This window comes from Paraburkholderia sp. 2C (assembly GCF_054589215.1).
Map to the genome: position 1 here is coordinate 202,813 of NZ_BAAILL010000017.1, position 47,532 is coordinate 250,344.

At 64.7% G+C, this 47,532-nt stretch carries 49 protein-coding genes and 1 pseudogene; 25 read left to right on the forward strand and 25 right to left on the reverse strand.

Annotated features, from left to right (window positions below):
- The first annotated feature begins 111 nt into the window (after positions 1-111).
- From ACYPXD_RS05490 to ACYPXD_RS05525, 8 genes are all read left to right on the forward strand, one after another.
- Positions 112-1,374 (forward strand): amidohydrolase/deacetylase family metallohydrolase, encoded by a 1,263-nt coding sequence (locus ACYPXD_RS05490; protein WP_459708331.1) that lies wholly within the window; start codon positions 112-114, stop codon positions 1,372-1,374.
- 49 nt (positions 1,375-1,423) lie between these two features.
- A complete protein-coding gene (locus ACYPXD_RS05495) occupies positions 1,424-3,832 on the forward strand; it encodes a xanthine dehydrogenase family protein molybdopterin-binding subunit (RefSeq protein ID WP_459708333.1) in 2,409 nt (802 codons plus the stop codon).
- Complete coding sequence (locus tag ACYPXD_RS05500) at positions 3,829-4,659, forward strand: FAD binding domain-containing protein (RefSeq protein WP_459708335.1); 831 nt, start codon at positions 3,829-3,831, stop codon at positions 4,657-4,659. Before ACYPXD_RS05495 ends, ACYPXD_RS05500 begins: the two co-directional genes overlap by 4 nt.
- On the forward strand, positions 4,656-5,180 hold the full coding sequence (locus ACYPXD_RS05505; protein WP_459708337.1) for a (2Fe-2S)-binding protein: 525 nt from the start codon (positions 4,656-4,658) through the stop codon (positions 5,178-5,180). Before ACYPXD_RS05500 ends, ACYPXD_RS05505 begins: the two co-directional genes overlap by 4 nt.
- 54 nt (positions 5,181-5,234) lie before the next feature.
- Positions 5,235-5,924: an SRPBCC family protein gene (locus tag ACYPXD_RS05510; protein WP_459708339.1), complete on the forward strand. Its 690-nt coding sequence runs from the start codon at positions 5,235-5,237 to the stop codon at positions 5,922-5,924.
- Complete coding sequence (locus ACYPXD_RS05515) at positions 5,921-7,189, forward strand: oxamate carbamoyltransferase subunit AllG family protein (protein ID WP_459708341.1); 1,269 nt, start codon at positions 5,921-5,923, stop codon at positions 7,187-7,189. The genes ACYPXD_RS05510 and ACYPXD_RS05515 overlap by 4 nt, the downstream gene beginning before the upstream one ends.
- Before the next feature lie 89 nt (positions 7,190-7,278).
- A complete protein-coding gene (hpxZ, locus tag ACYPXD_RS05520) occupies positions 7,279-7,656 on the forward strand; it encodes an oxalurate catabolism protein HpxZ (protein ID WP_459708343.1) in 378 nt (125 codons plus the stop codon).
- Entirely contained in the window at positions 7,653-8,918 is a 1,266-nt protein-coding gene (locus ACYPXD_RS05525; RefSeq protein WP_459708345.1) for an amidase, read from the forward strand. Before hpxZ ends, ACYPXD_RS05525 begins: the two co-directional genes overlap by 4 nt.
- 40 nt (positions 8,919-8,958) lie before the next feature.
- On the opposite strand, the gene ACYPXD_RS05530 is transcribed toward ACYPXD_RS05525, so the two are convergent.
- A complete protein-coding gene (locus ACYPXD_RS05530) occupies positions 8,959-9,546 on the reverse strand; it encodes a MarR family winged helix-turn-helix transcriptional regulator (protein ID WP_459708347.1) in 588 nt (195 codons plus the stop codon).
- Complete coding sequence (locus ACYPXD_RS05535; RefSeq protein WP_459708349.1) at positions 9,543-9,983, reverse strand: hypothetical protein; 441 nt, start codon at positions 9,981-9,983, stop codon at positions 9,543-9,545. Before ACYPXD_RS05535 ends, ACYPXD_RS05530 begins: the two co-directional genes overlap by 4 nt.
- Before the next feature lie 18 nt (positions 9,984-10,001).
- On the opposite strand from ACYPXD_RS05535, the gene ACYPXD_RS05540 reads away from it, so the two are divergent.
- The 4 genes from ACYPXD_RS05540 to ACYPXD_RS05555 all read left to right on the forward strand — a co-directional run bounded on the left by ACYPXD_RS05540 (position 10,002) and on the right by ACYPXD_RS05555 (position 13,071).
- Positions 10,002-10,910, forward strand: a complete 909-nt coding sequence (locus tag ACYPXD_RS05540; protein ID WP_459708351.1) for a transporter substrate-binding domain-containing protein — start codon at positions 10,002-10,004, stop codon at positions 10,908-10,910.
- A 21-nt stretch (positions 10,911-10,931) separates the two neighbouring features.
- Positions 10,932-11,576, forward strand: coding sequence for an amino acid ABC transporter permease (locus tag ACYPXD_RS05545; RefSeq protein WP_459708353.1), 645 nt, complete (start codon positions 10,932-10,934; stop codon positions 11,574-11,576).
- Positions 11,573-12,232, forward strand: a complete 660-nt coding sequence (locus ACYPXD_RS05550; RefSeq protein WP_459708355.1) for an amino acid ABC transporter permease — start codon at positions 11,573-11,575, stop codon at positions 12,230-12,232. The genes ACYPXD_RS05545 and ACYPXD_RS05550 overlap by 4 nt, the downstream gene beginning before the upstream one ends.
- A gap of 92 nt (positions 12,233-12,324) precedes the next feature.
- Positions 12,325-13,071, forward strand: a complete 747-nt coding sequence (locus tag ACYPXD_RS05555; protein ID WP_459708448.1) for an amino acid ABC transporter ATP-binding protein — start codon at positions 12,325-12,327, stop codon at positions 13,069-13,071.
- A 58-nt stretch (positions 13,072-13,129) separates the two neighbouring features.
- On the opposite strand, the gene ACYPXD_RS05560 is transcribed toward ACYPXD_RS05555, so the two are convergent.
- The 5 genes from ACYPXD_RS05560 to ACYPXD_RS05580 all read right to left on the reverse strand — a co-directional run bounded on the left by ACYPXD_RS05560 (position 13,130) and on the right by ACYPXD_RS05580 (position 16,679).
- Complete coding sequence (locus ACYPXD_RS05560; RefSeq protein WP_459708357.1) at positions 13,130-14,107, reverse strand: glycosyltransferase family 2 protein; 978 nt, start codon at positions 14,105-14,107, stop codon at positions 13,130-13,132.
- Between the two features lie 253 nt (positions 14,108-14,360).
- Positions 14,361-15,404, reverse strand: coding sequence for a sulfate ABC transporter substrate-binding protein (locus ACYPXD_RS05565; protein ID WP_459708359.1), 1,044 nt, complete (start codon positions 15,402-15,404; stop codon positions 14,361-14,363).
- Between the two features lie 106 nt (positions 15,405-15,510).
- The gene (locus ACYPXD_RS05570; protein WP_459708361.1) at positions 15,511-16,041 is read right to left on the reverse strand and encodes a cupin domain-containing protein; all 531 of its coding nucleotides are present in this window, start codon (positions 16,039-16,041) and stop codon (positions 15,511-15,513) included.
- Positions 16,042-16,119: 78 nt separating this feature from the next.
- On the reverse strand, positions 16,120-16,374 hold the full coding sequence (locus tag ACYPXD_RS05575; protein WP_459708364.1) for a hypothetical protein: 255 nt from the start codon (positions 16,372-16,374) through the stop codon (positions 16,120-16,122).
- A 149-nt stretch (positions 16,375-16,523) separates the two neighbouring features.
- Positions 16,524-16,679, reverse strand: coding sequence for a hypothetical protein (locus ACYPXD_RS05580; RefSeq protein ID WP_459708366.1), 156 nt, complete (start codon positions 16,677-16,679; stop codon positions 16,524-16,526).
- Positions 16,680-17,060: 381 nt separating this feature from the next.
- On the opposite strand from ACYPXD_RS05580, the gene ACYPXD_RS05585 reads away from it, so the two are divergent.
- Entirely contained in the window at positions 17,061-17,600 is a 540-nt protein-coding gene (locus ACYPXD_RS05585; protein ID WP_459708368.1) for a BspC domain-containing protein, read from the forward strand.
- Between the two features lie 151 nt (positions 17,601-17,751).
- Here the strand turns inward: ACYPXD_RS05585 and ACYPXD_RS05590 are convergent, their stop codons facing one another.
- The 3 genes from ACYPXD_RS05590 to ACYPXD_RS05600 are packed head-to-tail and all read right to left on the reverse strand — an operon-like array spanning position 17,752 to position 21,279.
- Complete coding sequence (locus ACYPXD_RS05590; RefSeq protein WP_459708371.1) at positions 17,752-18,489, reverse strand: MmgE/PrpD family protein; 738 nt, start codon at positions 18,487-18,489, stop codon at positions 17,752-17,754.
- The gene (locus ACYPXD_RS05595; RefSeq protein ID WP_459708373.1) at positions 18,482-19,837 is read right to left on the reverse strand and encodes an MmgE/PrpD family protein; all 1,356 of its coding nucleotides are present in this window, start codon (positions 19,835-19,837) and stop codon (positions 18,482-18,484) included. The genes ACYPXD_RS05590 and ACYPXD_RS05595 overlap by 8 nt, the downstream gene beginning before the upstream one ends.
- On the reverse strand, positions 19,834-21,279 hold the full coding sequence (locus ACYPXD_RS05600) for an MFS transporter (RefSeq protein ID WP_459708375.1): 1,446 nt from the start codon (positions 21,277-21,279) through the stop codon (positions 19,834-19,836). Before ACYPXD_RS05600 ends, ACYPXD_RS05595 begins: the two co-directional genes overlap by 4 nt.
- 245 nt (positions 21,280-21,524) lie before the next feature.
- On the opposite strand from ACYPXD_RS05600, the gene ACYPXD_RS05605 reads away from it, so the two are divergent.
- Together ACYPXD_RS05605 and ACYPXD_RS05610 are read left to right on the forward strand one after the other, a co-directional pair.
- Entirely contained in the window at positions 21,525-22,244 is a 720-nt protein-coding gene (locus tag ACYPXD_RS05605; protein ID WP_459708377.1) for a GntR family transcriptional regulator, read from the forward strand.
- 206 nt (positions 22,245-22,450) lie between these two features.
- Positions 22,451-23,428, forward strand: a complete 978-nt coding sequence (locus tag ACYPXD_RS05610) for a hotdog family protein (protein ID WP_459708379.1) — start codon at positions 22,451-22,453, stop codon at positions 23,426-23,428.
- 19 nt (positions 23,429-23,447) lie between these two features.
- Here the strand turns inward: ACYPXD_RS05610 and ACYPXD_RS05615 are convergent, their stop codons facing one another.
- Together ACYPXD_RS05615 and ACYPXD_RS05620 are read right to left on the reverse strand one after the other, a co-directional pair.
- Positions 23,448-23,864: a DUF302 domain-containing protein gene (locus ACYPXD_RS05615; protein ID WP_459708381.1), complete on the reverse strand. Its 417-nt coding sequence runs from the start codon at positions 23,862-23,864 to the stop codon at positions 23,448-23,450.
- 113 nt (positions 23,865-23,977) lie between these two features.
- Entirely contained in the window at positions 23,978-24,187 is a 210-nt protein-coding gene (locus tag ACYPXD_RS05620) for a TlpA family protein disulfide reductase (RefSeq protein ID WP_459708383.1), read from the reverse strand.
- 358 nt (positions 24,188-24,545) lie between these two features.
- Between ACYPXD_RS05620 and ACYPXD_RS05625 the strand changes: the two genes are divergently transcribed.
- Entirely contained in the window at positions 24,546-25,163 is a 618-nt protein-coding gene (locus ACYPXD_RS05625; protein ID WP_459708385.1) for a glutathione S-transferase family protein, read from the forward strand.
- A gap of 132 nt (positions 25,164-25,295) precedes the next feature.
- The gene (locus ACYPXD_RS05630) at positions 25,296-27,458 is read left to right on the forward strand and encodes a 2Fe-2S iron-sulfur cluster-binding protein (RefSeq protein WP_459708450.1); all 2,163 of its coding nucleotides are present in this window, start codon (positions 25,296-25,298) and stop codon (positions 27,456-27,458) included.
- An 86-nt stretch (positions 27,459-27,544) separates the two neighbouring features.
- Here ACYPXD_RS05630 and ACYPXD_RS05635 read toward each other — a convergent pair whose 3' ends face one another.
- The 3 genes from ACYPXD_RS05635 to ACYPXD_RS05645 all read right to left on the reverse strand — a co-directional run bounded on the left by ACYPXD_RS05635 (position 27,545) and on the right by ACYPXD_RS05645 (position 31,244).
- Positions 27,545-29,005, reverse strand: coding sequence for a mechanosensitive ion channel domain-containing protein (locus ACYPXD_RS05635; protein ID WP_459708388.1), 1,461 nt, complete (start codon positions 29,003-29,005; stop codon positions 27,545-27,547).
- A 331-nt stretch (positions 29,006-29,336) separates the two neighbouring features.
- Entirely contained in the window at positions 29,337-29,747 is a 411-nt protein-coding gene (locus tag ACYPXD_RS05640; RefSeq protein WP_459708390.1) for an FKBP-type peptidyl-prolyl cis-trans isomerase, read from the reverse strand.
- A 102-nt stretch (positions 29,748-29,849) separates the two neighbouring features.
- Entirely contained in the window at positions 29,850-31,244 is a 1,395-nt protein-coding gene (locus tag ACYPXD_RS05645; protein ID WP_459708392.1) for a mercuric reductase, read from the reverse strand.
- Positions 31,245-31,521: 277 nt separating this feature from the next.
- Between ACYPXD_RS05645 and ACYPXD_RS05650 the strand changes: the two genes are divergently transcribed.
- Positions 31,522-31,764, forward strand: a complete 243-nt coding sequence (locus ACYPXD_RS05650; protein WP_459708394.1) for a hypothetical protein — start codon at positions 31,522-31,524, stop codon at positions 31,762-31,764.
- Positions 31,765-31,789: 25 nt separating this feature from the next.
- On the opposite strand, the gene ACYPXD_RS05655 is transcribed toward ACYPXD_RS05650, so the two are convergent.
- Entirely contained in the window at positions 31,790-32,335 is a 546-nt protein-coding gene (locus tag ACYPXD_RS05655; RefSeq protein ID WP_459708396.1) for a DUF1003 domain-containing protein, read from the reverse strand.
- Positions 32,336-32,431: 96 nt separating this feature from the next.
- A complete protein-coding gene (locus ACYPXD_RS05660; protein WP_459708399.1) occupies positions 32,432-33,424 on the reverse strand; it encodes a LysR family transcriptional regulator in 993 nt (330 codons plus the stop codon).
- Between the two features lie 107 nt (positions 33,425-33,531).
- Here ACYPXD_RS05660 and ACYPXD_RS05665 point away from each other — a divergent pair, with 107 nt between their 5' ends.
- The 4 genes from ACYPXD_RS05665 (at position 33,532) to ACYPXD_RS05680 (ending at position 36,894) form a co-directional block, all read left to right on the forward strand.
- Positions 33,532-33,846, forward strand: coding sequence for an NIPSNAP family protein (locus ACYPXD_RS05665; RefSeq protein WP_459708401.1), 315 nt, complete (start codon positions 33,532-33,534; stop codon positions 33,844-33,846).
- Between the two features lie 30 nt (positions 33,847-33,876).
- Positions 33,877-34,863, forward strand: a complete 987-nt coding sequence (locus ACYPXD_RS05670) for a D-2-hydroxyacid dehydrogenase family protein (protein ID WP_459708452.1) — start codon at positions 33,877-33,879, stop codon at positions 34,861-34,863.
- Between the two features lie 131 nt (positions 34,864-34,994).
- Complete coding sequence (locus ACYPXD_RS05675; protein ID WP_459708403.1) at positions 34,995-36,314, forward strand: MFS transporter; 1,320 nt, start codon at positions 34,995-34,997, stop codon at positions 36,312-36,314.
- Between the two features lie 184 nt (positions 36,315-36,498).
- Positions 36,499-36,894 carry a hypothetical protein gene (locus ACYPXD_RS05680; RefSeq protein WP_459708405.1) on the forward strand — a complete coding sequence of 132 codons (396 nt, stop codon included), beginning with the start codon at positions 36,499-36,501 and terminating at the stop codon, positions 36,892-36,894.
- 73 nt (positions 36,895-36,967) lie between these two features.
- Here ACYPXD_RS05680 and ACYPXD_RS05685 read toward each other — a convergent pair whose 3' ends face one another.
- The 4 genes from ACYPXD_RS05685 to ACYPXD_RS05700 form a co-directional block, all read right to left on the reverse strand.
- Positions 36,968-37,582, reverse strand: a complete 615-nt coding sequence (locus tag ACYPXD_RS05685) for a hypothetical protein (RefSeq protein ID WP_459708407.1) — start codon at positions 37,580-37,582, stop codon at positions 36,968-36,970.
- Positions 37,579-38,445 (reverse strand): hypothetical protein, encoded by an 867-nt coding sequence (locus ACYPXD_RS05690; protein ID WP_459708409.1) that lies wholly within the window; start codon positions 38,443-38,445, stop codon positions 37,579-37,581. The genes ACYPXD_RS05685 and ACYPXD_RS05690 overlap by 4 nt, the downstream gene beginning before the upstream one ends.
- 520 nt (positions 38,446-38,965) lie before the next feature.
- Positions 38,966-39,394, reverse strand: a complete 429-nt coding sequence (locus ACYPXD_RS05695) for an ester cyclase (protein WP_459708411.1) — start codon at positions 39,392-39,394, stop codon at positions 38,966-38,968.
- Between the two features lie 62 nt (positions 39,395-39,456).
- Positions 39,457-39,765: a DUF4148 domain-containing protein gene (locus ACYPXD_RS05700; protein ID WP_459708414.1), complete on the reverse strand. Its 309-nt coding sequence runs from the start codon at positions 39,763-39,765 to the stop codon at positions 39,457-39,459.
- A 265-nt stretch (positions 39,766-40,030) separates the two neighbouring features.
- Here ACYPXD_RS05700 and ACYPXD_RS05705 point away from each other — a divergent pair, with 265 nt between their 5' ends.
- Positions 40,031-41,086 carry a LysR family transcriptional regulator gene (locus ACYPXD_RS05705; RefSeq protein WP_459708416.1) on the forward strand — a complete coding sequence of 352 codons (1,056 nt, stop codon included), beginning with the start codon at positions 40,031-40,033 and terminating at the stop codon, positions 41,084-41,086.
- 287 nt (positions 41,087-41,373) lie between these two features.
- Positions 41,374-42,108 carry a FadR/GntR family transcriptional regulator gene (locus tag ACYPXD_RS05710; protein ID WP_459708419.1) on the forward strand — a complete coding sequence of 245 codons (735 nt, stop codon included), beginning with the start codon at positions 41,374-41,376 and terminating at the stop codon, positions 42,106-42,108.
- Between the two features lie 76 nt (positions 42,109-42,184).
- Here ACYPXD_RS05710 and glcF read toward each other — a convergent pair whose 3' ends face one another.
- The 4 genes from glcF to ACYPXD_RS05730 form a co-directional block, all read right to left on the reverse strand.
- Positions 42,185-43,414 (reverse strand): glycolate oxidase subunit GlcF, encoded by a 1,230-nt coding sequence (glcF, locus tag ACYPXD_RS05715; RefSeq protein ID WP_459708421.1) that lies wholly within the window; start codon positions 43,412-43,414, stop codon positions 42,185-42,187.
- 90 nt (positions 43,415-43,504) lie between these two features.
- Positions 43,505-44,572 carry a glycolate oxidase subunit GlcE gene (glcE, locus tag ACYPXD_RS05720; RefSeq protein WP_459708423.1) on the reverse strand — a complete coding sequence of 356 codons (1,068 nt, stop codon included), beginning with the start codon at positions 44,570-44,572 and terminating at the stop codon, positions 43,505-43,507.
- On the reverse strand, positions 44,572-46,071 hold the full coding sequence (gene glcD, locus ACYPXD_RS05725) for a glycolate oxidase subunit GlcD (protein ID WP_459708425.1): 1,500 nt from the start codon (positions 46,069-46,071) through the stop codon (positions 44,572-44,574). The genes glcE and glcD overlap by 1 nt, the downstream gene beginning before the upstream one ends.
- A gap of 311 nt (positions 46,072-46,382) precedes the next feature.
- Positions 46,383-47,273: a LysR family transcriptional regulator gene (locus ACYPXD_RS05730; RefSeq protein WP_459708427.1), complete on the reverse strand. Its 891-nt coding sequence runs from the start codon at positions 47,271-47,273 to the stop codon at positions 46,383-46,385.
- Between the two features lie 162 nt (positions 47,274-47,435).
- Here ACYPXD_RS05730 and ACYPXD_RS05735 point away from each other — a divergent pair.
- Positions 47,436-47,532 (forward strand): annotated as a pseudogene (locus ACYPXD_RS05735) (electron transfer flavoprotein subunit beta/FixA family protein); the annotation flags it as partial.

Sequence of the window (47,532 nt, forward strand, 5' to 3'; positions counted from 1 at the left end):
ATGACGTCGCGGTGCTTCGCGCGCCGCGCCCGTCCGGCTGACAAACCGGCATGATATTTGCGGTACACCACGCATTTCCCCCCCATCCTGCCAACCAGCCCGATATCCGCTATGACCCAGGTTCTACTGAAAGGCGGCCGAGTGATCGATCCCGCAGCCGGTCTCGACGCGACGCTCGACATACTGGTCGAAGACAAGCGCATTGCCGCGATCGGCCCCAACCTTGCCGCGACCGCGCCGATTGCGGAAATCATCGACTGCAAAGACCGGCTCGTGCTGCCGGGCCTCATCGATACGCACGCGCACGTCTATCAGTACGTCACCGGCCGCTTCGGTCTGAACCCCGATATGTGCGGCGTGCGCTCGGGCGTGACGACGCTCGTCGATCAGGGCGGCCCGAGCTGCATCACGATTCCCGGCTTCCGCAGCTTTATCGCCGAACCGTCGAAGACGCGCGTGCTCGCATTCATTTCCGCGTATATCGTCGGCGGGCTCGAAGGCCACTACTATCCCGAGCTTTACCGCCCCGAATGTCTCGATGCGTCCGCCACCGTGAAAGCCGCGCACGCGAACGCAGACCTCGTGAAAGGCGTGAAGGCGCACGCCGAGATCGGCGGCTTCGCGCGCTGGGGTCTCGACGTGATGAAGATCGCGTCGCAGATCGGCCGCGACGCGCATCTGCCCGTCTATATCCATTTCGGGCAGTTGTGGCCGAAGCCCGAAAGCGGCGGCCTGCCCGTCAACCCGGACTCGATCTTCAATCAGGTTGTCGAAACGCTGAAGCCCGGCGATATCCTCGCGCACCCGTTCAGTCGGCATCCAGGCGGCTTCGTCGAGGAAAACGGCAAGCTGCATCCGCTCGTGCCCGAAGCGATCGCGCGCGGTTTGAAAGTGGACGTCGGCCACGGCTCGCACTTCAGCTTCAAGACGGCGCGCATCGTGCTCGATGCGGGCGTCGTGCCCGACACGCTCGGCGCCGATATGCACGGCTACAACACGCACCTGCCGGCGCCCGCCGGCACCCCCGATAGCCACCCGGACGAAGAGCACTCGTTCCTCGGCCGCACGCAGTTCAGCCTGGTCAGCGCGATGACCAGCATGCTCGCGCTCGGCCTGCCGCTCGATCACGTCGTGCGGATGGTCACGTCGAACGCGGCGCGCATGATCGGCATGGAAAGCGAACTGGGCGCATTGAAGGTGGGCGGCGTGGCCGACATCAGCGTGCTCGAGGACCGCCGCGGCCGCTGGGTGCTCGAAGACAACGAAGGCACGCAGGTCGTCACCGACCGGATGCTGACGCCCTTGCTTTGCGTGCGCGACGGCGTGCGCTACGACGCGAACTCGCCGAGCCTGCCGCTCGCGCGGGCCGCGTAAGCGCAAACGGGTTCTGCTCTCACACTTCACGCCGCGAGGAACACCACAGATGATCAAACGACCCGTCAGGCAACCGCCGGACCGCCCGCAAGGCATCGGCGCGTCGCTCGAGCGCAAGGAAGACGCGCGCTTCATGCACGGGCGCGGCGAATACGTCGGCAATATCCGGATGGTCGGCATGCTCGACGTCGCGTTCGTGCGCAGTCCGATCGCGCACGGCCATATTGTCGGCATCGAAAAGCCCGCGGGCTTCGAACACGCGGTTTACACGCACGCCGATCTCGACGGCGTGCTGCCGATCGTCGCCAACTCGGGGCTGCCGGGTTTCAAGCCGTCGGAACAGCCCGTTCTCGCGCGCGGCAAGGTTCGTCAGGTAGGCGAAATGATCGCGATGTGCGTCGCCGCCACGCGCGCCGAAGCCGAAGATATTGCCGCGCAGGTGTTCGTCGACTTCGAGGACCTGCCCGCCGTGGTCGATATGCTCGATGCGCGCAGCGCTAGCACTGCGCTCGTGCACGAGCACTGGGGCGACAACGTGTTCCTCGAAACCTTCGTCGACGCGAAGGCCGAGATCGACCTCGACGAGATCCGCCGCACCGCGCCGATCCGCGTCCAGCGCAAGCTGCGAACCTCGCGCCAGAGCATGGCGCCGATGGAAGGCCGCGGCGTCGTCGCGCACTGGGACAAGCGGCTCGCGCAACTGATCCTGCACACCTCGGCGCAGATGCCGCATATCACGCGCACGGGTCTCGCGCAGTGTCTCGGTCTCGACGAAGGCCAGGTGCGCGTGATCGCGCCCGATGTGGGCGGCGGCTTCGGCTACAAAGGCATTCTGCTGCCCGAGGAAGTGTGCTGCGGATGGCTCGCGATGCAGCTCGAGCGGCCGGTCCGCTGGCTCGAGGATCGCCGCGAGCAATTGACCGCGAACGCGAATTGCCGCGAACACGACTACGACATCACCGCCTACGCGCAGCGCGACGGGCGGCTGATCGCCGTCGAATGCGAAGCGACCGTCGATTCGGGTGCGTATTCGTCGTATCCGTTTTCGGCATGCCTCGAAGCGGCGCAAGTGGGCAGCATCCTGCCGGGCCCGTACAAGATGGATCGCTATCGCTGCCGCACGTGGTCGGTCGCGACCAACAAGCCGCCGATCCTGCCGTATCGCGGCGTCGCGCGCACGGGCGTCTGCTATGCGATCGAAACCATGATGGACGCGATCGCGGTGGCCGCCGGCCTCGAGCCGCATGAAGTGCGGCTGCGCAATCTCGTCGAGCCGCACGAAATGCCGTTCGACAACATCACGAACAAGCATTTCGACAGCGGCAACTATCCCGAAGCGGTACGCCGCGCGGTCGCCGCCATCGACCTGCCCGCGGTGCGCGCACGGCAGCGGCGCGGCGAAGCGGACGGACGCCGGATCGGCTTCGGCATGGCGGTGTTCTGCGAACAGGGCGCGCACGGCACCTCCGTTTATCACGGCTGGGGCATCCCGATGGTGCCGGGCCGCGAGCCCGCCGTGCTGCGCCTCACGCCCGACGGCGTGCTCGAAGTGCGCGCGGGCGTGCACTCGCACGGCCAGAGCATGGAGACGACGCTCGCGCAGATCGCGCACGACGTGCTCGGCATCGACACCGATCGGATCCGCGTCGTGCTCGGCGATACGGGCGTCACGCCCTACTCGACCGGCACCTGGGGCTCGCGCTCGATCGTGATGGCAGGCGGCGCGGTTGGACAGGCCGCGAAGGAACTGAGGCAGCGCCTGCTGAAGATCGGCGCATGGCTGCTGAACACGCACGTCGACGACGTGCGGTGGCAGCCCGGCGCCGTGACGAGCCCCGATGGCGCGACCTGCACGCTCGAGCAGATCGCGCACACGTGGTACCTGAAGCCGCAACTGCTGCCGCCCGACGTCGACCCGCGCGGACTCGAAGTCGCGACCACCTATCAGGCGAAGCGCGACACCGGCACCTTCAGCTACGCGTGCCACGCGGTCGTGGTGGCCGTCGACACCGCGCTCGGGCTCACGGAGATTCTCGACTATGTGATCGTCGAAGACGGCGGCGTGCTGATCAATCCGATGGTCGTCGACGGTCAGGTGTACGGCGGCGCCGCACAAGGCATCGGCACCGCGCTCTACGAAGCGATGCCGTACAGCGAAGACGGCCAGCCGCTCGCGTCGACGCTCGCCGACTATCTGCTGCCCGGCGCGACCGAAGTGCCGCCGATTCGCATCGAGCATATGGAAACGCCGGCGCCCTACACCGAGTTCGGCCAGAAAGGCATCGGCGAATCGGGCGCAATCGGCTCGACCGCGGCGATTGCCAACGCGGTCAACGATGCATTGCGTCCGCTGGGTGCCGAAGTGATGCGCCTGCCGGTCTCGCCGCGCGTCGTGCTCGAGGCGATCGCGCAAGCGAGCGGCGCGCGCCGCGATGCCGCGAAAGGAGTGCCCGCATGAAAGCCGCCGCGTTCGACTACGAAAAACCGCAGAGCGGCGACGATGCGGTACGCCTCGTCGCGGCGAGCGCCGGCATCGGCAAGTTCGTCGCCGGCAGCCAGTCGCTCGGCCCGATGATGAACCTGCGTTTCGCGCAACCGGAATTGCTCGTCGATGTGCGCGGCATCGCCGCGTTGCGCGCATGCCGCGACGAAGGCGCGCACGGCGTGCTGGGCGCGGGCATCACGCACGCGCAAATCGAAGACCGCGCAGTGGACGACTACACGCAAGGTCTGATGGCCCATGTTGCACGCGGCATCGCCTATCGCGCGGTGCGCAATCGCGGCACGCTCGGCGGCAGTCTCGCGCATGCGGACCCGGCTGCGGACTGGATCAACGTGATGTGCGGGCTCGATGCCGATTTTCTCGTGACGGGCGCGCAAGGCGAACGCGTCGTCAACAGCGCCGACTGGATGTCCGGCGCATTCACGACCGCGCTCGAACCCGACGAGTTGCTGACCGGCGTGCGCATCCGCAAGCTGACGGACCACGCGCGCTGGAGCTACTACAAGTTCAACCGCAAGCCCGGCGAATTCGCCGAAGCGATCGCGCTTTTGATCGACGATTCGGCTGCAGGCGTCTGCCGCGCTGTGATCGGCGCGCTCGACGGGCCGCCTCACCTGATCGCCGACGCGCGCGGCTTGATCGATGCGCGCGACCCGGCCGCGCTCGAACCGCATCTGCTCGATGCGGGCCTCGAACCGGACAGCTACGAATACCAGGTGCATCGCGTCGCACTCGAACGCGCGGCCGCAACGCTTCGCACCCACGGCAGGAATCCGCTATGACCGACGCGCCCAAAAAACCGCTGCAACTGACCGTCAACCACATGCCGGTCGCCGCCTTCGTCGAACCGCGCACGAATCTCGCCGACTTCCTGCGCGAAGCGCAAGGGCTGACCGGCACCAACATCGGCTGCGAACAGGGCGTTTGCGGCGCCTGCACCGTGCAGATCGACGGCGCGCCGGCCCGCTCGTGCATCACGCCGGCGATCGCCTGCGCGGGCGCGCAGGTGCGCACGATCGAAGGTTTCGACGACGATGCGCTGATGAACGCGCTGCGCGCCGCATTTTCCGCCGAGCACGCGCTGCAATGCGGTTACTGCACGCCGGGCATGCTCGTGACCGCACGCGACATCGTGACCCGCCTGCCCGACGCCGACGACGCGCGTGTGCGCTACGAACTCGCGGGCAATCTGTGCCGCTGCACGGGCTATGTCGGCATTGTCCGCGCGATTCGGCGCGTGCTCGATGCGCGGCGCGCGGCTGCCGCGCAGCCGGTAGCCCGTGACACGGTCGGCGCGGCTTGACCCGCTGTGTAAGCGTGCCAATCGCCTTCTACTCTTTGCCGCTCGCGAGACGCAATGGAAATCGAACAAAGCTTTACCGTCGCCTATCCGCTTGACGACGTATGGACCTCGTTTCACGACACGCCTGGCATCGTTGCCTGCCTGCCCGGCGCGACGCTGACCGCACCGCCTGAGAACGGCGCGCTCAAGCTCGCGATGACCGTCAAGCTCGGCCCGATTGTCGCGAGCTTCGCGGGCGACGGCGAAATGACGCTCGACGAAAACGCCAGGTGCGGCAGCGTCAGCGGCAGCGGCGTCGATCGCAAAAGCGCGTCGCGCGTGAAAGGCGTGGCCGCCTTCGCATTACATGCCATTTCGCCGGCACAAACGCGCGTGGACGTGAAGGTCGATTACACGATCGCCGGCACGCTTGCGCAGTTTTCGCGAGGCGGCATCGTGAAGGAACTGGCGACGCGCCTGACCGATGCGTTTGCGCAGAATCTGAAGGCGAAGCTCGATACGCAGCAGCATGCGGACGTGCAAGACGAAGTGCAAAGCGAAGTGCAAAACGAAGCGCAAAACAAAGCGCCCGACGCGATCGCGCCCGAGCCCGCCAGCCTGAGCCGGGCCGATACCGAACCCAGGCTCAGTGCTCCGCCTGCCCAGCCGCCCGTCAATGCGCCGCTCGACCTGGGCAATCTGTTCTGGAAAATGCTGTGGTCGCGCATACGCGGCTGGCTGCGTCCCGGCGTGAGTTCGCGATGAATGCAACGAACCGCGAAGCACCGGGCAACGCGCACACCGATGCGCCGGTTGATGCAAACGCCGGCGCAACCCAACGAGCCCTCGCTCGCGTGTACGGCGTGCGGCCGCATTGGCACGCCGTCGCGCGCGCCCGCGACGCGATCGGCCTGCCCGACTTCACGCTGCTGCATGCCGGCCCACCCTATGCGAACCCGTGCGACCCGGCGCCACCGGTGCTTTCGTCGGCGGTGCTGTGCTGCCTCTACGAAAAATGGGCGACGACCGAGGCGCACGCCGAGCAGTTGATCGCCAGCGGCGAGGTGAAGCTGGTCAGCGCGCAATCGTTCGGTGTCGTGACACCGCTTGCCGCCGTGGTATCGCCGTCGTCGACGCTCGTCGAAGTCGTGGACGCCCACGCATCGCCCACTGCGCGCCGCGCATGGTCGCTGCTCGGCAGCGGCGCGGGCCCGCAGCTCCGTTTCGGCAGCCGCCATCCGCACGTGCTCGCGCGGCTCGCATGGCGCGACACGGTGCTCGCGCACCATCTTGCCGAGGCGCTCGAACGTGTCGGCCCGCTCGACCTGTTTCCGCTCGCGGCCGCCGGCCTCGCAGCCGGAGACGATCTGCATGCCCGCACGACATCGGCAACGGCCGCGTTGCGTGCGCAACTATCGCCGTTCATCGCCGAGCCGGCTGTCGATACGATGCTTGCCGACACGCCGCTCTTCTTTCTCACGCTGTGGATGGCCGCGTGCCATCTGATGATGTCGGCCGCAACGGACCCCGACGGCGACGCCGCGGACACCGCCGGCGCCGCCTCGACGCTCGTCGTCGCACTGGCCGGCAACGGCCGCGAAGTCGGTGTGCGGCTCGCGGGCAAGCCGTCCGTGTGGACCACGCACCCGGCCGCGGCGCCCGCCGGGCCGCGCCTCGATAGCGTCGCCGCCCACCTGCCGGCCGCCCCGCTGACCGGCGACAGCGGCGTGATCGACGCAGCCGGCTTCGGCGCGCACGCCTTCGCGCTGGCGCCCGAACCCGCGACCGCATTCGCCGCGTGGCTGCCCGCCGGCTGGCGCGATGCGCAGCCCACGCTGCTTGCCGGCCAGCACCCGGCATTCGATGCCGCATTGCGTTGCGCACTCGACGCAGCCGCCGTCGTACAGCGAAGCGTCGAACCGCTCGCCGCAATCGCGATGATCGGTGCCGACGGGCGCACGGGCCTGATCGGCCGAGGCGTCTATGCGGCGCCCGTCGCGCTATTCGAGGCCGCATTGCAGGCACGCTGACGCCGCATCGCGAAGTATGTGCACGCGACATTTTTTTTTGCGAGACTGAACGCCCGCATGACTCGCCCTGGAATTACACGTTTTCCTCTATGCTGATCAACGACCCCGCCACCTACGCTGCCGTTAGCGCCGCGTTCGACGCGTACGAAACCGCGCTCACCACCAACGATGTCGCGATGCTCGACACGCTGTTCTGGAACAGCCCGCATACACTTCGCTATGGGGCCACCGAGAATCTGCATGGGTATGACGAAATTCGCGCCTTTCGCGCGCGTCGGCCCGGTGCAAATCTGATGCGCACCGTCGTCGACCGTTCCATTACGACATTCGGGCACGATTACGCCGTGGCGAACATCACGTTCACGCGCGAAGGCGAAGCGCGCGTCGGACGGCAGTCGCAGACCTGGGCGAAGATCGATCAGGCATGGCGCGTGGTCGCCGCACATGTTAGCTGGATGGAAACATGAACCAGAACACGTTGCTCGAACCGGGTTTTAACGGCGCCTTCGTCCGCGACGGCTTCAACGCATTGCCCGCACCCGTTGCCATGGAAATCGCCGCGCATCTCGCGGCACAACCGGCATCGCGTGCGGCGGCGCTCGCCGGCGCGCGTCTCGCGGTCAAGGATGTGTTCGATATCGAAGGGCTGCGTGCCGGCGGCGGCAATCCGACCTGGGCCGACAATCAACCCGTCGCGACGTCGACCGCGCCTGCCGTGCGCATGCTGCTCGAAGAAGGCGCGCAATGGGTCGGCAAGACCGTTACCGACGAACTGACCTACAGCCTGGCCGGCATCAACGTTCACTACGGCACGCCGCGCAATCCGGCGAGTCCGGCGCGCATCCCGGGGGGCTCGTCCTCAGGCTCGGCCGTCGCCGTGGCAGCCGGTTACGCGGACATCGGCCTTGGCACCGACTGCGGCGGATCGATCCGGCTGCCCGCGAGCTATTGCGGCATCTGGGGTATCCGGCCCACGCACGGCCGCATCGCCGCCAATGGCTGCTTCACGCTCGCGCACAGTTTCGATACGGTCGGCTGGTTCGCACGCGACGGCGCGTTGCTCGCCGATGTCTTCAACGTGCTCGCGCAGACCGACGCGCAAATCCTGCCCGAACGCGTGATGCTGTGTCTGCCCGACGATATCGTCACGTTGCTGCACGTGCGCGTGCGGACCGCACTCGCCACCGCGTTCGACACCTTGTCGGAACGCTTCGAAATGAGCCTGCTGTCGTCGTCGAGCCTCAAGCCCGAAACCTGGGCGCAAAGCTTTCGCGTGCTACAGGCCGGTGAAATTGCACAACAGCACGGCGCGTGGGCGATGCGGCATCTCGACAGCTTCGCCACCGATATCCGCCAACGCCTGCAGGCCGCGGTCACGATCCACCCGGCGCAGGTGCACGATGCGCAGCGCGTGCGCGGCGATGCGATCCGCGCGCTTGCGCGCGTCTTCGAGGAGCCCGATACCTATATCGTGATGCCGACGCTGCCATGGATCGCCCCGCTGATCGGCACGTCGGGCGCGGAAGTCGACGAGGTGCGCGTGCGTTCGCAGCAGATGCTGTGCATCGCGGGCCTGGCCGGCTTGCCGCAGGTCAACCTGCCGTGGACGTCGTTCGACGGCGCGCCGCTCGGGCTCTCGGTGATCGGCGCGCGCGGCGACGACGAAGGCGTGCTCGCGGTGGCGCAAGCGGTGCACGACGCGCTTGCGAGCGCGCAACCGGACGCTTAGGACGCTTAGGGCTCTGTGGACGCTTGGGACGCTGAGCCCTTTAAGCCCCTCCAGACGCTTGTCGACGCGCGTGCGCGTCGCGCCTGATCGGCGTGCGGCTCAGTTCGTTGTTCGTTTCGACGAGCCGCACGAGGTACTCGATAAACTGCTTGCGATCCTTCGCGGGCAGCGCGGCCAGCGTGCGTTCGTGCGCGCGCTCGACGCCGGTTTCGAGCCGCGCAAGCAGCGCGCGGCCCACGTCGGTCAGTTCCGCCACTTTCTTGCGCTTGTCGGTACGCGAACCGCGGCGCTGGATAAAGCGCCGCTCGGCAAGCCGCGCGATCACATCGGCCGTATTCGCGCGATCGAGGCCGACCGCATTCGATAAGGCGATCTGCTCGGACGGCCCCAACTGATCGAGCGCCGTGAGGATGCTGTATTGCACCGGCGTGATGCCTTCCGGCGCGCATTCCTCGATAAACAGCGCAACGTGAATCTGATGCAGACGGCGGATCAGAAAGCCAGGCCGCGCGTCGAGCGCGGTATGCCGCCATTCGGACGGATTGTCGGTGTCCGCATGCGCCGGCGCCGCGGGTGCGGCAAGCGCGGCTTTAGCCGCCGTCCGTTTGTTAGTCGCTCGAACGGTCATTGCGCGCCGCCATTCGTGCGGCCGTTCGTGCCTTCATAGGTCGCCTCGGTCATCGTCCGATCTCCTCGTGTTTGCCATTTCGTCAGTACACATCGTATCAGGAAGAAATGCTTCCGGTAGCGGCGTATTGCGCCGTGTGTGCGCAAGCTGCGATTTGTCCAATTCGCGTTCGGAAGCATGCACCCGATCGTCGAACGCGATTCGCCTGTCTCGTCCAAACAAGTGCACAACGCGTAGCGCCGCGTGCATTCCGGCGATGCTTTGGTGCGTCGTTTCGGTTCCGTTCCCGCCGTCACGATGCGCATCGCGCGCACACGCCGCGCCCACACCGCGATACGCATCACTGGCATGTCATTTGCATCGACGCCATCGAACTCGTAAGTGTGCAAACAAATATCGCTGTCTCGCAGCGACAACTCATCGACCGCCGCATCCAAACCGCAAAGGGGAATGACATGCCGTCCCGCTTCACGTCCCGCTTCACGTCCAGCTTTATCGCCGCCACCGCCCACGCCACGCGACCGTACGCATCGGCCCGGCGCGCCGTCGTCCTGACGCTCTTCGCGGCGCTTGCCGCCTCGAGTCTCGGGCTCGGCTTCGCGAAGGCGGCCCACGCGGCCGGCGCCGACGACATCAAGGCGCGCGGCTATCTGACGGTTGCCACCGAAGACGACTTCAAGCCCTTCGAATTCGTCGACGACGGCAAGCCGACCGGTTACGACAACGAGATGCTCGCGCTCGTCAAGAAGAAGCTGCCGGTCGAAGTGCGGCAGCAGATCATGCCGTGGCCCGGCATTCTGCCCGGCGTGACGACGGGCAAGTACGACATGGCGGTGACCGCGGTGCTCGTCACACCCGAGCGCAAGAACACCTTCGACTTCACGACACCGCTCGTCGAATCGACGACGTACTACGCGACGAAGAAGGGCTCGAGCATCAAATCGGGTGACGACCTCGTCGGCAAGGTGGTCGGCGCGCAGACCGGCAGCGCGATGCTCGCGGACCTGAAGGCCTACGACGAAGCCCTCAAAAAGAAGCACGGCGGCCAGGGCATCAAGCAGATCGTCGAGTACCAGTCGTATCCGGAGGCGTATCAGGACCTCGGCGTCGGCCGGCTCGATGCGGTCGCGAACACGCAGATCAATCTGAATTCGCTGATCAAGACGCGCCCCGACACTTTTGCGCTCGGCCAGCCGCTCGGCCAGCCCGTCTATATCGCGTGGGCCGTCAAGAAAGGCAATACGGCCGCGCTGCAAATGATCAACGCCGTCCTGTTCGACCTGCGCAAGAGCGGCGAGATGTACGCGATGCAGAAGAAGTGGTTCGGCGCGAGCTTCGAATCGATGCCGCAGTCGATCAACTGATTGCGTAGACGAGCCCGCCTGATGACCGCATTCGACTATTGGAGCATCACGCGCGGCGCGCTGTCGACGATCTCGCTGTCGCTCGCGAGCATCGTGCTCGGCGTGCCGCTCGGCCTCGCGCTCGCGCTGATCCGCTGGGCGCGCGTGCCGGTGCTCGACCGCGCGGTGTATTCGTACGTCAGCATCGTCCGCTCGTGCCCGACTGTCACGCTGACCCTGCTGATCTTTTTCGCACTGCCGCAGTTCGGTCTGTCGCTCGACCCGATTCCCGCGGCCATCGTGGCGCTGACGATCAGCACGTCCGCGTTCAATTGCGAAGTATGGCGCAGCGCGCTGATCGCGTTTCCGCGCGATCAGTACGACGCGGCGCTGTCGTTCGCGATGCCGCGGCTCACCCGCATGCGCCGCATCGTGCTGCCGCAAGTCTGGCGCGCGAGCCTGCCGGGTCTCGTCAACGAAATGACGCTGCAGATCAAGTCGACGCCGGCGGTCGCCGTGATCGGCATCGTCGAAATCACGCGCGCGGCGCTGCGTGTCGGCTCGAACACGTACGAGCCGCTGCCGCCGTTCGTGTTCGCGCTGGTGCTGTACAGCGTGATTGTCTATGTTCTGTTGCGTGTGCAACGAACCATCGAATCGCGTGTGCGGCAAGGAGAAGCCGCATGATTCACGACTTCGCGACCATCTGGGCGCAGCGCGCCGACGTGCTGTCCGGTCTGCTGAACACCGTGATTCTGCTCGTCTCCTCCGCGTTCGCCTCGCTCGTGCTCGGCGCGCTGCTGACGCCGATGCTGATGTCGAAGCGCAAGGCGATCGCGCGCGCGGCAACGGCCTACGTCGATGCGATGCGCTGCGCGCCGTTTCTGCTGTTCGTCTATCTGATTTATTTCGGGCTGCCGACGCTCGGCATCAGCCTGTCGAACTGGTGGGCCGGCGCGATCGCGCTGATTCTCTACAACACGGCGTACATGGCGGAACTGCTGCGCGGCGCGTGGCGCGAACTGCCCGTCACGCTGATCGAAGCGGGCAAGGCGTACGGTTTTTCCGGCTTCGCGCTGCTGCGCCGGATCATCCTGCCGCCGATCTTCCTGCGCGCGATGCCGATGATCGGCAACCAGATCATTCAGATCGTAAAAGACAGCGCCTTCCTGACCGTGATCGCCGTCAACGAGCTCACGCACGAAATGACCGGCATCCAGTCGACCTACTTCATTCCGTTCGCGGCCTTCGTCACGGCCGTGCTGCTTTACTGGTGCGTGTGCCTCGCGATCGAGGCCGGCACCGGTGCATTGAACAAACTTGCCGAGGAACGCCGCGCGTGAATTCCCCTACTGCTTCGTGGGCTGCCGTCAAGACGACTCAAACCCTGCACGACGCCGCGCTTGCCGCGCAAGACGACGCACGCCCCGTTGTGATGCTGAGCGGCATCTCGAAGTCGTTCGGCAGCAATCTCGTGTTGCGCGACGTGTCGCTGCACGTCGCGCAAGGCGAAACGATCTGCCTGCTCGGCCCGTCCGGCTGCGGCAAATCCACCTTGCTTCGCTGCATCAACTGGCTCGAGACGCCCGATGCGGGCAGCGTGCATATTTCCGGCAAGCGCATGGGCGTGCGCGACAACACAAGCATCAAGATGAGCGATGCCGACCTCGCCCGCATGCGCGCGAAGATCGGCATGGTGTTCCAGCACTTCGCATTGTGGCCGCATCTGACCGTGCTCGAAAACGTGATGGAAGCGCCGCTCCATGTGCTGAAACGCGACCGCGCGAGCGTGCGCGCGGAAGCGGAAGCGCTGCTCGCGCGCGTGGGGCTCGCCGAAAAGCGCGATCAGTTTCCGTCGCGGCTATCGGGCGGCCAGAAGCAGCGCGTCGGCATCGCGCGGGCGCTGGCGATGAAACCCGACGTGCTGCTGTTCGACGAGCCGACAAGCGCGCTCGACCCGGAACTCGTCGGCGAAGTGCTCGCCGTCATGAAATCGCTCGCCGCTGAAGGCGCGACGATGATCATCGTTACGCACGAAATGGAATTTGCGCGCCAGGTCGCGACGCGCGTGGTGTTTATGGACGGCGGACAGGTGGTCGAGAGCGCGCCGCCCGAGCAGTTTTTCGGCGCGCCGAAGTCGCCGCGCGCCCAGCAGTTTCTCGCGCGGTTCCACAAAGGGTGAAATCCGGGATGAAACCCGGACTGAAACCGGGGCCGGCATCGCGAAACAAGGGCTGAAGTCAGTCGGCGCGCTGCGGCACGCCGTGGCCGGGCTTCAGCGACGCGACGGCAATCCTCGCGAGGTGGAAATAAAGCCGCCGGTCGAAGCCATAGCGGTACGCATACAGATGCGTGAGCGCGACCCGCAGCGCACGCAACGGCGCGCCGTTTTTCGAGTAGATCGACACGACGATCGGCACCATGCGCCGCAAGGCGACACGGCGCGCGGGCTCGAGTGACGGCGGCAACGTCAGGCCGGCGAGAAAATGGTACGCAAGCATGGTCGCCGCGCCGAGCGAGGCGCGCGTCGTGGTGGTGATCGACACGCCCGTCTTCCGGTAATACGACACGTACTCCTTCAGGTAGTACACGCCGCGCGCCGCAAGACACAGTTCCGTGCCGAACACATATTCGCAGCCCAGACCGTAGCGCTCCTTGTAGCTGATGCGCTTGACCAGCCCGGCGTTCGCCATCCAGCCGTTATTCGGCAGCATCTGGACGATGCCGGTGCGTCCCGGCAAACGCTGCAAACCCTGCGCGCCCGCGGTACGGAAGTACGCGACGTTGAGCCGCGCGCTGCCCTCGATGTCGATCTTGCCGGACTCGTCCACCTCGTACTGATCGCCGAACGCCACCTCGATATCGGGGCTGAGCGTCCATGCGCGCAGCAGCCGGTCGACGCAGTCGAGCGCGAGATAATCGTCGTCGTGAATCAGCACGATCTTGTCGCCGGTCGCGCGCGCGAAGAGGCTCGCGATATTACGCGGCTGCTTCAACGACGGCTCGTGCTTCCGGTAGCTGATGCGCGGCTCGTTCGCATAGCGCGTTTCGATCAGCGCTTTGGTGCGGTCGTCTTTCGAATCGTCGCCGATCACCACTTCGATATTCGGGTACGTCTGCGAAAGACACGAATCGAGGCACTGGACGATCAGATCCGGACGCTGATACGTCGGCAGGCAAATGGAGACCTTGGTTTCCGCTGTCGTTTCAGTTGTCATGATGAAGTGACGCTCCCGAATTGATTCCCCGGAATGGCCCCCGAATGGACTCCCCTGTACGAACGCACGCGTGCTCGACCCTTCGCGGTCGAACAGTCCGGCGCAAGGCCCCCATCTCGCGGGCCATGGCACAAAAATAGTAGATGAAGATGATCGATCGCGTAGCGGATTAGTTCCGCACGCGAGATCGGGTCGCCGGGATGTCGCTGCGCAAGCGCTGGGCCTGCGCAGCGAAGGGCGCGAAGCAGGAGGGCTACTTGCGGTCCACGATAATCTGGTCGAAGGTGCCGCCATCGGCGAAATGCACTTTTTGCGCGTTCTGCCAGTTGCCGAAAACCTGCTCGACCGTGAACGTTTTGATCGGCTTGAACTCGTTGGCGTGCTTCGCAAGCACGGCGGCGTCGGTCGGGCGCAGATGATGCTTTGCCATGATTTCCTGCGCCGCGGGTGAATACAGGAAGTCGAGGAAGGCCTGTGCCTGCTTGCGCGTGCCGCGCTTGTCGACCACCTTATCGACCACGGCAACGGGCGGCGCCGCAAGAATGCTCATCGACGGATAGACGACGTCGAAACCGCCGCCGCCCACGCCGCTGTCGATCAGCGACACCTCGTTTTCGAAGGTCACGAGCACATCGCCGATGCCGCGCTGCGTGAAGGTGGTGGTCGCGCCTCGTCCGCCGGTATCGAGCACCGGCACGTTGCGGAAGATCGCTTTCTCGAAGTCGAGCGCCTGCGCGTCGGTCGCGCCATGCAGCTTTTTATAGCCCCATGCGGCCAGATACGAATAGCGGCCGTTGCCGGCCGTCTTCGGGTTCGGAATCACAACCTGCACGCCGGGCTTCGCGAGGTCGTCCCAATCCTGGATGTGCTTCGGATTGCCCTTGCGCACGAGGAACACCATCGTCGTCGTATAGGGCGCACTGTCGTGCGGCAGACGCGTACGCCAGTTCTCGGGCAGCAAATGCCCCTGCTGCACGAGCAGATCGATATCGTTCGGCTGGTTCATCGTGACGACGTCGGCCGGCAGGCCCTGCAGCACCGACAGCGCCTGCGCGCTCGACGCGCCATGCGACTGGCGCACGTCGACGGTCTCGCCGGTCTTCTGCCTGTATTCGGCGGTGAAGGCCGGGTCGATGTCCTTATAGAGTTCGCGCGCCACGTCGTAGGACACGTTGAGCAGTGTCGTATCCGCATGCGCCGCTTGCGGTGCGCCTTGCCACAGTGCCAATGCCGCGGCCGCCGCAAACGCGATGCGCGCGGCGGCGAGCGGACGTGCTTGAGCCGTCTTGCCAGTCATTTTTTCTCCGTTGAGGGTCGCTTATAGACGAGTAACACACCGACGGGTGAAGCACGAACTCTGCACGAACTCTCGCCGTCGGCCCGCTATTATTCGCGAACCCGCTTCACGGATGTTGGGAAAGCGGCATCCCCTCGGTGCCGGCATAGAACACGATCAGCGTAACCGGACTGTCGCCGGTCACGCCGCGATGGACGCTGCCTACCGTTTCGGGCAGCACCTGTCCGGCCTTGACCGTCTGTTTCTCGCCGTCCTTCTTTTCGACGGTGATCTCGCCCGACACCACATAGCCCGCATTCGGCATCGGATGCGTATGCCACGGCAGCACCGAATGCGCGGGAATCTCGATCTTCAGCACCGAGAGTTGCGGCTGCCCCGACGGATATCCCTTATAAGGCGTACCGTCCCAGGATTTGTCGGTCTTGAGCAGGGTTTCGATCTGGATGCCGGCCGGCGGCTGTTGCGCGAAGGCCGCGCCGGCAAACGCGAAGCCGAGGCCGGCGCCAAGCGCGGCGAGCGTGCCGCGCACGAACGCGCGACGGTGCCGCGCCGGAGGGCGTCCAGGCGGATTGCCGGAACGATCGAAACGGTTGTTTGAGCTGGAAAGGCGGGCACGGGCCGCAGCGTCGGCTTGCATGATTTCGTTCACTCCTTGAAGGCGGACAAGGCGGCCCGATCGACGTCGGCATCGGACCCGAATTCGAGCAAACCGATGTTATCGAAACCGCGCAATCAATGGAACGCGTGGCACGGATCGTTCATTCCCTTCTTTTCCGTCACCCGGTGTTGCGAAACGGGAAACAAAGCGAAGCCTTATTGACGCGGCAACCTGGTGGCGGCGATGCGGGTTGCTGCGCGGTTTTCCGTGCGTCGTGTACGTCCGCGGTTTGCCGAGCAGCGAGCGCCGCGAATCGATCGCATCCTGGAAGTGCGCGGTCGCTGTCGGGTCGCCGAGCAGCACGACCAGCATGGCGTGTCCGCGCACCTGCGTGACGAGAATCAGGCAATGGCCGGCCCCGTTCGTCAAGCCGGTCTTCTGCAGGCTCACATGCCACGATGCCATCCGCCACGATGCCATCCGCCCGAATCGCATCCGCACGCATCCGTGCCACGGCGAATCTACTCGCTCGCGTTGGCGCTCGAGGGCGTAACGGCTTCGACCGGCAGCGTGCAAGCGCGCACCATCGCGGCGTAAAGCGGGTCCGCGACACGCCGCTCGAAGAACTGAACGCGTGTCGCGCCCGAGCGCGGCCTGAGCCGGACGCCGATCTTCACGCCATCGAAAAAGGTTGCGCCTGCAGCGTGACGATGTTGTCCCGATGCACACGACGCAAATGGCGCGCGCTGGCTTTCCACCTCGCAGCGATACAGTCGGCCACCGCCGCGACCGACGCCTGCGAGCGCAGTGTCAACGCGGGCGGCCTTGAAAACACGCTGTCCTTGTTCGAACAGGCCGTTGCGAGCAGCACGACAGACCCGACGCGACGAGCAGATTGATAAAGGGGAAGCGGCTTCTCATTGCATATTGCGCGGCAGCAGCGGAACTTTCGCCAGATTAGCTGGCCACATCGTGCAACGCGCGACAAACCGAAACGCACAGTGCGGCGCCGACTGACCGGCATGCTGCATCGTGCTTCCTGCAATAAACAGCCCTACTTGCCTCTCTTACCCGTCATGAAAGGACTTGTCGTTCCCATCGCCCTTGCCGGCCTTCTACTGATTCTTCAAGCCGCCTCATCGCGCGCCCAGGATGCCCAGGATGCGATTCCCGAAGACTACGCGTATCTGACGCATATCAACGTCCGCCCGGCGGTCATCAATTGCATCGCGGAAATCGACCGCTGGATCCGCACCGCAGCGCGCTACGACACGTTTCTCGCACCCGACGTGCGCCTCCTGAAGGCAAAGGTTCGCGATGTGGATAGCAGCGCGCCGGCTTCCGCCGCACAAGACGCCGCGCCGAGTACCGCCCAGCGCCCCACGCTGAGCACCGCACAGAGCGTCGCGGAAAACGCCACGCAACGCGTCGCGCAGGGTGCCTTGCAGCCGGCCACACCTCAAGTCGACTCGACCGTGACGATTCACGGCTCCGCGAGAACCCGCAAGCACAACGCGTGGGTGCCGGCCATCGCCCGATGCGGCTTCTGGCATTCGCACGTCGTGTCCGTCACGCTCGAGCCGTTCGCGCCGCGCTGACCGCACAGCACGGCGCACGCGCGCATTCAGGGACGGCGGCGGCCCGCATGACCGCCGCACATCGGCCACCCGCATACCGGCCACCCGCATACCAGCCACCTGCATACCATCCACCTGCATACCATCCACCATCACGCGCACGGTTCGCCGCTCACTGCATCGACAGCCACTCGTCGCCGAGACCCTCGGTAATCGCCGCCGCGTCGAAGCGGTATGCCATCAGCGCGGCGAAACCGCGCCGGCCGTCGATCGAAGCCGGCGCGCTCGTGAAGCCGTGCTTCGCCATCAGCGCGGCCTCGATCGCATCGGCGGCCGCCTTGCCGACCTCGAGCCCCGCGAGCGGCAGACCCGCGTTGTGCGCGAGCCCCGCCGATTGCGTGGCCGCAATGCCGAGCGCGTTGCGCGTGCGCGTTTCGTCGAGCGTCAGAATGCGCGCGACCGCGAGCACGGCGCCAAGCACGCCGACTGCCGACGCGACGTTCCAGCGCGCGCGAAATTCGTCGCTGTCCACCGCATGGCGAATCCGCAGCGCCGCTTCGATCCCGATCGCGGCGGCCGCCGCCAGATCGTCCGCGTCGGCGGATACGAGCTCGCCGGTGGCGACGACGGCGGCCAGCACCGGCGTCGCCACCGTCGCGGGCGCTTCGTTCGCGAGCGTCGCACCGAGCGCCCACGATTGCACGCGCGTGTCGTTCGGACCGCTGCCCTGAAATTGCAGCAGCGTGGCGGTTTGCCGGCTCGCGCCGTTCAGCGACGCGAGCTTCGAGCGTGCATGCTCGATGGCGCGCGCCGCGGCGGCGGCGGCCGGCGCGCCCCGTTCGGTGAGCGGGCCCGACGCGAACCGGACCAGCGCGTCGGATACGGCGGAGTGAGCAGCGGGGTTATGCATGATTCGATTCCTTCGTCGTAGTGCAAAGCGCGAAAAGCCCGTCGAGATTCGCCGCGTCGGCAAGACCATCGACCACCGCCGCCAGCTTCCGGGCGGTGCCGTTGCCAAGCAGCGGATCGACGAGCAGACGAACCTTGTTCAGCAGTTCGTCGTCGGTGAGCGGGCGCGCAAGACTGCCGCGTGCATGCTCGACGTGATGTTTGACGCTCGTGCCGTTCTTCAGCCGCGCTTCGATAAACACCTCGTCGCGGTTCACCGCGGTATCGGGCGCCAGCGTCGTTTTTGCGCGCACGGCCGTCACGTCTTCCTGCACGACGCGCGCGTCTTCGTACTGCGCGATGCCGACCACCTTGTCGCACAACGCGGCGGCCACCCCGTGAATGGCGCTGAAACGCGCCTGCAAACCGTCCTTCGGCTGCGGGTTGCCCATCAGCTCGGGCACGAGCGGATGGCAACGCAGCGTGATCGCTTCGATATCGGCCGGGTTGGCAATCTTTTCCGACAGCGCGAGGCCGCCGTCGATCGCCGGATGCGCAACGATGCCGCACGGATAGGGCTTGTACGTGTTGAAGAGCAGTTCCCAGCGTTCACCGAATGCACCGATCATCAGATCGAAATCGACCTTGGTCGACATCGAATGCGAATAGCCGCCTTGCGCTTCGAAGATATCGGCCTGCGCGCGCTGCCCCGCCTTCGCGAGACGCGCGGCCGCGATGCCGTTCGACGCCGCCTTGCCCGGGTGATAAGGCTTCGTCATCGTGCCGAACGCTTCGCGATGGCCGACGAACATCGATGCGGCGAGGCCGACCGCGTCCGCGAGCTGTGCTTCGTTCAGACCGAGCAGCAGGCCCGCGGTGAACGCGCAGCCGATCACGCCGCAGGTGCCCGTAATGTGCCAGCCGCGGTCGTAGTGCTCGGGCGAGATCGACACGCCCACGCGCAATTGCGCCTCGCAGCCGAGCGCGAAGGCGGTCAGCGCCGCGGCGCCGGTCGGCTTCGTTTCGGGCGCGAGCGCGGTCAGCACCGCGAGCACCGACGCGGCCGGGTGAATCACCGTGGCGAGATGAGTGTCGTCGAAATCGTCGAGATGGCCGGCGAAGCCGGTCGCCAGCGCCGAGAAATGCACATCGACGCGTTCGGTGCGGCCCGGCACCGGCGCGAGCTCGGCGACGCGCAGATCGCGGGCGGCCCCGAGAATCGCGTCCACGCCCGGATGGCGCGAGGCGCCGATCGACGTTCCGACCACATTGATAAACGAACGCCGGGCCTCCCGTTGGACGTCGGCGGGCAGCGGACGCTGCGCGAGCGCGTAAAGGCCCTGCGCGAATGCGGCGGCGACAAAACTCATTGAGACAACTCCTCGAGACGAACGCCGTTGGTCTTCGGGCCGAGCACGCCGACCATCACGACGATCACTAACATGGCTGACGAAATCAGCACGAACACGGCGGTCACGCCCGAATGCTTGAGCAAGGCCGCCACCCAGAACCCCACGAAAATCGAACTGACCCGGCTCCAGCTGAACACGAAGCCGACCGCGCGCGCGCGGATACGCGTCGGATACAGCTCGGCCTGGTACGTATGGAAGATGCCGATCAGCCAGTTATTCGCGATCGTCACCGCGCTGCCGCAGACCAGGATCATCGCGGGCTCGCGCGCCTGGCCGAACAGCAGGCCCGCCGCCGCGACGACGAGCGCGCAGCCCACCAGCTGCCACTTGCGCTCGAGCCGCTCCGCGAACGTCATCGCGCCGATCGCGCCAAGCGGCGTCGCGAACGCGATCACCATCGTGTAGAGCAGCGAGTGCGTGATCGTGATGCCCTTCGAAAACAGCAGCACCGGCACCCAGGAGCCGAAGCCGTACACGCCGAAGGTCTGGCAGAAATTGAAGAGCGACAGCATGACGGTGCGCGGCAGATAGCGGCCCTTCCACATCTCGCCCCACGAGCCTTTGTCCTTGTCCGATGCGGGGCCATGCGCGTGCGCGCCGCTTGCGTCCGGCCTCGCGGCATCCGCCTGCGGCGCCGCGAGCGGCCGGCGCGTTTCGGCCACGACGCGCGCTTCGATCGCATCGACGATCGCATGCGCTTCCTTGTCGCGGCCCTTGCTTTCGAGCCAGCGCGGCGACTCCGGCAGCCCGCGCCGCACGAACCAGATGGCGATCGCACCGGCCGAGCCGATGATCATGACCCAGCGCCAGCCTTCGAGGCCGAGCACCGTGCGCGGCACGAGCCCATACGCAAGCACCGCGACGACCGGCACCGACGTGAGAATCACGAGAATGCTGAACGCCATGTAACGGCCGCGCGTTTTATAGGGCGTAAGCTCGGAGATATAGGTATCGACCGTCAGCAGTTGCACGCCGATGCCCGCGCCCGCGACGAAGCGCCATACGTCGAGCAGTTCCGGCGAAGTCTGGAAGGCCGCAATGAATGTCGCAATCGAATAGATGACCATCGCCGCGGTAAACACCGCGCGCCGCCCGTAGCGGTCCGTGATGCCGCCGAGCGCGACCGTGCCGACGAACATGCCGGCAAAGAACGAGCCGAGAAAGCTCGCAAAGCCGTTGATGTCGAACAGACTCGCCGTGGTCGCGCGATACAGACCGCTGTGAATCAGGCCGAGCGACACATACGCCGCCATGAAGAGCTCGTAGAACTCGAACCACCCGCCGACCGCGATGCGCGCCACGAGCCCTCTGAAATAGCGCGTGGGCGGCAGCCGGTCGAGGCGCGCCGAAACACTCGCATGCCCGTACCCGACGGTTGCGAGCTCCTTGTCCATATACATCGACGTCTCCTGTCTTTCAATGGAAAGTGTGTGCTTTTAAAAACTTTAGTGTCGACACTTTAAGCGAGTATGCGAGGCGTTTCGAGTAAAATCAAGTGAAACGTTGGCTAAGTGTGCACACTTTAAGTTCCGGAACGGTCGAACGGACGTTCGGGCCGCGTGTCGCCGGCCGTTGCCGGTTTGTTAGAATCTGGCCCCGTGCAGTGCATCGATGCATCGGCGCCAGTCGAGCGAGGAAACAGAAAATGGTCAGGGATGGGGACAAGAACGCGGCGGCGAGCCTCGCGACGAGCGCGACGCCGCTCGAGGAAGCCGATTCGCCGCGCGTGGCCGAAATCGTCGAATGGGTCGCGCGCGGCATTATCGAAGGACGCCTGAGGCCCGGCGACGATCTCAATTCGGTGGACCTGGCAAAGCGCTTCAGCGTGAGCCGCACACCGGTGCGCGAGGCGCTTTTCGTGCTGAGCCGCGAGGGTCTGGTCGACTGGTCGCCGCGGCGCCGGCCGCGCGTGTCGACACTCAATATCAAGGATGTGCGCGAGATCTACCAGCTGCGCGCGGTGCTGTACGCGCAGGTATCCTACGCAATCGTCGAACAGGCCACCGACGACGATATCGCCGCGCTGTGGCGCGCGCACAAGCGTCTTGCCGACGTCGCGGCGCGCGACGACGTGGACGGCTATTTCTGGGCGAACGTGCAGTTTCGCGACGAAGAACTGCGTGTCTCGCGCAACAACATTTTCAAGGAAGTGCTCGACACGCTGAAGATGCGCACGAACCGTCTGCGCCATCTGAGCACGTCGTTGCCCGGCCGCTTGCAGCGCTCGTGCGCCGATCACCAGCGCTTGTGCGAAGCCTATGAGGAACGCGACGGCACGCTCGCGGCGGCGCTGAACCGCTCGATCGTGCTCGGCGCGCTGCATGCGATCGAGCTCGCGTGGGAGCAGGATCCGGAGAAGTTCTGAATACGTGAGCGGGTACGGTTTTGTCGCGCGTGTGCCGGCGTGCCCTGCCGGTACGTTCCTGAACCTGCCCGCTCATAGCACCACATCGCAGCGCGAATCTCTGCGTAAATCACGCTGACGCGCTGCGTTGGATCGATTGCGCCGGCGCCGACGGCGCGCGATCGCATCGCGCGTACTTTCGCCTGTGTATGCCTGGAGCGTTCGCGATGATCAGCCTTCCCACCTTACATGTTCAGATGCATGTCGAGCCCTATCGCGCCGGCTCGCCGGAATCGCGCGTGCCGCTGCCTCGAATCGATACGCAGCGCGGCCAACGCGGCCAGCAGGCGCAAGCGGAACCCTCGTCGCGAGATGCCGGGACCGTGGCGAGTGGCCCGCTTGCGCCCGTTGGGCTCCGCGCCGCCGGGCGGCAACCCGCTGCTGCAACGGCCTCCGCAGCAGCCGCCCCGATCGCAGGCACGCTTCCCGATGCCTATATCGGCACACCGCGAGGCGATTTGCGATCCGATCCACAACATGTCGGTATCCTGACGGACGAATCGAGGCAACGGTACGTCGCAGTTGGGCAACACCACTACGCAATCCGCAACGACCCGGCGAACCAGACGTGGCGCATCGTCCAGTTGCGGGACCAGACCAAACCCGGCATCCCTGTCCGGCTCGACCCGACGAGCCAATGGCGCGTCCATCACGACATCGGCCTGACTGGCGGGCGCCCCTTGCGCACGCACGCGCAGATAGAGAACGATCTTCGTGAAACGCGGGCCACACTCGAAGATCTCCTTGCCCGGCATTCGGACGTGCGGCAGGACGTGCACGATGCCCTTGGCCTGATACGTCGATACGAAACGTTCCAGACGCAAACCCACGCCGACCAGCGGGTGATACAGAACGACGTCGACTTCTTGCAAGGCATGTCCGAATTTTTCGCACGACAGATCGAGCGCGGCAACGCCGATCCCTCGTTTCAAACCGCATTGCAACAGACAGGGCTGCAGATCGAACGCAAACGAACCTCGATACAAGCGCTGCAGCGAATGATCGACGAAGGCGACGCGCACATCGGCACACTGCGCTCGCATATCGGCGAGATGAACGCCGACCTGGCACACATCCGGGAGTCGATCCCTCACACCAGTCAGCGAGTCGCCGAACTGGCTTCGCAATTGAACGACTTCGAATAGCAGCGCCCACGCGGCGCGCCTACTGCCCCGCCACCGCGCGCAACAGCGCCGGCACCGGCTGCAACGGTGCAAGCAGCGCTGCATCGACGCCATACGCCGTCAGCGTCTTCGTCACATCCTGATAGTCGATATGCACGTGGCGATCGGCGTCTTCCCACACCACGGCCTTGAGCGGCAACTCGAGCGCCGCATGCGGATGGGCCGCCATGACCGGCGTGCCCGCCTTCGGATTGCCGAACAGAAAGAGCCGCGTGGGCCGCAACGGCATGCCGGCGCCCGCGGCCGCCGCACTCTGGTCGATATCGGCGAACAGCGTGATCCCCCGCGCCGCGAGCGTGTCGCGCAGGCGCGTAACCGTGGTCGCGAAATCGTATTGGCTGTGCAGCGTGATGAGCGATGCGGGAGACACATCCGGTGTATCGGCTCGGGCAGTCACGACAGGCTCCATCGAACAGGTGAAAAACATAACCGATGCGGCGAGCGCAACCCGCCGCACCTTCCGGCCTGCAACGCGCCGCAACAGGTTGGCCATGCGAACCCGGCCGCCGCTCATCGCGAGGCTTCCTGCTTCTGCGCGGAAATCGCCGGATAAAACTGTTCGAGCGCCGCTGCGAACGTGGCGCGCGAAAACGGCCCGAGATGCCGCCCAAGCAGCCGGCCTCGCGCATCGTAGAACAGGGTGGTCGGAAAACCCGCGGCGACGACGCTCGCGAACAGGATCAACGGCCCTACCGGCAGTGAAAGGAATCCGAAATTCATCGATGGCCACGCCCTCGCCGCGGAACCGAAAAGCCCGTTTGGAGTGTAGCCGCGCGCGCTGCGCCGCGGCATGCCCGAACGGCTCATCGCTATGCTTTTGCGGCTCAGACCGGGCACTGCCGCACGCCATCGCATGCCCGCCGGGGCGTTTTTCGAACGTTTTTCGAGCGACCCCGCGCGTTCCCGCCCCCGTCCCACGGCCCGCCGACGCCCTTCCCGCACCGTTGTCCGCCCATCTTTCTCGTAACGAGAAAAATGCTTTGAGCGCGCCGCGTATTCTGAATCGCGCGCCTGATTCCTACACTGCGTACGAGCGGTCCGGATGGTCCGGAGCCGCCATCCGACAAGAGACCGCGCCATGAAACTGTATTACCACCCGTTGTCCGGCCATTCGCATCGCGCCCATCTGGGCCTCTCGTTGCTCGACATTCCGCATGACGTGATCGAAGTCGACCTCGCGGCCGCTGAGCACAAATCGCCCGAGTTCCTGAAGTTGAACCCGTTCGGACAGATTCCGGTGCTGATCGATGGCGAAACGGTCATTGCCGATTCGAACGCGATTCTTGTCTACGCGGCACGCAAGTTCGGCAAGACCGCCTGGCTGCCGCAAACGCCTGCTGACGAAGCGGCAGTGCAACGGTGGCTGTCGGTTGCCGCCGGCGAGATCGCTTACGGGCCGTGCGCCGCGCGTCTTGTCACGGTGTTCGGCCGCAAGTTCGATACCGACGAAGTGATTGCGCGCGCGCACCGCATTCTCGGCCTGATCGATGCGACACTGGCCGATCGCGACTTCGTGACCGGCAAGACGCCGACGATCGCCGACATCGCGCTCTACAGCTATATCTCGAACGCGCCGGAAGGCAATGTCGATCTGTCCGGTTATCCGCACGTGCTCGCATGGCTCGCGCGTGTCGAAGCATTGCCTCGCTTCGTCGAGTTCAGGAAGTCGCCGGCGGGACTCAGAGCCACGCAATAACCAGGCGAGGAAGCGCGCGGCGCACCGGCACGCGGTCGCGCGAAAGCACTGCAAGGCGCGGTACACCGTGCAGCACGAAGGCGCTGGCGAGGCCAGTGCCTGGGCAGATTTCGAAGGAGCGCAATGATGGATATGTCCACGCCCGTGATGGTCGATGAAGCCGGTTCAATCTGGCACGCCGGCGAAGTCGCGCTGCAGCGGCGAGCGGGCGTTGCCGACCGGATGAAGGACCTCGGGCGGCGTGTGGTGCGCGACCATATGCCCGACCAGCATCGTGCGTTTTTCGCGCAGTTGCCGTTCGTCGCACTCGGTTCCGTGGACCGCGACGGCGAGGTATGGGCGACGCTCGTGGCCGGCAAGCCCGGCTTTGTGCAGTCACCCAATGCACACCGGCTGCGCGTCAACGCAATGCCCGAGCCGCGCGACCCGGCCGCCGCCGGCATCCATGATGGCGCGGCCGTCGGCCTGCTCGGCATCGAATTGCACACGCGCCGGCGCAACCGGATGAACGGCATCGTGCGCGAACGGAGCGCGGGTGGCTTCGCGGTCGATGTCGGGCAAAGCTTCGGCAATTGCCCCCAGTACATCCAGATCCGCAATTTCACGTTCACGCGCGAGCCGGCGGTGGTGTCCGATGCCGAGCCGGTGATCAGCAACGAACTGACCGAACGCGCGCGCGAAATGATTGCGGCGGCCGATACGTTTTTCGTCGCATCGTACGCGGACCGCGACGCAGGTGCGAACCACGCGGACGATCAGGCTTCTGCCACTGCGCGCCGCGAAGTCGACGTATCGCATCGCGGCGGTAACACGGGCTTCGTGCGCGTGGGTGCGGACGGCGTGCTGACGATTCCCGACTTCGCGGGCAACCTGTTCTTCTCGACGCTTGGCAATATTCTCGTGACCGGCCGCGCGGGTCTCGTGTTCGTCGACTTCGCGACGGGCGATCTGCTGCAGATCACGGGCGACGCATCGGTCGATCCCGATCCCGATTCGCCGGAAGTCGCCGCGTTTCAGGGCGCCGAACGGCTGTGGCGGGTGAAGCCGCGCCGCGTCGTGTACCGTGCGCGCGCGCTGCCGTTGCGCTGGGTGTTCAACGAAGACGGCTGGTCGCTCAATTCGCTGATGACGGGCAACTGGACCGAAGCCGAACACCGTCTGCAAGCGGCCGCGCTGGCCGATGCATGGCGGCCGTTCAAGGTCGCGCAAATCGTCGACGAAAGCACGACGATCCGCTCGTTTCATCTCGAGCCCGCCGATGGCGCCGGCGTGATTCCGCACCAGGCGGGACAACATCTGCCGATTCGCGTGCAGCTGCCCGATGAAACGGACGCGACGGGCGCATTGAAAACGGTGCGCAGAACCTACACGATTTCGTCCGGGCCCGCGGACGGCGGCTACCGCATCAGCGTCAAGCGCGAAGGCCTCGTCTCGCGCCATCTGCACGACACGTTGCGCGTGGGCAGCGTGATCGAAGCGCGCGCGCCCGCGGGCCGCTTCACGATCGATGCGCACGAAGAACGCCCCGCCGTGCTGCTCGCGGCCGGCGTCGGCATCACGCCGATGATCGCGATGCTGCGGCATATCGTCTACGAAGGCTTGCGCACGCGGCGCATGCGTCCGACGTGGCTGTTCCAGTCGGCGCGCACGCTGCACGAACGCGCGTTTACCGATGAAGTCGACTATCTCGCGAGCGTGTCCGGCGGCGCGGTCAGCGTCGTACGCACACTCTCGGACCCGCAAACGGCCCGCCGCGGAAAGGACTTCGATCACGCGGGGCGGCTCGACCTCGCGCTGCTGCGCGAAACGCTGCCGCTCGACGACTACGATTTTTATCTGTGCGGACCGGCCGGGTTCATGCAATCGCTGTACGACGGCTTGCGCAAGCTCAACATCGCCGACGAGCGGATTCATGCGGAAGCATTCGGGCCGTCCGGGCTCAAGCGCGCGCATGCAAGGAAGGCGGCGGACGCTACCGAAACTACGCCACCGGCCGCGCCGCTCGCGCCGGCGGCGCAACCCACGCCGGTCGTGTTTGCCAGGTCCGGCAAAGAAGCCATCTGGAAACCGGCAGGCGGTTCATTACTGGAATTGGCCGAAGCGCAAGGACTGTCGCCGGAATTCAGCTGCCGGGGCGGAACCTGCGGAAGCTGCCGCACAAGGATCGTGGACGGCGCGGTCGCTTATGCGAGCCCGCCGGATTTCCCGGCCGCCGAAGGGGAAGCACTGATTTGCTGCGCGATGCCGGCGCATACGGACGAGGCTGACGCGGCGCCGCTGGTGCTGGACCTGTAGCGGGTCATGCGGGCCATGCGCATGCTGCGCCGTCGCCGTGCGCCGTGCGCCGTCGCGCGCGGCAGGCCCGCGCGCTCGCGTTGCGTTCAGAACGTCAGATCATGCAGCTTGCGCATGCCGTCGAGCAGCCACTGAAACACGCCCTGCTCCGTATGCTCGGCCGGCGCCGCGGCCGATGAAATGCGGCTCAACTTGTCCTGCCGCCGCGCGAGCAGCTCGCACATTTCCCTCGCGACGTCAGGGTTGCGCTTGAGCAGCGGCGTCAAGTCTTCCTTCCTCAACCGGTAGACCACCACGCGGCTCAACGCCGTTACCTGCACGCGCACCGGCATGCCCGCCAGCAGCCCCTGTTCGCCCATCGTGTCGCCGGGGCCCAGCCGCGACACCTCGATCCTGTCGCCGTTCGCGTCATCGAGCGTCACGCTCAGAATGCCCGATTCGACGATCGTCAGACACTCGGGCACGACTTCCTTCGTCACCAGCACGTCGTCGGCCTCGTACTCCTTGCGCGTCAACTTCGGTGCGAGATCGTGCAGTTCGTCGCGCGTCAGGGTGGCGAACAGCTCGACGCGGCGCAGCAGCGCTTCGCGCGGATCGTCGACCATGGCCGGCGCGGCCGGCACGCTGAGCGGCCGCAGATCGACGCCGGCGGAAGCGAGATGCCGGTAGCACAGATCGAATAGCTCGTTGGTGACCGAGGTCTTCTTGCCCATGTCGTCGACGAAGCCGGCCACTTCGTACAGCACCGAATTCACCGTGCTGTGTTTCGCCGTCACATACGGCGCCGGGTCCGACATCAGCGACGTGACGCTCTTCACCGCCCGCTCGAGCGCGCTGATGACGGTCGCGGGCCGCTCCTGCGGCGAAATTTCGAGGCTGACCTTCACGCCGTGCAGCGCGCCCGGCCGGCTGTTATTGGTGATCTTGGTTTTTGCGGCCACCGCGTTCGGCACGATCACGACGTTGCCTTGCGAGGTCAGCAGGTGCGTGGCGCGCCAGTTCATTTCGACCACGCGGCCTTCGACATCGTCGACCGACACCCAGTCGCCGATCTGATACGGTTCCGTGGTGTTGAGCACGATGCCCGCGAACACGTCGCTCAAGGTGCTTTGAATCGCGAGACCGAGCACGATGGCCAACGCACCCGATGTCGCGACGAGCCCGCGTATGGGCAGCTCGAGCACGAAGCCGAGCGAGGCGACGATCGCGGCCAGAAACACGAGCGCGCCGAATACGTCCTGAAAGAGCCGCTGGCGGCGCCACGCGCGCGGCAGCAGCAGCGTATCGAGCGCCTGCCCGAGCAGGCGTGCGCCCATCAACCACCAGATGATTTCGAGGACCTGCCCCAGCACATGCTGCGACATCGAGCCGAAACCGGGCGCTTGCGTAAACGGACTCAGGCCCGACGCAAACAGCACATAGCTAAGGCCGGCGAACATCAGCAGCCGGACGAAGAGCCGCGGTACTTCCTGTGCCGGCAGACGGAATCGCCATACGGCGAGGTCGACCACAAGGATCGCGTAGCCGATGATCAAGGGATGGTCCAAGGCGCCTCCATGCGATGGGTGCAATGGCGCCGGCCGCAGCCCGCCCCGACCCTCACCGCGGCGGCAAGCTGCCGCGCGGGCGCGCGACTGCTCACAGTAACACGCAAGAAGACTTTTTCGCTGTATGCCCCGTCGCACGCCGTGTTGCTCAAGGGGGAACGGAGCATGACAAGGCGCGATGAAAACGTCGAGCGATAACGCACGAAGGCCGCATGGGCATTGCATTGCACAACGCGCATGCGGCCAACGCAATTCGACTGCGGGAATGCTGAACGCGTCGAACTAAAGGAAACGCGCGGATCGCCAGGACCGCGCTCCAGCGCGCCCCTGCTTACTTGACGATGCCGACCAGCTCCACTTCGAAGATCAGGTCGCTGTTCGGCGGAATCACGCCGATGCCGCGCGAACCGTACGCGGTCGCGGCCGGGCACGTGAGCTTCGCTTTCTCACCGACTTTCATCGTCGCGACGCCTTGCGTCCAGCACGGGATCACGCGGGCCAGCGGAAACTCGGCCGGACCGCCATGTTTAGCGGAGCTGTCGAACTCGGTGCCGTTCGTCAGCGTGCCGCGATAGTTGACGCGCACGACGTCGGCTGCCGTCGGCTGCGGACCGTTGCCCGGCGTCAGATGTTCGACGGTCACGCCGGACGGCAGCTTCTCGGTCGAGCCCTGGGCGGCACACGCGCTGCCGGCAGCGGTGGCGAAAACGGCGGCGGTCAGCGCGCACAATGCAAATTTCATCAGATTCTCCTCGTGAATGGCCGGCGCTATTGTAGCGAATCGGATCCGGCCGGTTTAAATCACGCGGAGCTTGCACGCGCCCGGTTAAGCGTTGATGAATGCTCAGCCCGCGCGCGCCGGCACGTTGCCGAGTAACCGGCCGAGTCCTTCCGCATAGGTCAGATGCGCGATCACCGCGTCGCGCAGCTTCGGATACGGCAGGCCCGCGAGCATGGCCGTCTGCATCGCCGCCATCACCTCGCCCGATTCCGCGCCGAGCATCGTGAAGCCGACGATGCGATCGTCGTCGCCGACCAGCACCTTCATGAAGCCGAGTTTCTCGTCGGTTGCTTCGCCGCGCAGCACATGGGCCATCGGCAGCTTGCCGACGCGCACCGGCACCTTCTGGCGTTCCGCTTCCCGTTCGTTGAGGCCGACGTGGGCAAGCGGCGGATCGGTGAACATGCAGTAGGGAACGAGCCGGTCCCGCGTGCTGCGCTGGCCGCCCGCCATGTTGTCGCGCACGATGCGGAAGTCGTCGACCGACACATGTGTGAAGTGCGGGCTGCCCGCGCATTCGCCGATCGCCCATACGTCCGGCGCGCTCGTCTGCAAGCGCTCGTTCACGCGAATATAGCCGCGCTCGTCGAGTTCGACGCCGAGCCGGTCGAGACCGATACCGGCCGTGTTCGGAATGCGGCCGGTCGCCACCAGCAGATGGCTGCCCTCAATGGTTCTATCGCTGCCGCCCACGCGCGTCGTCACGCGCACCTCGTGGCCCGACCGCCCGGCCACTTTGGTGGTCTGCGCATCGAGCAGCAGTTCGATGCCTTCGCCGCGCAGGATGTTCTGCACTTCCGCCGCGATATCGGCGTCTTCGCGATGCATCAGGTGCGGGTTGTGATCGATGATCGTCACGCGGCTGCCGAAGCGCCGCAACGCCTGCGCCATTTCGATGCCGATATAGCCGCCGCCGAGCACGAGCAGATGTTCGGGCAACTGATCGAGTTCGAGCGCTTCGATATGCGTGAGCGGTTGCGCGTCGGCGAGCCCGGGGATATCGGGTATGGCCGCATGCGAGCCGACGTTGATCACCACCTGATTGCCGCTCAGCGTGCGCGTGCCGCCCTCGTTGAGCGTCACTTCGATGGTCTTCGGCGCGGTGAACTGGCCTCGGCCCATGATCAGTTGCGCGCCGCTCGATTCATAGAACGCCAGATGCGCGGCGTTTTCGCGCGCGATCATCTCGCGTTTGCGCTGCCGGACCCTGGCGAGATCGGTTTTCACGGCGCCCGTGATCGTGCCAAAGTCGGCCGCATGCTGCGCGAGATGCGCCACCCGCGCGCTCCAGATTTCGTTCTTGCTCGGTAGACACGCAACCGCCGGGCACGAGCCGCCGACCCATTGACGCTCGACCACGGCGACACGCTGTCCCGCGTTGCCGAGATGCCACGCGAGCAGTTTGCCGCCCTGACCGCTTCCGAGGATGAGCGTGTCGACCTGTTCCAGTTTGGACATTCCTCTTCTCCGTCGTGACTTCATGAAAAGGCCCGTGCGATTTCAAAACGGGCAAGTCATTGTCGCGGTCCGTTAGCGCGGATTCTGTACAAAACGCGCCATGTTTGGCGAGATCGCACCTTTCGCGTTCCTAAGGCGTTCTGCGGATTTATGGATTCCTGATCGCGCGTCATCACTCTGCGCTAATCAAGCGGCATTACGCTCTTCTACATCCGGATTGACGCGACTCGCAGGACGGATGAATCAGACGAATCATGGTCGCAATCAGGAGCGGAAAATGAGCTTTACTCCCTCGTTGTCGTTATTCATTGGACTGGGCGTCACGGTCGCCGTGTTGTCGACTGTGCTGGCGATCGCCGTCGACCGTGTCGATGCGCGCATTGCCCGACGCTCGTGTGAGAAAGCAATCGCGGCGCGCCGCGCGCGCAAGGAACGCGATGCGCAACGCGCATGGAAGATGAGCCGCGAAGCGCTGCGCCGGATGGCGATGGGTGTCGCCACGACGAAGATCGCGGACTGAAGCAAGAATTGAAGATTGAACCGCCCTACTGACCGGGCACGCACAGTTTTTCGTGCATCTCGCGCGTCAGCGCTTCGATGCGTTCGCTGAGCTGCCGCGTCGTTTCAGTCAGTTCGGTGTTCTGTTTCAGCAGCGCCGACAGCTGCGCGGTCTGCTCGGCCATCAGCAGCTCGCGCTTTTCCGACGCTTGCGCAAGCGCTTCGCGATGCTTCGCATCGGCTTCGGCCGTCGCCTTGTCGCGGTCGGCCTGACGCGTTTGCGCGAGCAGAATCAGCGGCGCCGCGTACGCGGACTGCAAACTGAACGCAAGATTGAGCAGAATAAACGGGTAGACGTCGAATCGGGTCAGCCCTGTCACGTTCGCGAGAATCCACGAAAGCACGATCAGCGTTTGCGCCACGAGAAAGGTCGGCGTGCCGAAAAAGCGCGCGAACGCTTCGGCTTTGCGCGCAAACCACGCGTCGCCGAACGGCGAAGCAAGGTGCGAATGCGCTATATGAAAGCGAAGCGGGTGCGCAGTGGACGGGTCCGGATCGGCGCCGTCAGGAGGGTCGGGAAGAAGAGTCGCCATAATGTCGAAGCTCGCGCGGCAAGCGCGGACAAAAACGGCAAAGGTACTATGGCGGCGCGATGCCGTGGGGCGGCCGCCGCTAAGCCTTACGCGGCATCACATCGGCCCCGGGGCGGGTGCTTCGCCCGTAAGCGCCGGGTCGACGCGCACGCCCGGAAAGCGCGCGAGCTGGGGCACCGCGGCGCGCACGTACTGCAGCATCGTCGCCGCGGCGGGCGACAGCGACTTGCCCTCGCGGCGCAGCACGCCGACCGTGCGCGTCAGCACCGGCTGCGATAACAGGCGCAGCTTCAGCGTATCGAGCGGCGCGCGCTGCGCGGCCAGCGCCGACATGATCGATACGCCCACGCCGCGCGCCACGAGCGTTTCGATCGTCGACGTATTCGAGACGCGATAGCGCGGCTCGCGCACCTCCACACTGAGGCCCGGCGTGCGGCTCAGCTGATGCTGCATGCCGAGATCGGGACTGAAACCGATAATCCGGTAGCCGCCGATGTCCTGCCACGACAGTTCGCCGTCGCCTTGCGCAAGCGCATGATGGGGCGCGCATACGACGCCGAAACTGTCTTCGAACAGCGGCTCGAACACGAGTTCGGGGTCGTGCTCCCACGGGCTGCAGATGCCGAAGTCGACGTCGCCGCTGATAATGCGCTGTTGCACCGTTTCCGAATTGTCTTCGCGCAAATAGATGTCGATATTCGGGTACGCATCGATATAAGCCGCGACCGCCTCCGGTACCAGCAGCGCCATCACCGATGGCACCGCCGCCACCCCCACCTTGCCGCGTTCGCGTTTGCCGAGCGCGCGCATCGTGCGGATCGACGAATCGAAATCCTGCAACAGCCTTTCAGCCGAAGGCAAAAACTCGCGGCCCGCCTGGGTCAGATCGAGGCGGCGCGTCGAGCGGTCGAACAGCGCGACACCGAGGTCGTCTTCGAGATGCTGGATCGTCAGGCTCAACGCCGACTGCGTGACGAACAGCGACTCCGCCGCACGCGTGAGGCTGCGCTGCATCGCAACCGCGACGAACGCGCGGATATGGCGAATCGAAAGTCGTTTGGAAGGTGTATTCAGCGATTTGTCATTCATCGATTTTTCTCGTGAATCAAGCGAATTTAATCGATTGTATTACCCCTTCCGACACCACTAGACTCGCCGCGTGACCGATTGAAGAAACACTTGAGGGAGACAGACGGATGTTGGTGGATCTGCGCCGCTACACGATCGTGCCGGGCAAGCTGAAGGCCTATCTGGCGCTGTATGAGAAGTACGGCCTGCCGGTGCAGCGCCGGCATGTCGGCGACCCGCTCGGCTACTTCATTTCCGAAGTGGGCACGTTAAACCAGGTCGTGCATCTGTGGGGCTACGAAAGTTTCGAAGACCGTCAGCGGCGCCGCGCCGCGATGGAAGCGGACCCGGACTGGGCCGAATACAAAAAGATGACGGCACAGGGCTATATCGAGCGCCAGGAAAACCAGCTCGTGATGTCGGCCCCGTGGTCGAAGATCTGAAGCACAACAGCAGGGAGACCACCCATGACCATGAAAGTGATCATTTCCGACGACTACCAGGACTGCGTGCGCACGCTCGATTGCTATACGAAGCTCGCCGCGCAGTTCGACGTCGAGATTCACAACGACACGCTCGAATCCATTGACGCACAGGCGAAGCGTTTCGCGGACGCCGACGCGCTGCTGCTGATTCGCGAGCGCACGCCGGTGACAGCCGAGCTGCTCGCGCGCCTGCCGAAGCTGAAGTTCATCAGCCAGACCGGCCGCGCCGCGAATCACGTCGATCTCGCCGCCTGCACGGCGCGCGGCATTCCCGTTTCGGCGGAAGGCTCGGCGACGACGGCCGCAGCCGAACTGACGTGGGCGCTCGTGATGGCGTCGATGCGCAAGGTGCACGTCGAAGCGAACCGGCTGAAGGCGGGCCTCTGGCAAGGGCACCTCGGCATCGGGCTCAAAGGCCGCACGCTCGGCATCGCCGGTTACGGGAAGATCGGCAGCGTGGTCGGCGGTTACGGGCGCGCATTCGGCATGCGCGTCGTCGCGCTCGACGATCATGAGACCTCGCGCGCGGCCGCGCAGGCCGACGGTGTGGAAAGCGAAAGCGACCGGCAGAAGTTTTTCGCGCAGGCGGATGTCGTGTGCTGCCATCTGCGCCTGCTGCCGGCCACGCGCGGTTCGATCACGCTGCAAGACCTGTCGGCCATGAAGCCCACCGCGCTGTTTGTCAACACGAGCCGCAGCGAAGTGGTCGCACCGGGCGCGCTCGAAACGGCGCTGAAGGCAGGCCGGCCCGGTTTTGCCGCGGTCGACGTCTACGAGCACGAGCCGATTTACGGCGCGAACCATCCGCTGATCAGGCTCGATAACGTGCTTGCCACGCCGCATATCGGCTACGTCGAGAAAGACACATACGAGCACTACTTCGGCATTGCGATCGATCAGCTGCTCGCGTGGCGCGACGGCAAGCCGGTCAATGTGCTCAATCCGCAGGCGATTGAGGGCGCCTCGGCGCGTTGAGCGAACGCGGGTCGTGCGCCTCGCCGCCGCGGGGCGCGCGCGGCGTACGGTAGATGAAAGCCGGATGCTGTAGAAACCCAAAATTGCGCGGCATGCTACGAAAGCCTTTCGCGCCGCACAGGAGACAAACTTTGAACCACACTCTGGAAGCATCGACAATCAGCCGTGTCTACCGGCGCCTCGTGCCGTTGCTGTTTGTGCTACTCATCATCAATTACATGGACCGCGTCAACGTCGGCTTCGCCGCGCTGCGCATGAACCATGAACTGGGCTTCAGCGCGTCCGTGTTCGGCCTCGGCGCCGGCATCTTCTTTATCGGCTACGCACTGTTCGAAGTACCGAGCAATATCGCATTGCATCGCTTCGGCGCCCGGATGTGGATTTCGCGAATCATGGTCACCTGGGGGCTGGTTTCCGCGGGCCTCGCGTTCGTGCATTCGCAGACGTCGTTCTATGTGCTGCGCTTTCTGCTCGGCGTCGCCGAAGCGGGCTTTATTCCGGGCGTCGTCGCGTATCTCGCCTACTGGTTCCCGGTACGCTACCGCTCGCGCGCGAACGCCGGCGTGATCATGGCCACGGCGGTCGCCTCGGCGATCGGCTCGCCGCTGTCGGGCCTGCTGATGCATGCGCTCGACGGCGCGCACGGCTATTCCGGATGGCGCTGGATGCTGCTGCTCGAAGCGGTGCCGGCCGTGGTGCTCGGCTTCTTCGTGCTGTTCTGGCTCACCGACCGTCCGCAAGGCGCAACGTGGCTGCGCGACGATCAACGCGCGTGGCTCGTCAACGAGCTCGAAAGCGAAGCGTCGAAGCTCACGAAAACCGCCAGCCTGCCGTTTATGAAAATCGCGGTCATGGGCCGCGTGTGGAGTCTGTCGCTGCTGTTCGTCTGCTTCCTGACCGCGTTTTACGGCGTGCTGCTGTGGCTGCCGCAGATCGTCAAGAACATGGGCTCGCTGACCGATCTGCAGGTCGGCTTCGTGAGCGCGCTGCCGTTCTGCTGCGCGGCCGTGTCGATGTATCTGGTCGCGCGTCATTCCGATCGCGTCGGCGAACGCCGCATGCATATCGTGATCTGCATGACGATCGGCGGCCTCGCGCTGCTTGCCTGCGCATTCGTGTCGCAGCCTTTGTTCGGTCTGATCCTGCTGTGTATTGCCGCGGCCGGCATCTGGGGCTGCCTCGCGGTGTTCTGGACGCTCACGGGCGAGTTCCTGACCGGCGCCGCGGTGGCGATCGGCATTGCGCTGATCAACACGATCGGTCAGTTCGGCGGCCTGCTCGGTCCGTGGCTCGTCGGCATCATCAAGGACTTCACGGGGCACTTCGGTGCGGCGCTGATCGCGCTCGCCGTGGCCGCGTTCCTCGCCGCGCTGATCGCCTTCCTGCTGCCCGAGCGCGCGGCAGTGAACGAAGAAAACGAGGCGCTGTCGGAGTCGAGCGCGTTGCAGTGAGGGTTCGACGCGATCGCGCCTGAAGCGGTCGCCTTGCAGGCAGTCACGTCAAAGCACGCGCCGCGCAGCACTTCAAGTGTGCGCGCGGCGCGCAAGCGACGCTCAAATGTGCGATGCTTGCGGCACTTGTTTGCGCCGGCTTCGGCCCGTGCTTCCGCTCCTTCAGCACGCCAATCACACACTGATGACCTCGCCTTCCCTCCTCGACTTCGCCGCACTCACTGAACTCGCCGCGCGCTCTGAAGCCGTGACGGCCGCGTGCGCGTGCAACGCCACGCCGACCGACGGCTGGCAAACGCTGCCGCTGTCGACGCCCGAAGCGCAACTACGCGAAGCGGGCACGCTCGCCGAACAACACCAGGACGACGCAACCTTCGCCGAATATCATCCGAACGGCACGCGCTACTGGTCCGTCGATGCGCCGATCGCGCCGCGCTATTTCCCGTATAACCGCTGCACGGTGTCGGAGTGCACCGTATGCGGGCGCAGCTATTTGCGCTACGTCGAAGGCGGCGGATATTTTGTCGATCAGCGGATACGTCAGTTGAAGGCGTCGTTACTGGTTGACGCGGCGCTGTGAGGTCAATGCGGGTACGTATCGCGATGAGCGCGCCAAGCCCGGCACCACTGGCGGCGCGCGGAAGTCTCGTTTGTCAGGTGCGCCCGAACCACCCTTTTAATCGCGCCCAAAGTCCGGGGCTGAGTTCGCGTTCATGCACGACCCGCTTATGTCGCAAGAAGTCTCCCTGCGTGCGATACGACGACCGAAAGTCGGGCAACTCCGGGCCCGCTTCCTTCTTCAATGGACTTCCAATCGTTCCCGGTTGTCGCTGCTGATCGAGTTCTCGTTGACGCTTGAGGTTAGGCGGAGATGAAATGTGCTCAATGAATGTGTGATCAGGACCATATAGCGTAGTCGATATCGAGCCCGCTTCGCTTGGCGAAACCGGTTTCCCACTTTCATCAACAGAGACCGTCTCAATCTGAACAACTGGAATGCACCACGCGGCGTTTGCTCGCGCAGTGAGCTTTCCTGTTTCATCGAAACACCGGAAAACAAAGCTTTCCGGAAAGTCGGACGCTTTCCATTGCTCCGTTGATCCATTCCAGTCGAACCTAGCCGTGATTGTTCCCGGATGAGGAAGGTGCGGGTCTTGAGCGCCCGCTGGAAATTGCGCGATCATATTCATCGCTCCAGAAGCTGCCAGGCATCCGCATGTGAATGCAAACAGGCCTGCAGCGGTCAATGCCTTTCCGATTCGATTCATTTGGAAATCTTGTCGAAATACGCATAACGTGCAGGGTACCGCTTGCGTCCTTCCACCTCGCAAGGCGTCCCCTTACTCGACCAATACATATTCGCCGACTCCGCAAAGTCCTCGTTCATGTTGTTCATCGCGTATCGCGAAGGCGCATGAACATCGTTCGTCACGGCATCTAGCCAGGCCTGCTTTTGAGCGGAATCTTTCCAGAGCGATTCGCTCCACAAGTGTCCTGTTTCATGCAGCATCGTACTGTCGACGTACTGTTGTGGAATGGTCGAAAATCCCTTCCACGGATAAAACGCTACCCCTTGGCTAATACTAGCCGTAGCAGCAGAAGCAAATGATGGATTTTTATAGATCTTCTGCCAGACGGCGTCTTGCGGGTTAGCCTCCGCACTGACCGAAATCCTATCAAGGTCTTTGCATTGCTCGCGTGGGACCGTCTCCAGCGCACGAGCAATTTGCTTGCCGTCCGGTACCCCATATCCGGGGGCGGGCCGCCGCGTTGGCACGATGATGCTAATCGGACGGCCATTGACAGTCGCGTCATATTGGGTGGCAACGCCCGCCCCTCCGCCCGGAAAGTCGAAAGTGGTCTGCTTGCCCGAACTTAACGTAACAGCGTTGGCGTGACCGTATAAATTCGCAGGTGCATCAATACGGCCCTTCGAACCGTCAAGATATGAGCAGTCAGGCTTGGGCTCGTCCCTGACGCTTGCAGCGGGATATTGTTTGTCGTCACCCTCGTGTTCGCTAGCCGCCAATCCCGCGATAGCCGCCTGCGTAGCCGCGGAAATGACGGCACCCTCAGTCCGCTCCGTCGTGACCTTGGTCTCGAGAAAAATCCCTGCGTTGCCACCCGCCATGACGCGGTTCTTTCCGCACGGGCACAGCACAACGCGCCATCCACAACGACATTACGCGAGCGGTTGATGATGCCTTTGCCGGTTCCGACAGTGTTGTATAAGCCCTTGCAATTGCCACACGTCGCTTTTTCGCCGTCCAGCGCAACACGCTCTCTGTTTTTATCGTAGATGGTGGATTCGAAGGCAATGACGCGCCCGCCAGTTGTAGTCGGATCACCATTCCGTACTGCTGCCTTACGCATCATCGCGTTCCCTCCGCGCGGCCGTGTTCGGGCCCGGTCGCGCCCCGTCACATCGTCGCCGCACACACACTTCGTCGATGCATCCCACTCTCCGCTCTCCATTCGTTCGTTTTGCGAACGACATTTAACTCGAATGCAGGAGTTTTGTGAGAACGAGTTAGTAATGAATTGTCAAACATATATGCAGTTATGCGCCACAACTGAAATCAGTTGCCTGCAGCAACAGCCTATTCCGTGGCGTCGGCGATCTCGCTCCTCCTGGACGCGACGCGCTGCAATCACGCAGCCCGTACCCTGAACAACTCGATATTCCGCTCCACTTCGAGCGCACTCCGCTCCACCCAGTTGTGCTGCAGCAAGCCGTCTTCGCGCACCTCGAACACCGCGGTGCCCGTCATGTCGATCGGCGCGCCATCGGGCTCGAAGCCCATCAAGCCGTTGTTCTTGCCCGTCACGCGCCAGCGCGTCACCACGCGATCGCCGTTCACGCTCGAAAACATCTCGACGATGTGAAACTCAAAGTTGTCAATGCCGGCAAGAAACGCCGCCGCCCACGACTTGAACGTATCGCGCGAGCCGATCGTCACACCGCCGGTGGTGATCCCGAAGTCTTCCGCGACGAGCTTGTCTACCGCGTCCGGATTGCCGGACTGCCATACCTGACGCCAGAAGTTCTCGACCATCCGGACCGAATCGCGCCCGTCCATCTGTCTCCTCCACCCATTCAAACGTGCAAAACGTGCCTGCCGCCGGCCTGCCAAACATCGGATTACTGACCGGAATAGCCGGGCGTCGGACCCGGCGCGGCGCCCGCGCCCGCTGCCGACGTCCCAGCCGTGCCCGGACCGTAGCCGGCCGTCGCGGATTGAGCCTGCTTCGCGGCAACACGTGCTTCCGCAGCCTGAATTTCAGCGGGGTATGAAGCTTCCGTATCGCCCTGATAGCCTGCGGCACGCAGTTGGGCGAGTTCCCCGCGCACCTGCGCACGCGTGATGGTCGATTGCTGCGCGAATGCCGCGGCCGGTACCGCGAGCGCGGCAGCGACGAGGGACGCCAGTAAAGCATGCTGGATCTTCATGATGTTTAGCCTCTCAACGACTAGATGGTTGCCTTCGACGACGATGCGAAGTCGCATTTCGTCGTTGGCTAAAGTCTAGTCATCGTGCGCCCGGCGTTTAAGGGTAAATACCGACAGACTATGTTTACGCGCAACGCAGTAATCGACGCGAATCATCCCGCCCTCATACAGCGTCCCACCCGCCCCATTCTTGACACCACTGTCTAACTATGACAGCATGCAAGCCATTCGACGTGGCGCCGGTATGCCGCGACAGAGGTTCATCATGGTTGACATGGTTCACAGCATGCGCATCTTCGTGCGCGTCGTGGAGGCCGGTACGTTCACGGCCGTGGCGAAAGAGAGCGACTCGACCACCGCGCAGATCTCGCGCGCGGTATCGCTGCTCGAAGATGAACTGCAGACCTTGCTGCTTCATCGCACCACGCGGCATCTTTCGGTAACCGAAGCAGGCGCGAAATACTTCGAACGCGCGAAACTGATTCTCGCGGAACTCGACAATGCCAATGTCGAAGCACGCAATGCGATGGCGCATCCGCAAGGGCGTATTCGCGTGCATGCGGCGCCGGGTCTCGCGCGCGGCGCGGTCACATCGGCCCTGCTCGCCTATCAGGCCGCGCACCCCGACGTATCGCTGGACCTCGATATCGAGCAGCGCATTCCGAACCTCGTCGAGGACGGCTACGACATCTCGCTCGCCAGCACGATGCAATTGCCCGATTCCGCGTATATCGCGCAGACGCTCGGCACGAGCCACGGCATCCTGACCGCCTCTCCCGCGTATCTCGACAGGCACGGCATGCCGGCAAGCGCGGCAGACCTGGCGCAACATACGCTGCTGCGCCTATCGAGCCCGCTCGCGCCGGCCGACGAATGGCATCTCGAGGGCGCCGACGGTTCGATGCTTGTCACGGTGAAGTCCTCGCCGTTTCAGACCAGTTCGCCCGATGCGCTGCGTCAGGCGCTGCTCGCCGGCGCCGGCATCGGCATGATGTGCGCGTATAACGTGCTCGACGATCTGCGCAGCGGCGCACTCGTGCGCGTGCTGCCGCAAATGCGCTTGCGCCCGTTCAATGTCTACGCGCTTTACGTGTCGCGCCGCTATATGGATGCAAAAACGCGCACGCTGATCGACTTCCTGCGCAAGTGGGTAACGCCCGAGCTCGCACGCCTCGAACATGAAGTCGAATCGTTCGCGAAGCACGATCTCACGCACGCACAGACGCCCGCGCCGCACAACGCAGCGCGGGAATATGGCGCGATCGACCTGCCGGCAAAGGAGCCATCCATGCCGTGCGCAACGGTGGAAACGATTCATTAACCGATGGTCTGGCCGATCCGCCGGCGCGCCTCGCCGGTGCGGTCCGGCGGTTTCGCTTCACTTTCCGCTTCACTTCCCGCGTCACTTTCCGCGTCACTTCGCGCTTGACTTCCCGCTGGACCTCCCGATCCACGTCCCGCCGCACCGCTCCCCCCGCGTATCACCCGCAATTGACCGGACTCCTGTTACTGGCTACAGTTGCCCGTTGAAAAACCATCGTGTTTTTACGGGTCAAACTCGGATCCAGGCACAGATCCAGACGCACAGTCCATCAATTCAAGGCACCGATGTCTTACACCCCTATCGTTCCGCCACCGCGATTCCGGCTCTCCGACGCGGTCTGCGACCAGCTCGAGCAGTTGATCGTCGACGGAACGTTGCGGGCCGGCGAACCGCTGCCGTCCGAGCGCGATCTGGCACAGAAGCTCAATGTCTCGCGTCCGTCGCTACGCGAGGCGCTATTGCGGCTCGAAGGCAGCAAGCTGATCCAGGCGAAGACGGGCGGCGGCTATGTGGTCGCGAACTCCACGGCGCCGCTGATCGCGGACCCGCTCGCGCATCTGATGGCGCGCCATCGCAAGGCGGCCGGCGATATTCTGGAAATGCGCGAAGGGCTCGAAGCCGTCGCGGTCGAACTCGCCGCGGTGCGCGCAACGAAGACGGACATTCAGAACATTAAAGAAGCGCTCGCCGAACTCGAAGCGGCGTTCAGCAAAGATCAACCCTACGACGTCGCGGACGGCGGAATGACACTGCCGCAGCTCGATGCGGCGTTCCATCTGCGGATTGCGGACGCCACGCACAATATCGTGCTCGTGCACGTGATGCACGGCATCCACAACCTCGTGCAGAAGTCGATCGAAGAGACGTACGCGACATTCAAAAAGCGCAACGCCGACCTTTTTTATCTCGTGCAGCAGCACCGCACGATTTACGAAGCGATCCGCAAGCACGACCCGGGTGCCGCACGCAGCGCGCTCGGCACGCACCTCGAATTTATCCGCGAAAACGCTTCGCGCTAGGCGTCAGTCGGGCGTCACCATCGCTACCATCCGATAATTCGCGATGAGCGCGCGCGGGCGCACGCGCGCATGCCGCTCATGCATCCGCAAGCGCGTCCTCGACAATCTCGATCCAGTGCCGCACCGGCGTTCTGCCCGCGCCGGAAAGATGCGTCTGACAGCCGATATTCGCCGTGGCGATCAGATCCGGCTTGCCGCTCTCCAGCGCATCGAGCTTGTTGTCGCGCAACTGCTTCGACAACTCGGGCTGCGTGAACGAGTACGTGCCGGCCGATCCGCAGCATAGATGCCCGTCGGGCACCGCGGACAATTCGAAGCCGAGCCGCTGCAGCACGCCCTCCACCGCGCCGCCCAGTTTCTGCGCATGCTGCAGCGTACATGGGCAATGGAACGCAAGGCGCCGCTCGGCTTCGGTCAAACGCAGCGCGTCGAGGTTTTCCGCCGACAGCACTTCGACGAGGTCGCGCGTGAGCTCGCTCACGCGCCGCGCTTTTTCCGCGTAGCGCGGATCGTCGCGCAGCAGATGTCCGTACTCCTTGACGAAGGCGCCGCAGCCGCTCGCGGTCTGGATGATCGCTTCGACACGGCCGGCCTCGATGGCGGGCCACCACGCGTCGATATTGCGGCGCGCGCGATCGAGGCCGGCCTGCTGCGCGTTCAGATGGTAGTCGGTCGCGCCGCAACAGCCCGCCTGCGGCGCGTTTTCGATGCTGATGCCGAGCTTGTCGAGCACGCGCGCGGTTGCCGCATTTGTGTTCGGCGACAGCGACGGCTGCACGCAGCCCTCGAGCATCAGCATGCTGCGCGCGTGGCGGCGCGGCGGGCGCGCCTTCGCGGCGATCTGCCGCGCCGGAATCTTGTCGCCGAGCGCTTTCGGCAGCATCGGCCGCACCGCGCGGCCCGCCTTCAGCAGCGTATTGAATACACCGGGGCGCGGAATCACGTGCCGCAGCCCCGCACGCAGCGCGCGCTCGCGCAGCGGCCGTTCGATACGGCTTTCGAGCTCGGCGCGGCCGATATCGAGCAGCGAGTGATAGCGCACGCCCGATGGACACGTCGTTTCGCAATTGCGGCACGTGAGGCACCGGTCGAGATGAGTCTGCGTTTTTTCGGTCGCCGCTTCGCCTTCGAGCAACTGCTTGATCAGATAGATACGTCCGCGTGGCCCGTCGAGCTCGTTGCCGAGCAGCTGATACGTTGGGCACGTGGCGTTACAGAAACCGCAATGCACACAAGAGCGCAGGATTTCATCGGCTTCGTCGGCACGCGACAAGCTGCGTGCGCGATCGGAAAGGTTGGTCTGCATGCGGTCCCTTGAATGGCTGCCCAAGCGCGGCTCTTGCGTGGGCTCATCTCATCGATTGGCGCTCGCGCATTTGAGCGCGCGAATGCGGATTTACAGCTCGGCGTACATCCGTCCCGGATTGAAAATGCCGTGCGGATCGAGCTTCTGCTTCAGTTGCCTGTGAAAACGCAGCAGCGGCGCCGGCAACGGCTGAAACGGCTCGACGCCGGCGGCCGGCGTGAAGCACGTTGCGTGTCCGCCCGCGGATTCGGCGATGCGCCGGATACTCGAAGCGGGCGCATTGCTTTTGAGCCAGCGCTGCGCGCCGCCCCAGTCGAGCACCGCCGCACCGGGCAGCGCTTCGATGCCGACATGATTGGGCACGGAAAGCCGCCACAGGCATTCGGGGCTCGCGAAAAACGGCAGCCGCTGCTCGCGTAAATCGGCCCAGAACGAAGGATCGATCGCGGCGCCCCCGATGCGTTGCGCCGCCGACTGCACCGACGCCGTGCCGCCTTCGAGCCGCAGATAAAGCGTGTCGTCGATATGACACGCGCCGGTAACCGGTAAACCGGCGCGACGCCATTCGACCATCCTGTCGAGCGCATCGGCCGCGCTCATGTCGACGCGCAGGCAATGCGTCGCGCGCGGTTTCGGCAGCACCTTCAGCGATACTTCGGCGATCACGCCGAGACAGCCGAAACTGCCGGCCATCAGGCGCGACAGGTCGTAGCCGGCCACGTTCTTCATGACCTCGCCGCCGAAGCGCACATACTTGCCGTCGCTCGTAATCAGCCGGCAGCCGAGCACGAAGTCGCGCACCGCGCCGACCCACGGGCGGCGCGGCCCCGACAGGCCGCTTGCGACCGCGCCGCCGACGGTCGCCTCGCCGCCGAATTCGGGCAGTTCGCACGGCAGCATCTGGCCCGCCTCGTCGAGCACCGCGTTCAGCTGCGCGACCGGCGTGCCGGCGCGCGCGGTGACCACCAGCTCGGTCGGATCGTAGCTGACGATGCCGCAATGGCCCCGCATATCGAGCGCCTCGCCTTCAACGGGTCTGCCGAGCGACGCCTTCGTATCGCCGCCGCGAATCCGCAACGGCACACGCCGCGCGGCAGCCGAACTCACCTGGTCGATCAGCCGGATGCTGTCGTCGGCGGATGGAAGATCGCGGCGCATCAGAAACGCTCCAGTTCAGGAAAGGGCAATGCGCCGTGATGCACGTGCATCGCGCCGAACTCGGCGCAGCGATGCAGCGTCGGGATCGCCTTGCCGGGGTTCAACAGACCCTGTTCGTCGAACGCGGCTTTTACCGCATGAAATACGGTCAATTCGTCGCCGTTGAATTGCGAGCACATCTGATTGATCTTCTCGCGGCCCACGCCATGCTCGCCGGTGATGCTGCCGCCCACTTCCACACACAGCTCGAGAATGCGTCCGCCGAGTGCTTCGGTGCGCTCCATTTCGCCGGGCACGTTCGCATCGAACAGGATCAGCGGATGCATATTGCCGTCGCCCGCATGAAACACGTTCGCCACGCGCAGGCCATATTCGATGGAGAGATCGGCAATACCCTTGAGCACACGCGGCAATTCGCGGCGTGGAATCGTGCCGTCGATGCAGTAGTAATCGGGTGAAATGCGGCCGACCGCCGGGAACGCATTCTTGCGGCCCGCCCAGAAGCGCTGGCGCTCGCCTTCGTTCTGCGCGAGCCGCACATCGGTTGCGCCCGATTCGCGCAGGATCGCGTCGACGCAGGCAATTTCCTCATCCACGTCGGACTCCGCACCGTCGAGCTCGCATAGGAGGATCGCTTCGGCGTCGACCGGATAACCGGCCTTGATGAAGTCTTCGGTTGCGCGAATCGCGAGGTTGTCCATCATTTCAAGGCCGCCGGGAATCACGCCCGCGCCGATAATCTTCGCCACCGCGCCGCCCGCTTTGCCGACGTCGTCGAAGCTCGCGAGCAATACCTTCGCGCTTTGCGGCTTGGTGAGCAGCTTCACGGTCACTTCCGTAATGACCCCGAGCATGCCTTCCGAGCCGGTGAACAGCGCAAGCAGATCGAAACCCGGGCTATCGAGCGCTTCGGAGCCGAGCGTAAGCCGCTCGCCGTCGATCGTGACCATGTCGACGCGCAGGATGTTGTGCACGGTGAGCCCGTATTTCAGGCAGTGCACGCCGCCCGAGTTTTCCGCGACATTGCCGCCGATCGAGCAGGCGATCTGCGATGAAGGGTCGGGCGCGTAGTACAGACCGTAAGGCGCCGCGGCATGAGAAATCGCAAGATTGCGCACGCCGGGCTGCACGCGCGCGAGCCCGGCGTCCGCATCGATCTCCACGATCCTGTTGAAGCGCGCCATCACGAGCAGGATGCCCTTTTCGAGCGGCATCGCGCCGCCTGAAAGACCCGTGCCCGCCCCGCGCGCGACGACCGGAATGCGGCGCGCGTGCGCGTATTTGAGCAGCGCCTGAACCTGCTCGACGCGCTCCGGCAACGCCACGAGCATGGGCGCCGTGCGATACGCCGAAAGCCCGTCGCATTCGAAAGGACGCACTTCCTCGCGCGAATGCAGCAGTTGCAGGTCCGGCAGCAGCTGCTGCAGTTCCGCCACGACCGTTTCGCGGTCGTGCGACTCGAGCGCTCCGTCGAGCTTCTCGTCGTACAGGTAACTCATTGCGTCTCCTTCGGATCGGTGGTCAACTGGTCGACCACCCGACCATCTGTCAATGCTAGGGGCGCGTAGGCGGCCCGAAAACCAGTAGAAACCCTGGCATCGCGCGAAAGCCGCCGCCCCCCGCTCCGGAGGGGTAAACGTACAGCTTCGTCAAAGATTCCGTGACTTCGTGTCAGGATCGCACGCGGTCGGCCATCGGCCGGTGGGCCGGGACGGCTTTGCCCGAAGGGCGGGCGCGGCGGATGGGGAAGATGAGCCGGGGTGGCTGAAGGCGCGAGTTGCTGCGCGCGCCGCGCATGCTACGTTCAGGCTTAATCCGCTTCAGCGGTAAGCATATCGATCAGTTCGCGCGAGAATTGCGGCAGATCCTTTACGCTGCGCACGCAGATTTTCAGCTTACGTTCCGACCATGCGTCGTTCAGGTTGACGATTCGAATGTCCATGGTCCTCGCATGTCGCGCCGCGACGGAACCGGGAACGATGCCGACGCCGACGCCCGCCTCGATCATGCGGCACGCGGCCTCGAAATTGCCGACCTGAATGCGTAGCTTGATGCGCCGGCCGAGCGCATCGGCGGCGATATTGATAAACGAATGAATCGCGCTCGAGGTCGGCAGACCGATATAGTCTTCGTCGAGCGTTTCCGCAAAATCCACCGCGTCGCGTTGCCCGAGCGGATGATCGGGCGCCGTGACGAGCACAAGGCGATCGTCGCGATACGGCAGCATTTCGAGGTGCCCCGTATCGACATTGCCCGCGACGATGCCGATGTCGGTCGCGCCTTCCGTGAGCCCCTTGACGATCTCGCCGCTCAGCACTTCGCGCAGTTCGATGTTCACGTCCTGGTGTTCGCGAAGAAACCGGCTCAGCACCGCCGGCAAAAATTCGCTGATCGCCGTGGTGTTCGCCCAGACCCGCACATGCCCTTTGATGCCTTCGCCGAAGTCCTGCATATCGGCGGCAAGGCGCTCGGTTTCTTCGAGCACGAGGCGTGCGTGACGCACGAAGGTTTCGCCCGCGGGCGTGAGCGTCATGCCCTGGCTCGTACGATAGAGCAGACGAAACCCGAGCCCTTCTTCCAGATTCTTGACACGGTTGCTCGCGGCCGGCGCGGACAGATGGCAGCGGCTTGCGGCGCGCGCGAGGTTCTTCGTGTCGGCAAGCGCGGTCATCAGGCTCAGATCAACGAAGTCGAAGTGCATGGAGTATCAGGTCGGCTTTGAGGCGGCGTTGGACCGGCATGGCGAAGCTTCGATGGTAACCGATTAGCCCACGCCTAATCCCCCCTTCAGCAATCGACAATTCCTCTTGCGTGCTGGTTCTGTCACAGTCGCACCATCGAACCGAATCAAAGGAGCCAAGCGTTGAAAATTCTGGTGCCAGTCAAAAGGGTGGTCGATTACAACGTGAAGGTGCGCGTGAAATCGGACCACACGGGCGTGGACATTGCGAACGTGAAGA

What these genes read in the sequence shown, in the direction of transcription:
- ACYPXD_RS05490 (WP_459708331.1), top strand. Translation starts at nt 112, where the DNA reads ATGACCCAGGTTCTACTGAAAGGCGGCCGAGTGATCGATCCCGCAGCC.
- ACYPXD_RS05495 (WP_459708333.1), top strand. Translation starts at nt 1,424, where the DNA reads ATGATCAAACGACCCGTCAGGCAACCGCCGGACCGCCCGCAAGGCATC.
- ACYPXD_RS05500 (WP_459708335.1), top strand. Translation starts at nt 3,829, where the DNA reads ATGAAAGCCGCCGCGTTCGACTACGAAAAACCGCAGAGCGGCGACGAT.
- ACYPXD_RS05505 (WP_459708337.1), top strand. Translation starts at nt 4,656, where the DNA reads ATGACCGACGCGCCCAAAAAACCGCTGCAACTGACCGTCAACCACATG.
- ACYPXD_RS05510 (WP_459708339.1), top strand. Translation starts at nt 5,235, where the DNA reads ATGGAAATCGAACAAAGCTTTACCGTCGCCTATCCGCTTGACGACGTA.
- ACYPXD_RS05515 (WP_459708341.1), top strand. Translation starts at nt 5,921, where the DNA reads ATGAATGCAACGAACCGCGAAGCACCGGGCAACGCGCACACCGATGCG.
- hpxZ (WP_459708343.1), top strand. Translation starts at nt 7,279, where the DNA reads ATGCTGATCAACGACCCCGCCACCTACGCTGCCGTTAGCGCCGCGTTC.
- ACYPXD_RS05525 (WP_459708345.1), top strand. Translation starts at nt 7,653, where the DNA reads ATGAACCAGAACACGTTGCTCGAACCGGGTTTTAACGGCGCCTTCGTC.
- ACYPXD_RS05530 (WP_459708347.1), bottom strand. Translation starts at nt 9,546, where the DNA reads ATGACCGTTCGAGCGACTAACAAACGGACGGCGGCTAAAGCCGCGCTT.
- ACYPXD_RS05540 (WP_459708351.1), top strand. Translation starts at nt 10,002, where the DNA reads ATGCCGTCCCGCTTCACGTCCCGCTTCACGTCCAGCTTTATCGCCGCC.
- ACYPXD_RS05545 (WP_459708353.1), top strand. Translation starts at nt 10,932, where the DNA reads ATGACCGCATTCGACTATTGGAGCATCACGCGCGGCGCGCTGTCGACG.
- ACYPXD_RS05550 (WP_459708355.1), top strand. Translation starts at nt 11,573, where the DNA reads ATGATTCACGACTTCGCGACCATCTGGGCGCAGCGCGCCGACGTGCTG.
- ACYPXD_RS05555 (WP_459708448.1), top strand. Translation starts at nt 12,325, where the DNA reads ATGCTGAGCGGCATCTCGAAGTCGTTCGGCAGCAATCTCGTGTTGCGC.
- ACYPXD_RS05560 (WP_459708357.1), bottom strand. Translation starts at nt 14,107, where the DNA reads ATGACAACTGAAACGACAGCGGAAACCAAGGTCTCCATTTGCCTGCCG.
- ACYPXD_RS05565 (WP_459708359.1), bottom strand. Translation starts at nt 15,404, where the DNA reads ATGACTGGCAAGACGGCTCAAGCACGTCCGCTCGCCGCCGCGCGCATC.
- ACYPXD_RS05570 (WP_459708361.1), bottom strand. Translation starts at nt 16,041, where the DNA reads ATGCAAGCCGACGCTGCGGCCCGTGCCCGCCTTTCCAGCTCAAACAAC.
- ACYPXD_RS05575 (WP_459708364.1), bottom strand. Translation starts at nt 16,374, where the DNA reads ATGCTGGTCGTGCTGCTCGGCGACCCGACAGCGACCGCGCACTTCCAG.
- ACYPXD_RS05590 (WP_459708371.1), bottom strand. Translation starts at nt 18,489, where the DNA reads ATGCATAACCCCGCTGCTCACTCCGCCGTATCCGACGCGCTGGTCCGG.
- ACYPXD_RS05595 (WP_459708373.1), bottom strand. Translation starts at nt 19,837, where the DNA reads ATGAGTTTTGTCGCCGCCGCATTCGCGCAGGGCCTTTACGCGCTCGCG.
- ACYPXD_RS05600 (WP_459708375.1), bottom strand. Translation starts at nt 21,279, where the DNA reads ATGTATATGGACAAGGAGCTCGCAACCGTCGGGTACGGGCATGCGAGT.
- ACYPXD_RS05605 (WP_459708377.1), top strand. Translation starts at nt 21,525, where the DNA reads ATGGTCAGGGATGGGGACAAGAACGCGGCGGCGAGCCTCGCGACGAGC.
- ACYPXD_RS05610 (WP_459708379.1), top strand. Translation starts at nt 22,451, where the DNA reads ATGATCAGCCTTCCCACCTTACATGTTCAGATGCATGTCGAGCCCTAT.
- ACYPXD_RS05620 (WP_459708383.1), bottom strand. Translation starts at nt 24,187, where the DNA reads ATGAATTTCGGATTCCTTTCACTGCCGGTAGGGCCGTTGATCCTGTTC.
- ACYPXD_RS05625 (WP_459708385.1), top strand. Translation starts at nt 24,546, where the DNA reads ATGAAACTGTATTACCACCCGTTGTCCGGCCATTCGCATCGCGCCCAT.
- ACYPXD_RS05630 (WP_459708450.1), top strand. Translation starts at nt 25,296, where the DNA reads ATGTCCACGCCCGTGATGGTCGATGAAGCCGGTTCAATCTGGCACGCC.
- ACYPXD_RS05640 (WP_459708390.1), bottom strand. Translation starts at nt 29,747, where the DNA reads ATGAAATTTGCATTGTGCGCGCTGACCGCCGCCGTTTTCGCCACCGCT.
- ACYPXD_RS05645 (WP_459708392.1), bottom strand. Translation starts at nt 31,244, where the DNA reads ATGTCCAAACTGGAACAGGTCGACACGCTCATCCTCGGAAGCGGTCAG.
- ACYPXD_RS05650 (WP_459708394.1), top strand. Translation starts at nt 31,522, where the DNA reads ATGAGCTTTACTCCCTCGTTGTCGTTATTCATTGGACTGGGCGTCACG.
- ACYPXD_RS05655 (WP_459708396.1), bottom strand. Translation starts at nt 32,335, where the DNA reads ATGGCGACTCTTCTTCCCGACCCTCCTGACGGCGCCGATCCGGACCCG.
- ACYPXD_RS05660 (WP_459708399.1), bottom strand. Translation starts at nt 33,424, where the DNA reads ATGAATGACAAATCGCTGAATACACCTTCCAAACGACTTTCGATTCGC.
- ACYPXD_RS05665 (WP_459708401.1), top strand. Translation starts at nt 33,532, where the DNA reads ATGTTGGTGGATCTGCGCCGCTACACGATCGTGCCGGGCAAGCTGAAG.
- ACYPXD_RS05670 (WP_459708452.1), top strand. Translation starts at nt 33,877, where the DNA reads ATGAAAGTGATCATTTCCGACGACTACCAGGACTGCGTGCGCACGCTC.
- ACYPXD_RS05680 (WP_459708405.1), top strand. Translation starts at nt 36,499, where the DNA reads ATGACCTCGCCTTCCCTCCTCGACTTCGCCGCACTCACTGAACTCGCC.
- ACYPXD_RS05685 (WP_459708407.1), bottom strand. Translation starts at nt 37,582, where the DNA reads ATGAATCGAATCGGAAAGGCATTGACCGCTGCAGGCCTGTTTGCATTC.
- ACYPXD_RS05690 (WP_459708409.1), bottom strand. Translation starts at nt 38,445, where the DNA reads ATGGCGGGTGGCAACGCAGGGATTTTTCTCGAGACCAAGGTCACGACG.
- ACYPXD_RS05695 (WP_459708411.1), bottom strand. Translation starts at nt 39,394, where the DNA reads ATGGACGGGCGCGATTCGGTCCGGATGGTCGAGAACTTCTGGCGTCAG.
- ACYPXD_RS05700 (WP_459708414.1), bottom strand. Translation starts at nt 39,765, where the DNA reads ATGAAGATCCAGCATGCTTTACTGGCGTCCCTCGTCGCTGCCGCGCTC.
- ACYPXD_RS05705 (WP_459708416.1), top strand. Translation starts at nt 40,031, where the DNA reads ATGGTTGACATGGTTCACAGCATGCGCATCTTCGTGCGCGTCGTGGAG.
- ACYPXD_RS05710 (WP_459708419.1), top strand. Translation starts at nt 41,374, where the DNA reads ATGTCTTACACCCCTATCGTTCCGCCACCGCGATTCCGGCTCTCCGAC.
- glcF (WP_459708421.1), bottom strand. Translation starts at nt 43,414, where the DNA reads ATGCAGACCAACCTTTCCGATCGCGCACGCAGCTTGTCGCGTGCCGAC.
- glcE (WP_459708423.1), bottom strand. Translation starts at nt 44,572, where the DNA reads ATGCGCCGCGATCTTCCATCCGCCGACGACAGCATCCGGCTGATCGAC.
- glcD (WP_459708425.1), bottom strand. Translation starts at nt 46,071, where the DNA reads ATGAGTTACCTGTACGACGAGAAGCTCGACGGAGCGCTCGAGTCGCAC.
- ACYPXD_RS05730 (WP_459708427.1), bottom strand. Translation starts at nt 47,273, where the DNA reads ATGCACTTCGACTTCGTTGATCTGAGCCTGATGACCGCGCTTGCCGAC.